Genomic DNA, 57671 nt, shown 5'->3' with positions numbered 1-57671 from the left:
GCAAGAGACTGTCCGACATATGCGAATACTTAACGAACGCCGCTCCGCCCTCATCTCCGCCGCCGTCACCGGCAAGATCGACGTGCGCGGTTGGCAGGCCGACCAGCAATCCAGGCAGTCTGAGATATTGATGGCCGCTGAGACGCGGGCCACCTACGGCTAAGGCAAGGAGGCGATTGATGAAGTTTGAAACCTTCGAGGCCGGGCGCTGGGTGCCGCAGTACCAGTACAAGAGCTTCAGCCCGGTCACCGTGAACCACGAATGGAGTTGGGAAGACCCGCAGATCAACACCCTGCTGGAGCGGGCTTCCCGGGCGCTGGCCGAGCTGGATGCCTTCACCCTGATCGTGCCGGATGTGGACCTGTTCATTCAGATGCACATCACCAAGGAGGCCAACAACTCGTCCCGTATCGAGGGCACCCAGACCGAAATGGACGAGGCAGTACTGGACAGCAGCCAGCTCGCCCCCGAAAAGCGTGATGACTGGCAGGAGGTGCAGAACTACGTCCAGGCGATCAACGAAGCGGTCGAGGAACTGGAGCGTCTACCCCTATCCAATCGGCTGCTCAAGCACACCCATGCCATCCTGATGCAGGGCGTGCGTGGTGAGCACAAGTCACCCGGGGAGCTCCGTGTAAGGCACAGGGGCCTGAATTGATGCAGGATTTCTCTTGTGTAAATTAAGGGTCATTATCTTTACATATAGGCCTTCTTGTGTAAGGCCGGCGCCAGCATCGACCTGACAGGAGTGATGGCGCTCCGCGCCATGCGCCGCTTCACCACCCCCTAAACCGCTATGCGGCTATTGGCGGAGCATTGCGGCGCGGGTTGGTAGGCTAAGACGAACAATGCCTGATTTGCAGGGAAATTTATGGCCGACAGCCGCGAAACCCAGTTTCAGCAGGACATCATCAATGCCATGGAGTCGGGCGGCTGGAAAGTCGGCACTGCCAGCGGCTATGACCGGGCCTCGGCCCTCTACACCGAGGATCTGCTGGGATACATCCAGGACGCCTGGCCCGAGCGCTGGGAAAAGTTCTGCAAGGCCAATCCCCAGGCCCCGGACAAGGTGTTGGTGCAGAAGGTGGTCCGTGAACTGGAGCGGGCCGGCACCCTGGAGGTGCTGCGCCATGGCTTCAAGGTGCCGGGCGTCAAGTTCGATCTGTGCAGCTTCCAGCCCGACCACGGCATGAACCCGGATTCCCTGGCCCGCTTCCGGGCCAACCGCCTGCGGGTGGTGCCGGAGGTGTCCTATTCGCCCCATGCCCGCGAGAAAGGGCAGGGGAGTGGGAGCTATGACCCGCGCCTGGATCTGGTGCTGTTCGTCAACGGCATCCCTACCGCCACCCTGGAACTCAAGAGCCAGTTCAAGCAGACGGTGGAGAACGCCAAGCGTCAGTATCGCAAGGACCGGCCGGTGAAAGACCCAGTGACCCGCAAGCCGGAACCTTTGCTCACCTTCAAGCGCGGCGCCCTGGTCCATTTCGCCGTCAGCCAGGCCGAGGTGGCCATGACCACCCGGCTGGCTGGCAAGGACACCGGTTTCCTGCCCTTCAACCGGGGCACGGAGGAGGGCGGGGCAGGCAATCCGCCACCCGCCGATGCGCAAAGCTATGCCACCGCCTACCTGTGGGAAGATGTCTTCGCCCCGGAGGCCTGGCTGAAGATCATCGGCCGCTTCCTGCACCTGGAGCAAGAGACCGAGGAGGACTTCCATGGCCGCCGCCAGACCAAGGAGTCACTGATCTTCCCCCGTTACCACCAGTGGGAGGTGGTCAACCGGCTGATTGAGGCCACCCGGGCCGAGGGGCCGGGACGGCGTTATCTGGTACAGCACAGCGCCGGTTCGGGCAAATCCAACTCCATCGCCTGGACCGCTCACCAGTTGGCCAACCTCTACGCCGAGGACGGCACAACAAATCCGTCGGGAACGGATTTGGACAGCCGCAGGCTGGCCCGAAGGGCGGACTCCAGGGATGGAGTCCGCAAGCTGTTCAACTCGGTGATCGTGGTCACCGACCGCACGGTGCTGGACAGTCAGCTGCAGGAAACCATCTACCAGTTCGAGCATGCCCACGGCGTGGTCTGCCCCATCACCCGGGACATCGGCAGTCAGAGCAAGTCGGAGCAGCTGGCCGAGGCCCTGGCCAACCACACCCGCATCATCATCGTCACCCTGCAGACCTTTCCTGCCCTGTTCGATGCCCTGGACAAGCGCCCCAAGCTGGCCCAGGGCCACTATGCGGTGATTGCCGATGAGGCCCATTCCTCCCAGACCGGCAGTTCCGCCAGCAAGCTCAAGGCTTTGCTGGCGGCGGCGGGAAAGGTGGTGGAGGACGATACCGGCGAGATCAGTGCCGAGGCCATGCTGGACGCCGCCGTGGCCTCGCGTCGCCCCAGTGAGCGCATCAGCTATTACGCCTTCACCGCCACCCCCAAGGCCCGGACCCTGGAACTGTTCGGTCGGCCACCGGACCCGGATCGCCCCTCATCGGCGGACAACAAACCCGAGCCGTTTCACCTGTACTCCATGCGCCAGGCCATTGAGGAGGGTTTCATCCTGGACGTGCTGCGCAACTACGTGACCTACAGCACTGCCTGGAAACTGGCCCATCCCGATGGGGAAGACCATGAGGTGGATTCCAAAAAGGCCTCGCGCACCCTGGCCCGGTGGGTGCGCCTGCACCCCTACAACATCGCCCAGCGGGTGGAGGTGATCGTCGAACACTTCCGCGACAACGTGCGTCATCTGCTGGATGGCCAGGCCAAGGCCATGGTGGTCACCGCCAGCCGTCAGGAGGCGGTGCGCTACCAGCTGGCCATGGGCCGCTACATCCAAGACCAGGGCTACGAGGATGTTCACCCCATGGTGGCCTTCTCCGGCAGTGTGCCGCCCGATGAGGAGATCCCTGAGGAGGTGACCGAGACCAGTACCCTGCTCAACCCAGGGCTGAAGGGCCGCGACCTGGCCAGGGCGTTCGACACCGACGAGTACAACGTGATGATCGCCGCCAACAAGTTCCAGACCGGTTTCGATCAGCCCAAGCTGTGCGCCATGTACGTGGACAAGAAGCTGCAAGGCGTGGACTGCGTACAGACCCTCTCCCGCCTGAACCGACTGTTCCCCGGCAAGCAGACCTTCATCCTGGATTTTTTCAACGATGCCCAGGAGGTGCTGGAGGCCTTCGCCCCCTATTACCGCAAGGCCGAACTGGCGGACGTGTCCGATCCCCAGGTGGTGTTTGACCTGCAGCGCAGCCTGGATGCCAGCGGCATCTACCAGTGGCCCGAGGTGGCGGGCTTTGCCCGGGCCTTCTTCGACCCAAAGGCCCCGGCAGCCAGTCTCAGTTACCACTGCCGCCCGGCCCAGGAGCGGTTCCGGCAACGCTATCAGGCCATTCTGGACCAACAGCACACCTGGCGGGAGGCCCGTGACCAGGCCGAGCGCAACGGCGACGACAAGGGGCTGAAACGCGCCGAGCAGGAGCTCAAGGATGCCGGTACCACCCGCGACGAGCTGGATTTGTTCCGCAAGAACCTGGCCAGTTTCGTGCGCACCTATGAATTCCTCAGCCAGATCGTCACCTTCGACGACACCGAATTGGAACAGCTGTGCGTGTTCGCCCGTCACCTCCACCCGCTGCTGCGCTTGGACCGACTGCTGGATGATGACGCCATCGACGTCAGCGAGCTGGAACTGACCCACTACCGCCTGACCAAGCGCGAGGAAAAGCGCCTGCGCCTGGAGGATTCAGACGGGGATTACGGCCTCAAGCCGGTCAGCGAGGTGGGTTCCGGAAAACCGCACGATCCGGAGAAGCAGCGCCTGGACGAGATCATCGAAAGGCTCAACGACCTCTACGGCGCCGAAGTCAGCGACGACGACAAGCTGCACTTCGCCAATGGCATTGCCGACCGCATCGAGCGGGATGCGTCGGTGATGGCCCAGGTGCGCAGCCACAGCGAGGCCCAGGTGATGCACGGCCTGTTCCCCAGGAAGGTCACCGATGCGGTACTGGATGCCCTGAGCGACCATGAAAAGCTCAGCCTGCCGGTGCTGGAGGATGAGAAGGCCGGGAGGGAGTTCGCGTTGCTGATTTTGAAGTTGCTGGCGGGGCGATCAGTGGAGAGTCGGGTTTTGGGTCACGGAGATCAGTGATTCCTTGCAGGCGATCTCGGGATGGTGGGTAAAAGTGGGAGTAATTTTTGAATTTCGGCCAAAAACGAAAAAGGCCTAGCACCTTGTCGATGCTAAGCCTTTGATTTATATGGCGCGCCCGGAAGGATTCGAACCTCCGACCACCTGGTTCGTAGCCAGGTACTCTATCCAGCTGAGCTACGGGCGCGCTGAATTGGAAGCGCGCATTATGGTCATCCTGGCCCCCCGCGTCAAGTCCAGGAGAGGAGAAATTTTCGGGTGGTTCCTTGATGCCCGCGTGTTGACCGTTTGCAGCGTGGGGGCAATACTGCCAGAAAACCACGCAAACCCTGTCGAGGAGCCACATGCCCGATCTTCCCGAGACACCGTCCACTGCTGCGCGACCGGATCTGGACTGGAGCCAGGTGCGCGAGACCGTGATGATGCTGCAACTGGCGGTGGCGCAGATCGAGCGGACCATGCGCGATGGCAATGACTCCGTCGAAACCCTGACTGCGTCCTTCACCCATATGGTGGGGAAGACCCAGGTGATCCACGCGGCCGCCGATGGCCTGGAAGATAGCCAGGAGAAACAAAGTATCCTGGAGAACTGCAGCGCCGTGGAGTCCAGCATGTCCGACGCCATCGTGGCGTTCCAGTTCTACGACCGACTCTCCCAGCGTCTCAGCCACATTGGCAACAGCCTTGAGGGGCTGGCGGAACTGGTGTCCGACTCCAGGCGGCTGTACAACCCCTACGAGTGGAGTGGTCTGCAAAGCGCGATCCGCGCCAAGTACACCAACGAGGCGGATCGGGCCATGTTCGACGCCATGCTGGCCGGTGCCAGTATCGAAGAGGCCCTCAAGCTCTCAGAGCCATCATCCAGGGATGATGATATCGAGTTGTTCTGAAGAAGGTGGCCCCGGGGCTGGGTCCGGTGTGAAATCTATTCGTAATGGTAGCGGCAGGAAACGATGATGAGTTGATGGCCATCGACTGTATAGACCAATCGATGGGTGTCATCGATGCGTCTGGACCAAAAGCCTGCCAGGTTCTCTTTCAAGGGTTCTGGTTTGCCAATGCCCTCAAACGGGGATCTCTGAGTGTCTCGGATGATCTTGTTGATACGTTTGAGGGTTTTTCTGCCTTGGGTTTGCCAATGGAGATAATCAGACCAAGCCTCCGTGGTCCATGAAAGGAGCTCAATCATCCGTGAGCTCATGCTGTTTCGTCTTGCCCGCACGGTATTGCTTGATGGATTTCGACAGATGCGCAGCGTTGGCAGGGCTCTTGAGTAGATGGACCGTTTCCATGAGGCCGTTGAACTGATCCAGCGACATGACCACGGCATCTTCTGCGTCCCTGCGTGTGATGATCGTGTAATCAGCGTCGCTCACGACTTGATCCAACACACTTTTTAGCTTGCTTCTGGCCTCCGAGAAGCTGATGACTCTCATGTGGGACCTGCTCTGGTTGTACGGTATATTGGACAAGAATAACACGTACAGCATGTTGTGCAAGTCGCCCGGTCCGTTCATTCATCCGACCGTTCGATCCTGAGCGCCTACGCCCCCGATTCCGGCGCAAACAGGGCGTTGATCATGTCGGCGTCGATCGGCGGTTCATCGGCGTCGCGCTTGTCGTCCCCGTAGACATTGTCTGCCAGCTTCTGCTTGCGGGCCTGCATGGCCAGGATCTTCTCTTCCACGGTGTTTTCCGTGATCAGCTTGTACACGAATACCGGCTTGTCCTGGCCGATGCGGTGGGCCCGGTCCGTGGCCTGGGATTCCACTGCCGGATTCCACCAGGGGTCGTAGTGGATCACCGTATCGGCCTCGGTGAGATTCAGGCCCACGCCGCCGGCCTTGAGGCTGATCAGCATGAGGTTGGCGTGGCCGTTGCGGAAGATATCCAGGGCCTCTTCACGCTTGCGGGTCTGTCCGGTGAGCTTGGAATAGCCGATGCCTGCCTTTTTCACCTCCTGCTCGATGAGCCCCAGCATGGTGGTGAACTGGGAGAACAGCAGCACCCGCCGGCCTTCGTCCAATAGCTCCGGCAGGATCTCCATGAGCATCGCAAGCTTGGCCGAGGGGGCGGAGCCGGCCTGGGCGCTGGCGGGCAGCAGGCGCGGGTCGCAGCACACCTGACGCAGCTTGAGCAGGGCGTCCAGCACCGTGATATGGCTGCGCGCCAGGCCGCGCTTGGCAATGGCGTCGCGCACCTTTTTCTCCATGGCCAGGCGGATGCTCTCATAAAGGGCGGCCTGCTTGCCGCTGATGGGGGTGCTGCGCAGCAGCTCGGTCTTGCCGGGCAGTTCCTTGGCGACGATGTCCTTGGTGCGCCGGAGCATGAAAGGGGTGGTGCGCCGGGTGAGGCGCCGGAGCTTGTCGCCATCGTTGTGTTTCTCGATGGGGGTGCGATAGGTGCGGGAAAACTGCTCCTGACCGCCCAGAAAGCCCGGCATCAGGAAATCGAACTGGGCCCATAGCTCCCCCAGGTGATTCTCCATGGGCGTGCCGGTGAGGCAGAGGCGATGGGGCGCCTGGATGCGGCGCACCACCTGAGAGGCCTGGGCCCGGGGGTTCTTGATCTGCTGGGCCTCGTCCAGGATCAGAAAGCTGAACGCCTGGGCCAGGAGTTCCTCGCTGTCTCGCGGGAGCAGGGGGTAGGTGGTCAGGGCCAGATCCATCTCCGGCAACTGCTCGTAGTACTGCTTGCGATCCGGCCCATGCAGGGTGAGCACCTTGAGGTTGGGGGTGAACTGCTCCGCCTCGCGGCGCCAGTTGCTCATCAAACTGGTGGGCGCAACGATCAGGGCCGGGTGGTCAAGACGGCCGGCCTGCTTCTCGATGGCCAGGTGCGCCAGGGTCTGTACGGTCTTGCCCAGGCCCATGTCATCGGCCAGCACGCCGCCCAGCTGGTATTCCCGCAGGAACTGCAGCCAGTTCACACCCTGTTGCTGATAGCCGCGCAGGTCCCCACGGAAATCCCGGGGTGGCTCGACCGGGGTGAGGGTCTCGAACTGGGTGAGACGGCGCGCCATGTGTTGCAGGTCCTGGCCACCCTGGACCTTGGCATCCCCCAGTTCCAGCAGTCGGGGTGCGTCCAGGCGGGACAGACGCAGGCTCTCCTGCCCGGGTGCCAGGTGGTCGTACAGGTCGATAATGGCCTGCAGCACGGGCTCGATCTGCTCGCGGGTCACCTGCACGTAACTGCCATCCTGCATGGGCAGGGCCAGGGTGGGTGGCAGACGCCCGGGTTGATAACTGCCGATGAGTTCGCTCACCAGGGGCAGCAGGGGCACCTTGCGGCCATCCACCTCCAGGTCGAAATGCAGATCGAACCAGCCGTTGCCTTCTTCCACCTGGGCGTGGACGTCCTCGGCCACGTCCAGTCGCGGGATGTCCCCTTCTTCGTGATGGATGCGCCAGCCTTCCTCCTTCAGCCGGGGGAGTGTCTGGTTGAGTACTTCCAGCCAGCGGGTCATGATGACCTGCTGGCTGATGCCCAGGGTGGCCAATGTGAATTCACCGGACACCTTGGGGTTGCGCACCAGTCCCTCCTGGCCAAGGCGTTCGATGGCCTTTTCTTCCCCGGCCAGGTCCCGGTGTATCTCCACGATCACGCCATTCACCCTGCCCGTGGCGATGGTACCCGGGTGATCGGGCGTGAGTGTCAGGTTCTCGTAGATGAACTGCAGATTCAGGGCTGAACGGGTCAGGTTCAGCGTGTCCACCCGCACGGTGAGGAGTGGAATCGGGTTGACATCCTTCACCGAGCGCACGTTCAGTGCCTTGGGCTTGGGCAATTGAGGGTAGTAAACCGCCAGGGTCTCGCTCACCTGCTGCAGTTCCTCGGGAGAAACGGGGGGTGCCTCCGGGATGCGACTGAGCCAGTCGGCATCAAGATCATCCGGAATCTCCAGGCCGCCCACCTCGTGGGTTTCCAGGTCCACATAGCGGGGCGGACGCAGGTTGATGGGCAGTCCGCCCTTTGGGGCGGTTTGGGCCACCAGGCGGAACGCTCCGGCTTCTTCCACCCAGGTCAGCTCTACCGGTCGAGGCTCCCCACGGTGCAAGGGTTGAACACGGTCCCGCCCCAGGAACAGCCGTCCCGAGTCCATCATCAGGTCCATGGCGATCCCGCCCGCCAAGCCCTGAAGTTTGACCGGTGTCCGGAAACTTGGGTCACTGATCTGGAGTTGATTGAGGATGTCCCGATCGTTGGGGCGAAGGTACTGCGGTGGCGTTCCGTAAGGATTCATTAGAGAGGCCATGCCGACTTCGCGTCCCAGGGCAGGGAGGCCATTCTTTTTGGTCTTGGCTACCCGGAAGGTGACCGCGAACCCGGTACCCGCGTTGGTCCCGATGCTGTCCAGTTGGTAAATGAGGAAGTCGTCGCTGGCGTGTTCACCGGGCGTTTGCGGGGTGCCCGGTGCTGTCTGCACCAGCCAGTCGGTGAAGGATTTCTCTTCATCCGGCATGGAAATGATGGCTTCGCCATCGATATAGGCCAGGCAGGCGGCCACCATGTGCTTGCACTGCATGCCCACGGGGCAGGTGCAGTCTCCGAATATTCCCAGGGTTCGGCGGTCGCGTCCGGGTTTGACCACGACGGTCTGATGGTAGATCTCATCGCGGCCACCTTCAGTTTCCGAGATGAAATACAACTCATCCGGGTTGTCCTGAATGACATCCACGAAGATGACGCGGTCTTCCTGGAAGTATCTCTTTCCTCGCTGGAAGGTGCCGTGGTCTACAACGTTCTTGATGACCTCCAGGGTCAGAGGTGGGCGACTGCGTGGTTTGGGCATGGCTTGGATCGGTCACGGGGATCAGAGGCCGCAAAGGCTAACACAGCATAGAGCCTTGATGACCCTGCGGGTTGCCCAGGATGGGGTCCACCTCAATCAGCCGCCATCAGGTTGAACGGGGGCTGTACCCATCGTCTTGCGGGCGCTTCGCGAAGCGTCCGTACAGGATGCCCTGTGGGAAACGGATTGCATACCTGGCAACGTCCGGCACGCAATAGCCATGCTTGCGAAATGGTTGGCGGGGCCTCGCTCGTTCACCGTCATAGGTCGCGCCGGTCAGTCGTCGTCATCATCCTCATCCTCATCGTCATCATCATCCACGACGGTGATGGGGCGGTAGATCTCCACCCGGTCGCCGTCCTGGACGGGATTGTCCAGCTTGCAAAACTTGCCGAAGATGCCCACCTTCTGGCTGTCCAGGTCGATGTCGGGGAACCGCTTGAGGATGCCGGATTGCTCGATGGCCTGCTGCACGGTGGCCCCCTCGGGGAGGTCCACCTTGAGCCAGGCCCGGTCATTGGGGTCGCTGTAGGCTACGCCGACGCGCATGGCAGTGCTCCTGTGTTGTGTTGAAAGAACGACCCTCACCCCAACCCCTCTCCCGCAAGCGGGAGAGGGGCTATGTCTTTTGCTCCCTTCTCCCCTCTGGGGAGAAGGGCCGGGGATGAGGGGTGGCGGCGGGCACCCTGCCTCCACCAAAGCCGATCTCACTCATGCCTCAGCCACCTTCATCGACGCCGCCCGGGCCGCCAGCCGGGTATCCAGCACCCGCTTGCCGGCCAGGATGAAGCCCAGGGCCAGGAAGGCGCCGGGGGGCAGGATCATCAGCAGAAAGCCCCGGTAGTCCGGGATCAGAGTCAACTCCATCCAGGCGAAGCCATCCCCCAGCAACAGGCGGGCGTCGGCAAACAGGGTGCCGCTGCCAGGGATCTCCCGCACGGCGCCCAGCACCACCAGGATCAGCGTGAACCCCACCCCCATGGCCAGACCGTCCATGACCGCCCGATGCACTGGCTGGCGGGAGGCAAAGGATTCGGCGCGCCCCAGGATGGCGCAGTTGGTGACGATCAAGGGGATGAACAGGCCCAGGGCCTTGTGCATCTCGTAGAGATAGGCGTTCATCACCAGGTCCACCAGGGTGACCAGGGCAGCGATGAGCAGGATGAACACGGGGATGCGCACCTCCGGGGTGATGATGCCCCGGAACATTGAGATGAGCAGCGCCGCAGCCACCATGACAAAGGTGGTGGCCAGGCCCATCCCCAGGCCGTTGGTGGCCGTGCCGGTGACGGCCAGCAGGGGGCACAGGGCAAGCATCTGGCCCATGACCACGTTGTTGTCCCAGATGCCGTCCCGGAACAGGCGGCGGTAGTCATCCAGGATGAGTCGGGCGGGGTGGGTCATGGCGTGGGCTCCTTTGGTGTGTGCAGATCAGGGGCCGGGTGCCCGCCGCTCCCCTCATCCCCGGCCCTTCTCCCCGGAGGGGAGAAGGGGGAGTGAGTATTGTCGATTTGCATGGCACGAGAGACCATGAGCCCCTCATCCCCGGCCCTTCTTCCCGGAGGGGAGAAGGGAGAGTGAGTATTGTCGATTTGCATGGCACGAGAGACCATGAGCCCCTCATCCCCGGCCCTTCTTCCCGGAGGGGAGAAGGGAGAGTGAGTATTGTCGATTTGCATGGCACGAGAGACCATGAGCCTCTCATCCCCGGCCCTTCTTCCCGGAGGGGAGAAGGGAGAGTGGGTGGAGGTTGTTTGAGGGGGGTGGTGGGTCATGAGCCCCTCTCCCGTGAGCGGGAGAGGGGTTGGGGTGAGGGCCGACGGCGCCGATTCCTCACCGCGCTGCAGCAGGGTTGAGCGATGCTGCTCAAACAACTCCAGGCCATCGCGTACCGCATTCACCACCACCCGAGGGGTGATGGTGGCGCCGGTGAACTGGTCAAAGATGCCGCCGTCCTTTTTCACCGCCCAGTCCTCACGGGGCGGTTCTCCAAGGCTCATGCCATCAAACGACAGGATCCACGGATCCCGGGCCACCTCGATCTTGTCCCCAAGGCCCGGGGTCTCCTTGTGCCTCAGGACCCGCACACCCAACACCTCCCCATCGGCGTCCACCCCCATGAGGATATCGATGGGCCCCGCATAACCGCGCCCCGTCATCTGAAAGGCCACCGCCGACACGCGCCCTTCCTGTCGGGCCCGGTAGATCTCAAGGCTGGGGCCGTCGGCCCTTTGCAGTTGATAGGTGTCCAGCTGGGGCTGGTTGTCATGCACCGATGCGGGAAGCACCTGCTCCAGGGTCTGGCGGAAATCCTCCGCCTGACGCTCGGCGATGGTGTCCCGGGTCTGCATGTCGGTGATCACCAGCACGGCGCTGGCCATCAGGGCGATGCCGCCGAGCAGGGCGGAGTGGTAGCCAACGCGCTGGCGATAACTGGGTTGGGCCACGGTGGTCATGGGCGTTTCTCCGTGACGGGGGCAGTCTGGGCCGGGGCCTTGGGCTCCAGGGGCTTGCCACCGCGGGTGCGGCCATAGGTGCGCGGCCGCAGATAATGGTCGATCAGCGGGGCCAGGCCGTTCATGAGGATGATGGCAAAGGCGATACCCTCCGGATAACCGCCCCAGGTGCGGATCACGTAGATCAGCAGGCCACAGCCGACGCCGAAGATCAGGCGACCGCGCATCGTGCTGGGGGAGGTGACCGGGTCGGTGGCGATGAAGAAGGCCGCCAGCATGGCGCCGCCGGAGATCAGGTGCAGACCCGGACCGGCGAAGCGCTCCGGGTCGATGAGCATGAATATCGTGGCCAGCGCCGCCAGGGTGCCCAGCATGGACACCGGGATCTCCCAGCTGATGATGCGCCGGACCATGAGCAGCAACCCACCGGCCAGGAGCAGCAGGGCCGAACCCTCGCCCATGCTGGCGGGGATGAAGCCCAGCGCCTGCTGCATGGGGTCGTACACCCCGGGCAGGGTCTCGGACAGGCCCAGATCACGGCTGAAGCCGGTCTGGGTCTCGCCCAGCACGGTGGCCCCGGTCATGGCATCGGGGATCGCCGCAAGACCAAAGGTGATGGCCAGCCCTTCGATAAAGCCCGGCGAACCCTCGGCAAACATCGGCTGGGGCGTCACCCAGGTGGTCATCTCCAGGGGAAAGGACACCAGCAGGGCCACCCGGGCCAGCATGGCCGGGTTGAACAGGTTCTGCCCCAGGCCACCGAACACGTGCTTGCCCACCACAATGGCAAAGCCGGCCCCCAGCACGGCGATCCACCAGGGCGCCCAGGGGGGCAGGGTCAGGGCCAGCAGCAGCCCGGTGAGCAGGGCCGAGCCGTCCATGAGAAAGGGTGTGACCGGGCGTTGGGCAATGCGCAGGCTCATCACCTCGAAGGCGATGGCCGCCAGCACGGTGATCAGCAAGAGGTTCAGCGCCGGCCAGCCGAACAGATACACGCCAAAGGCCGTGGCGGGCAGCAGGGCCAGAATGACCCAGCCCATCTGGCTGGTCACGCCGCCGGGGGCGTGGGTGTGGGGTCCGCTGACGGGGGTCGTGGTGGTCATGGGTCAGGCCTCCGCCTTGTCCTTGTCGTTGGTCTTGGCGGGCGCGGGCGTCTCCTTGGCCTCGGCCTGCTGGGCGCGTTTCTTCTTGGCCGCCTCCCGTTCTGCCTTCTTGCGGGCCGCCGCCTCGGCCTTGGCCTGGGCCTCGGCCTCCTGGCGGGCGCGTCGTTGCTGGGCCAGTTTCTTCAGTTCCTCCTGGCGACGCTGCTGCTCGCGCCGATCCCCCAGTACGCCCTTGGCATGCTGGAAGTACTGCACCAGCGGGATATGGGAGGGGCACACATAGGAGCAGGAGCCGCAGGCCACGCAGTCCATCAGCCCATGGGCCGCGGCGCCGTCCATGTCCTCGCTACGAATGCGCGAGGCCATCTCCAGGGGCATCAGGCCGCAGGGACAGGCGGCCACGCAGCGCCCGCAGCGGATGCAGGGCATGGGGTCGTCGATGTTGATCTCGGCGGCGGTGAGGGCGATCAACCCGTTGGTGCCCTTGACCACCGGCACCTGGGCATGGGGCATGATCTGGCCCATCATCGGGCCGCCCATGAGCAGTCGCGCCGGGGTCTCCCGGGTGCCGCCGCAGTAGGCCAGCAGCTCCTCCACCCGGGTGCCCAGGGGCACCTCCAGGTTTGCGGGTCGTTGCACCGCGCCGCCCCCCACGGTGACGATGCGGCTCACCAGCGGCCGACGCATGCGCACGGCCCGGTGCACCGCGTAGGCCGTGCCCACGTTGTGCACGATCACGCCGATGTCGGCCCCCAGCTTGCCCGCCGGGATCTCGCGGCCGGTCACCGCCTTGATCATGTGTTTTTCCGAGCCCATGGGGTAGCGGGTGGGCACGGACATGGCTTCCAGATGATCCATTTCGTAGAGGTGTTCCTGGAGGGCGGCCAGGGCCTCGGGCTTGTTGTCCTCCACCACGATCAGGGTGTGCCGGGCGCCCAGGGCATGGCGCATGATGCGCACACCGTCGATGACTTCCTGGGTGCGTTCGCGCATAAGGCGGTCGTCGCAGGTGAGGTAGGGTTCGCACTCCGAGCCGTTGATCACCAGGGTGTCGATGGTGTGGCGACTGCCCAGGTTGAGCTTGATGGCGGCAGGAAAGGTGGCACCACCCATGCCCACCACACCCGCCTCCGCGACGCGCTGGGCGATCACTTCCGGCTCCAGATTGAGGGCGTGCTCGGGCTCGGGTTCGTCTGTCCAGCGGTCCTCGCCGTCGACTTCAATGACGATGGTCTGCACCGGCAGACCGCTGGGGTGTGGGGCCGGATGCGGCTCCACGGCCACCACCGTGCCCGAGGTGGGGGCATGCACCGCCGCCGAAACAGGTCCGCTGCCGGCGGCGATCATCTCACCCTTGAGCACCTTTTGGCCCGCCTGCACCCGGGGCTGGGCGGCGGCCCCGATGTGCTGCTGCACTGGCACATACAGGCGCTCGGGCAAGGGCAGGGTCTGAATGGGCAGGTGACTGGTGGCCTGCTTGCGGTCTTCCGGGTGCACGCCGCCCTGGAAACCCCGGCGCTTGAAGAGGAATGAGAGCATGGCGGTCACCTCAGCGGGCTTGGGGTTTGGACCAGCGCCAGGTGCGCAGGGTGGGGGGTTCCGGTACCAGCACCAGACCGTTGGTGGGGCACACCTCCACGCACTTGCCACAGCCGTTGCAGGCCTCGGTGAACACCGTGTGGATCTGTCGGTTGGCGCCCATGATGGCGTCGGTGGCGCACACCTTGTAACAACGGGTGCAACCGTTGCATTGGTCCTCCTTGATCCGGGCGTAGACCGGTGCCTCTTCCTCCATGCCCGACAGATCCACGCTCACCGAGAGCTTGTCTGCCAGTTGCTGGGCCAGGGCCTTGCCGCCTGGTGGGCAGAGGGTCACGGGGGCCTCATGGGCGGCCAGGGCCTGGGCCGCACTGGGGCAACCGGGCAGGCCGCACTGGCCGCAGTTGGTGCCCGGCAGCATGGCCTCGATCTCGTCCACCAGGGGGTCTTTCTCCACCTTCAGGTACTTGGCGGCCATACCCAGGGCATAACCCAGGAGCAGGCCCATGGCGGTCAGGACAACGATGGCTGCGTACATGGTGTGATCTCCTGTTCGGGGGCGTCAGGCGAAGTCCAGGCCGGCAAACCCCATGAAGCCCAGGGACAACAGCCCGGCGACAATGAAGGCAATGGGGGCGCCTGCGAAGGCCGCCGGCACATTGTTCACGGCCAGGCGCTCGCGCAGGCCGGCGAAGATGACCATCACCAGGGTGAACCCCAGGGCGGCACCGAACCCGAAGGTCACGCTTTGCAGAAAACCATGACCTTCCTGGATGTTGAGCAGGGCCACGCCCAGCACGGCGCAGTTGGTGGTGATCAGTGGCAGAAAGATCCCCAGCACCCGGTGCAGGGCCGCGCTGGTCTTGCGGATGACCAGTTCGGTGAACTGCACCACGGCGGCGATCACCAGGATGAAGGAGAGGATGCGCAGAAAGCCCAGGTCCAGGGGCGCGAGCACGAAGTACTCCAGCAGCCAGCCGGCCACCGAGGCCAGGGTGAGTACGAAGGTGGTGGCCAGGCCCATGCTCAGGGCTGTGTCCAGCTTGTTGGACACCCCCATGAAGGGGCATAGCCCCAGGAACTGCACCAGCACCACGTTGTTCACCAGGGCCGTGCCCAGCAGTAGCAACAGAAACTCCGTCACGGTGTTCACCTCGCTTGGATTGAGGGGGTTTCTGCATCTTGCGTGCCAAGGGGTGATGCACCCTTTAGACGCACCATTCATGGGGATTTGCCGTGGGTTTGCACCGACATGGTGCGATTCGGGCTGTGAGGATCGCGACAGCCAGGGCGACCGGTCCGCAGGGATGTGAGGTAACCGACAATCCCTCCATCACCCGCCAGTCGGGGCCGTTCGCGAACGGCCCGCGCGGTGCGTCCGGTGTGGGTGGCCTGTCGGGTGGGCGCTGCATCCAGGGCGCCGGAATGAGCACAGGTCCAGGATCGAGGCATCGGTGGCCCGGCTCTTGCATTAGAGACAGGCACACCGCTGCATCACCAAGAGACCTCGCCATGACCCGACCCCATCACCCCTTCCAACCGGCCAACGATCACACCATCCGCGTCGGCGAGGGCGCGCTGCCGGCCCGGCTGTTCTTCGAAGCGGTGGAACAATCCTCCATGGCCATCTCCATCACCGATGCCAAGGCGAACATCCTCTATGCCAACCCCGCCTTCACCCGCGTGACCGGGTACGAGGCATCGGAGGTCATGGGCGAGAACGAATCCCTCCTCTCGGATCGCCGTACCCCCAGCCTGGTCTACGAGACCCTCTGGGGCCGCCTGCGCCAACTCAAGCCCTGGACCGGGGTGCTGGTGAATCGCCGCAAGGATGGCAGCCGCTACCTGGCCGAACTGAGCATCGCCCCGGTGCTGGATGCCCAGGGGCACCTCACCCATTACCTGGGCATGCACCGGGACGTGACGGAGATGCATCAACTGGAAGAACAGGTGCGCCATCAAAAGGCCCTGATCGAGTCCGTGGTGGATGCCGAGCCGGTGGTCATCGCCCTGCTGGACGAGGCGGGCAAGGTGGTGCTGGACAACCAGGAGTACAAGAAGCTGGCGGGGGACATGCGCGGCCAGGAACCCGCCGAGGCCTTCCTCTCCGCCCTCTCCGAAAGCATGGGTGAGGCCTTTGAGAAGGCCCGCAGCAGCGGCCAGGGCTTCGTGGATCACGAGGTCCAGTTCGACCCGGGCGCCGGTCATGCGCCCCGTTGGTTCTCCTGCTCCGGCACCTGGATCCGTGAGCGGGACAGCAGCGCCGATGCCTTCTTCGAGCCCCGCAAGGTGGAATACCTCATGCTGGTGGCCAAGGAGGTCACCGAGCTCAAGCGCCAGCAGGAGGAGATGCGCATGAACGCCCTGCGGGCCCTGACCGCCGAGAGCGAACTGGTGGAGAGCATGCGCGAGACCCTGACCGGCGCCATCTACCAGATGCAGGGCCCGGTGAACATGATCGCCGCCGCCACCCAGTTGCTGGAACGTCGCCAGGGAGAGGGCGCGACCGATCCCCTGCTGACCGTCTTGCAGGACGCCCTGGCCTCGGGTCGCCAGGCCCTGCAGACCCTGGAGAACTGTGTCCCCGAGGAGCGGGACGAGGCCATCGCCCCGGTCAACCTCAACGGCCTGCTGCGTGAAGTCCTGGGCCTGTCCACCCGGCGCCTGCTGACCTCCGGCGTGGTGGTGGACTGGGACCCGGCGCCGGTGCTGCCCAATGTGCTGGGCCGGGAAGGGCGGCTGCGCGGGATGTTCAAACAGCTGGTGGACAACGCACTGGATGCCCTGGATGACAGCGGCACCGGCCAACGCGAGATCCGCATCGCCACCCGGGCCCTGGAGGATGGGGTCCAGGTGATCATCCAGGACTCGGGGCCGGGCATCCCCGAGTCCATGCGGTTGCGGGTGTTCGAACCCTTCGTCAGCACCAAGGGCCGCAGTGGCGGCGGGGCAGGGATGGGCCTGCCCATGGTGCAGGAGGTGGTGAACCAGCACGCCGGTCTGGTGGAAGTGGACCCCTCCTGTCAGCAAGGCTGCCGCATCCGCCTGGAGTTCCCCAATGCCTCACAGCGCAAACTCTGAATTGGACTCAGGAAGACCCATGGTGATTTCTCCCTCGGCAGTTGGTACGACGGGGCGCTCGCGCGCCCACGTGATCGAAATGCATCTGGACACGCTGTATCAGGTGAGTCAGGTGCTCAGTTGTTCCTCCGGATTGCAGGAGATCCTCTCCGGTGTGCTCCATGTGCTGCATGAGTCTTCGGACATGCGCTGCGGCATGGTGTCGCTGCTGGATCCGGGCAGCGGCGAACTCATGGTGGGCGCTGCCCATACCGGCACGCGGGAGAAGGTGGAAAAGGTGCGCTATCGCCCCGGCGAGGGCCTGATGGGGGCCATCCTCAAGGAAGGGGACACGGTCATGGTAGGTCGCATCGCCGATGAGCCCCGGTTTCTGGATCGCATGGGTCTCTACGCGCCGGATCTGCCCTTCGTGGGGGTGCCCATCCGGGTGGGTGAGGACAACCCCATTGGCGTGCTGGCCGCCCAGCCCAGTTGTGGGGATGATGGCCTGCTGGAGGAGCGCGCCCGCTTCCTGGAGATGGTGGCCAACCTGCTGGCCCAGACCGTGCGTCGCGCCTGGGACCTGGAACAGGAGCGCCGCGCCCTCACCGACGAGCGCGACCGCCTGCGCCGCCAGGTGCGGGGCGGCTACCATCTGGACAACGTGGTGGGGCACTCCAAGGAGATGCGCCGGGTGTTCGAGCAGGTGCGCCAGGTGGCCAAGTGGCACACCACGGTGCTGGTGCGCGGCGAGACCGGCACGGGCAAGGAGCTCATCGCCAACGCCATCCACTACAACTCACCCCGGGCCAACGGACACTTCGTCAAGCTCAACTGCGCGGCCCTGCCGGACAACCTGCTGGAGAGCGAGCTGTTCGGACATGAACGGGGCGCCTTCACCGGGGCCGTGTCCCAGCGCAAGGGGCGTTTCGAGCAGGCCGATGGGGGCACCATCTTCCTGGACGAGATCGGCGAGATCTCCCAGGCCTTTCAGGCCAAGCTGTTGCGGGTGTTGCAGGAAGGCGAGTTCGAACGGGTGGGTGGAACGCGCACCCTCAAGGTGGACGTGCGCGTGATCGCCGCCACCAACCGGCCCCTGGAGGAGGACGTGGAACGGGGGGATTTCCGGGAAGACCTGTATTACCGGCTCAACGTCATGCCCATCTTCGTACCCGCCCTGCGCAATCGCAGCGAGGACATCCCGGATCTGGCCCGATTCCTGGTGGACAAGCTGGCCAAGGCCCAGGGGCGCCCGCTGGATATCACCGATAGCGCCATCCGCACGCTCATGCGGCATGAATGGCCGGGTAATGTGCGCGAGCTGGAAAACTGCCTGGAGCGGGCCGCCATCATGAGTGAGACCGGCACCATCGACCTGGATGCCATCAACCTCACCGGCCTGGAGGACAAGCTGCCGCTGGGTCGCAAGCCGGAGCCCGAGGTGGAGGTGGACCTGGATGACCCCGACCTGGATGAGCGTGAGCGGGTGATCGCCGCCCTGGAGCGGGCCGGCTGGGTGCAGGCCAAGGCCGCCCGCCTGCTGGGCATGACGCCCCGGCAGATCGCCTATCGCATCCAGACCCTGAAGATCCGGGTGAGGCAGTTCTGATTGTCCCCTTCACCACAGCCTTTTCTGTGACATGTGCAACACGGACCGGGTCTTTGGGTGGTAATACTATAAAAAACAATCGCTTATATTTATTAAATTTCAGGCACGCCGTTTGCATTAACCCTCCCAAGACCAACCTTTCCCACCGCGAGACCGGCGGGCACCCCCAACGGGAGGACCGTGATGGACCTGAAAATCAAAAAGCTCAGCGATATTCCCGTCATCAAGCAGGCCGTCACCCCAGAGGGCGGGTGCGCAACCAGTGGCTGCGGCAGCGCCAATGACGCCACACCGGAATTGCCCCAGGCCATTCGCGAGAAGATCCAGGATCACCCCTGCTACTCGGAAGAGGCCCATCACCACTTTGCCCGCATGCACGTGGCGGTGGCCCCGGCCTGCAACATCCAGTGTCACTACTGCAACCGCAAGTACGACTGCGCCAACGAATCCCGCCCCGGCGTGGTCTCGGAGGTGCTCAAGCCGCACCAGGCCGTGAAAAAGGCCCTGGCCGTGGCGGCCAGCATCCCCGAGATGACCGTGGTGGGCATCGCCGGCCCCGGGGATGGCCTGGCCAACCCCACCCGCACCTTCCAGACCTTCCGCGGCATCCGCGAGCAGGCCGACGACATCAAGCTGTGCCTGTCCACCAACGGCATGGCCCTGCCCGAGCATGTGGATGAGCTGGTGGCCCTGGGGGTGGATCACATCACCATCACCATCAACAGCGTCGATCCCGAGGTGGGTGCCCGGATTCATCCCTGGGTGATCTGGGAGAAGAAGCGGGTCTTTGGCATGGAAGGGGCGCGTCTGCTCATCCAGCAGCAGCAAAAGGGCCTGGAGATGCTGGTGGAACGTGGCGTGCTGGTGAAGGTGAACTCGGTGATGATCCCGGGCATCAACGATGAGCACCTCAAGGAGGTGTCGCGGGTGGTGAAGGCCAAGGGGGCCTTCATGCACAACATCATGCCGCTGATCTCCGAGCCCGAACACGGGACCTATTTCGGTCTGAACGGCCAGCGCGGCCCCACCCAGGCCGAGCTCAGCGCCCTGCGCGATGCCTGTGGAAGTGACATGAAGATGATGCGCCATTGCCGACAATGCCGCGCCGACGCCGTGGGTCGGCTGGGAGAGGATCGCGGTGCCGAGTTCACCGCCGACCGGATCGACGAGATGGAGGTGGACTACGCGGGCGCCCGGGAACGACGCGACCAGGTACAGGCCGCCATCCGTCAGTCCATGGGGGCCAAACGGCTGGCCGGCGCGGCCCGCTCACCCATCGCATCGCCGACCGGCAAGCCCGCCGCGCGCCCGGTGCTCATGGCGGTGGCCACCCAGGGTGGTGGCGTGATCAACCAGCACTTCGGGCACGCCCGGGAATTCCTGGTCTACCGGGCCTCACCCGAAGGCGTGCGCTTTGAAGGCCATCGACGCGCCGATCTCTACTGTTCCGGCCCCGATGAATGCGGTGACCGGGAGCAGGTCCTGGCCAGTACGCTGCGCTCCCTGGAAGACTGCGAGGTGTTGCTGTGCTCCCGCATCGGCATCGAACCCTGGTCCATCCTGGAGTCTGCCGGCATCACCCCCAACCCCAACCACGCCATGGAGCCCATCGAGGACGCCATCCTTGCTGTGTACCAGGAGATGCTGGAGGCCGGCCAGCTGGCCCCGATGAAGGAGGGCAGCAACAGCCTGATGGCCGAAGTCTCTTGAGTCTCTCCTTGAAATCCCTCCTAAAGCCCCTCTCCCCTCCGGGGAGAGGGGTTGGGGTGAGGGGCGGCGGCGCCCCCCCAGACAAAGAGCCCCTCTCCCCCCTAGGGAAAGAGGTTGGGGTGAGGGGAGCGCCCTCCCGGGCTCAGGCCGCCTACCTGGCCCTGGCCATCGGCGACGCCCTGGGCGCCACCGTGGAATTCATGATGCCCAGGGAGATCCAGTACAAGCACGGCGTGCACAAGGACCTCATCGGCGGCGGCTGGCTCCACCTCAAACCCGGCGCCATCACCGACGACACCCAGATGAGCCTGGCCCTGGGCGATGCGATCATCCAGGCGGGCGGCCTCCACGCCCCCACCATCGCCGAGGCCTTCAGCCAGTGGATGCGCTCCCGCCCCGTGGACATCGGCCACACGGTGCGCCGCGGCATCATCCACTACCGCCGCACCGGCCAGACCCAAGTCCCCCTGAACGACAACGACGCCGGTAACGGCGCCTGCATGCGCGTCCTGCCCATCGCCCTGGCCACCCTGGGTGAGCCACGGGAGACCGTGGATGCCGCCTGCCGCCTGCAGGCCCACATCACCCATCACCACCCCTTATCCGACGCCGGCACCCAGTGCATCGTGGCCATGGTGCAGATGGCCCTGCAGGGCGCCAGTCAGCGGGAGCTGCTCCAGGGGCCGGTACAGGCCCTCATCCAGCAGCACCCGGAATTCCACTTCCGCACACGCCGCGAGGAAAACCCCAGCGGCTTCATCGTCCACACCCTGCGCGCCGTCTTCCAGGCCCTGTTCGACACCGACACCTTCGAGGACTGCCTGGTGGACGTGGTGAACCGGGGCGGGGACGCCGACACCACCGGCGCCATCGCCGGGATGGTGGCTGGCGCGCTCTATGGGCTGGAGGCGATACCCGAGCGTTGGGTGAAGGGGCTGGATGCGGAGGTGAAGGAGCAAATGATGGTGCAGTTGAGTCGATTAATATAGGAGTATAGGAGGTATCTATATCCGTCCCGTTTTGAAGTCTTTCACATTTTCAAACATTACAGCTTGCGACCTTGGTGGATATGTGGAGAATAGAGTTCGTCGCCACCGAAGGCACTCAGGGATGAAACAGGCTGTAAGTCATGGATGATCCAGTGGATGGGTCTTGCCGCGCGACATAGGCCTCGCCGCATGGATTGCGGCGAGGCCTGACTTTTTTGGGTTAGGATTTTCCTGAAACGGGGACCCAATGAGTTTTTCAGGTGGTCTGGCTCGTTGGTCTTGATAGGAGATGGTCTAGAACATCGCCTCAGACAGTTTAGCGTGACGATGGTCTGCCTGGGCGGCGCTGCTCGATTCGACGGCCTATGATCTTCTCTACTTCGTCCACGAATTGGTGATTGCCCGTGAGTTGGCCGCGTTGGACCGCTTCTCGCATCAGTGATAGTTCGTTCTTCGGCACGCCCTGCGCTACGAACCGGGCGTATCGTGCGCGCCGCTCCATCTCGCTTCCAGCCAGACTCAGGTAACCGGGGTCGGTGTTGATCCAGCATGTTTCATGGCCCATGCGCTGCTGGTAGCTGGACCAAGGGTGATCTCCTACGTTGGACACCATCCCCGCGCGGACCGGGTTGAGTTCGATGTATCTGGTGCAGGCGAGCAGGTAGGTATCCGTCTGAACAGGGCTGGATTTATAACGCCCTTCCCACAGAGTGCCAGACCTTCTCTCCAGCCGATTACGCCGGCGCGTGGCCCTGGCTGCAAGCGCCTTCATCAAACAACCCATGCTGGCCACTTCTTCGCCCGGATCCACCAGCAGGTGCACGTGGTTCGTCATCAGGCAGTAGGCGTGTACCCGAATATCCAGCATGCCGCTGAGCTCGCGTAAATCTTCCAGATACCACTCGTAATCTTCCGCGATGACGAACACCGTCTGTCGGTTATGTCCCCGCTGCACCACATGGTGCGGTGTATGCGGCAATACCACACGCGCCATCCTTGGCATACCGTTCCCCCAGAGTTAAAGGTGCTACGTTCTTATCCACACAGGGAAAATAAATATGTCCCCATTCGCTCAGGTTATTTTTTCTACGCCTAAACTGCAAGCGTGGATAGCCGCGTGATCATGGAAGGGGAGCTTGGTATGCATCCGGGGGATGAGCGTGTTTATCTGTCCCCTTTTGAACCGCTTCACAGTTCGGCACATTCAAGTTGTATCATTACGGTAAATATGGAGAATGAGTCCTGTCGCCATCGATGGCAGTCAGGGATGAGCAGGTAGTCATTCAGGGATGATCCAGCGGATGGGTCTTGCCGCGCGACATGGGCCCCACTACATGGATTGTAGCGGGGCCCAACCTTTTTGGGTGCTTATAAAAATATATAAGCTATATACCGGGGTTATCTGTCCAGGCCTGGTCTGATTTATCCTCTCCCTTTCAGCGGTTGCTGGGAGAAAATAAATCTGTCCCCATTTTATGGGCGGAAGGCGATTTGCTGGACGAAGTCCACTTCGTTGATATCGTACGGGCGGCGCATGTCGCCGTAGCGTTCCACGTTGACGAATCCGGCGTCTTCGAGCAGGTGGGTGAGGTAGTCCTGGCGCAAGGGGTACATGTTGAGTTCAAAGCGGGCGCCATCGGAGAAGACGTAGTTGAACTTGGCCAGGCTGCGGTGCAACTCCACCGGTCCCACGTCCACGTTGTTGCCGGTGTAGCAAAAGGCGTGTTTGGAGCTGTAGCCCTGGTCCAGCATGGCGTCGTAGTTGCGTTGATCGATGATGAGCATGCCACCTGGGCGCAGGATGCGGAAGATGGCTCTCAGGGCGGTTCGACGATCTTCGTGATCGAACAAATGGGTGAAGGAGTTACCCAGGCATACCGCGGCATCGAATCGTTCGGTGCCCAGGGTTTCGTCCAGTGACAGCCAGTCGACGGCCTTGGCCTCGGCAAATTTGACGCCGTAGCTCTTGGCGTTTTCCTGGGCCTTGGCCAGCATGTTTTCGGATCCATCCACTGCCGTGACCTCGAATCCGTACTGAGCCAGGGACACCGCGTTGACACCGGTCCCGGTGGCGATATCGATGACCTGCTTGGCGCCGTGGGCGTGCAGGTGACGATTGTAAAAGGCACCTTCCCGGGCCAGACGTGCTTCCCACCCCACCAGGTCGTCCCAGTATTCAGCAAAACTGCGCGTGTACTGCGTGAAGTGATTGCCAGTGTTCGCGTTGAGTGCCTCGGTCATGTGAAAGCTCCTTGTTGGCTTGGTGTGAAATCGGAGCGCTATTGTGGGTGGGTTCTCATGACCGATACAGATGCAGTTTGCGCGAATCATGGGCGGTACAGTTTTGTTATGCTGTACCGATGACGGGCGAGAAACTCTACCAGCAGGTGGCGGCGCTGCTTGAGCAACAGATCGAGCAGGGTACCTACGTGGCCGGTGATCGCCTGCCGGGGCTGAGGCAGCTGCGACAGCATTTTGGTGTCAGCATGGCCACCATGGTGACGGCCTGCGAGGTGCTGGAACAGCGCGGGATCCTGGAGGCGCGTCCCCGCTCCGGGTTCTATGTGTGCAGTCAGCCGGACTCGACCCCTCTTCTGGAAGAACCCTGCAATGAGCTTGACGGCCCCAGCCTGGTCACGGGGCAGGAGCGGGTGCTCGAACTGGTCCAGTCCCATAACGACCCCTCCATCCTGTCACTGGGTGCCGCGGCCCCACCTGCGGAATGTCTGCCGGTGGCCGCGCTGGATCGCAGTTTTGCCCGGGTGCGGCGCACCCGGCGTGATAGCGTCAGCGCCTATGACTTTCCACCGGGCAACCTGGAGTTGCGCACGCAGATTGCCAAGCGTATGGGGTATGCCGGCTGTACCGTGGGACCCGATGACATCGTGCTCACGCAGGGATGTCAGGATGCGCTGACCTTGAGCCTTCGGGCGGTGGGGTCGCCCGGAGATGTGGTGGCCATTGAGTCGCCTACCTTCTACGGCATCCTCCAGGCCATCGAGTCACTGGGCATGCGGGCCCTGGAGATCACCACGGACCCTGCGGAGGGCATGTCACCCCAGGCGCTGGAGCGGGCCTTGGTCACATGGCCTGTCCGTGCCTGCGTGATGATGCCCAGCTTCGGCAATCCCCTGGGTCATCTGGCGTCCGACGCGCGCAAGGAGGCACTGGTGAATCTGTTGGCGGACCATGAGGTGCCGCTGATCGAGGATGATGTCTACGGGGAGCTGTGCTTCAAGGGGCCGCGTCCCTGGGCGGCCAAGGCCTGGGACACCCGCGGGAATGTGCTCTACTGCAGTAGTTTCTCCAAGACGCTGGGTGCGGGGTTGCGCGTGGGCTGGGTGGCACCGGGGCGGTATCGCGAGCGGGTCACCTATCTCAAGTACGCCACCAGTCAGGCCACGGCGCCCATGGAGACCCTGGCCGTGGCCGACTATCTGGAGCGGGGGGGCTATGAACGTTACCTGGGCCAGGCGCGGCGCTATTACCAGCGACAGGTGCGACGGGTGACGGATGCGGTGCTGCGTCACTTCCCGCGGGGCACGCAGGTCACGCGCCCCCGGGGTGGGTTCGTGATCTGGGTGGTGTTGCCCGAGGGGCACGACAGCCTGGAACTGCAGCGCCAGGCCCTGGACGCAGGCATGAGCATCGCCCCAGGCCCGTACTTCTCCCCCAGCGGTCGCTACCGGCGCTGCCTGCGCCTGAACTGCGCGTTACCCCGGTCGGTGGACGTCGAAACAACGCTGTCACGGCTCTTCTAGAAGTCCTTTCTGGCATGGGCTTCGCGGCCGGGGGCCGCTCCCACGGGGGATTCTCCCAGAAAAGGTGTCTGTCCCCGTTTTGCTTTTTGGCCTGCACTTTTGGCATGTCGTCGTGAAGGTTTATACTTCCGGCACCCGCGCTGGATGTCGACAATCCCTGTGTCCAGCCAGACCACCCTTGACTGAGTTGCCCATGATGAACACTGATTACCGCAAGCCACTGCCAGGCACCCAGCTGGATTACTTTGACACCCGTGCGGCCGTGGAGGCCATTGCGCCTGGGGCCTATGACAGGCTGCCTTATACCTCCCGTGTGCTGGCGGAGAACCTGGTGCGTCGTTGTGATCCGGCGCTGCTGACCGATGCCCTGAAGCAGCACATCGAGCGCAAGCGGGATCTGGACTTCCCCTGGTTCCCGGCGCGGGTGGTGTGTCACGACATCCTGGGGCAGACGGCGCTGGTGGATCTGGCGGGGCTGCGCGATGCCATCGCCGAGCGGGGCGGGGATCCGGCCAAGGTGAACCCGGTGGTGCCCACGCAGCTCATTGTCGACCATTCCCTGTCGGTGGAATACGGTGGCTACGACGAGGATGCCTTCGAGAAGAACCGCGCCATCGAGGATCGCCGCAACGAGGACCGCTTCCACTTCATCGACTGGACCAAAAAGGCCTTCAAGAACGTGGACGTGATCCCGCCGGGTAACGGCATCCTGCACCAGATCAACCTGGAGCGGATGTCGCCGGTGGTCCATGCCCGCGATGGTGTGGCCTTCCCCGACACCCTGGTGGGGACCGACAGCCATACCCCCCATGTGGATGCCCTGGGCGTGCTGGCCGTGGGCGTGGGTGGCCTGGAGGCCGAGAGCGTCATGCTGGGCCGGGCCTCGTACATGCGCCTGCCGGACATCATCGGCGTGGAACTGGTGGGCAAGCGCAAGCCGGGCATCACCGCCACCGATATCGTCCTGGCCCTGACCGAGTTCCTGCGTCAGGAGAAGGTGGTCTCCGCCTACCTGGAGTTCTGTGGCGAAGGGGTGAAGGAGTTGAGCCTGGCCGACCGCGCCACCATCTCCAACATGACCCCGGAATTTGGCGCCACCGCCGCCATGTTCCACATCGACGAGCAGACCATCGACTACCTCAAGCTCACCGGTCGCGAAGACGAGCAGGTGAAGCTGGTGGAGACCTACGCCCGCGAGGCCGGTCTGTGGGGCGATGACCTGAAGAACGTGGAATACGAGCGCCGACTGCGCTTTGATCTGTCCACGGTGGTGCGCAACATGGCCGGCCCCTCCAACCCCCACAAGCGCCTGGCCACCGCCGACTTGGCGGCCCGGGGGATCTCCGGCAAGGTGGAGAACGAACCCGGCAAGATGCCCGATGGCGCCGTGATCATCGCCGCCATCACCAGCTGCACCAATACCAGCAACCCGCGCAACGTGGTGGCGGCCGGCCTGCTGGCCCGCAATGCCAACGCCCGGGGCCTGGTCCGCAAGCCCTGGGTGAAGAGCTCATTCGCGCCCGGCTCCAAGGCGGTGCAACTGTACATGGAAGAGGCAGGGCTGCTGCCGGAGCTCGAGAAGCTGGGTTTTGGCATCGTCGCCTTCGCCTGCACTACCTGCAACGGCATGAGTGGCGCCCTGGACCCGAAGATCCAGCAGGAGGTCATCGACCGGGATCTCTACGCCACCGCCGTGCTCTCGGGCAACCGTAACTTCGACGGGCGCATCCACCCCTACGCCAAGCAGGCCTTCCTGGCCTCGCCGCCCCTGGTGGTGGCCTATGCCATCGCCGGCACCATTCGTTTTGACATCGAAAAGGACGTGCTGGGTGTGGACGCCGACGGCAACCAGGTCACCCTCAAGGACCTGTGGCCCAGCGATGAAGAGATCGACGCCATCATCGCCAACAGCGTCAAGCCGGAGCACTTCCGGCAGGTGTACGAGCCCATGTTCCAGGTGAAGACCGAGGCGGCACAGCAGATCAGCCCCCTGTACGAATGGCGGCCCCAGAGCACCTACATCCGTCGCCCGCCCTACTGGGAAGGGGCCCTGGCGGGAGAGCGCGCCCTCAAGGGCATGCGCCCGCTGGCGGTGCTGGGTGACAACATCACCACCGATCACCTGTCGCCCTCCAATGCCATCCTGCTCGACAGCGCCGCCGGGGAATACCTGGCGAAGATGGGCCTACCGGAAGAGGACTTCAACTCCTACGCTACCCACCGGGGCGATCACTTGACCGCTCAGCGGGCCACCTTTGCCAACCCCAAGCTCATCAACGAGATGGCCGTGGTGGACGGTGAAGTGAAGCAGGGCTCCCTGGCCCGTATCGAACCGGAAGGCCAGGTCACCCGCATGTGGGAGGCCATCGAGACCTACCAGGAGCGCAAACAGCCCCTGATCATCATCGCCGGGGCCGACTACGGTCAGGGCTCCAGCCGTGACTGGGCCGCCAAGGGCGTGCGCCTGGCCGGTGTGGAGGCCATCGCTGCCGAAGGGTTCGAGCGCATCCATCGCACCAACCTGGTGGGCATGGGCGTGCTGCCCCTGGAGTTCGAGGCCGGCACCACCCGCAAGACCCTGGCCATCGATGGCACGGAAACCTTCGATGTGAAGGGCGAACTGGCCCCCCGGGCGAATCTCACCCTGGTGATCCATCGCAAGAACGGGGAAACCGTGGAGGTGCCCGTGACCTGCCGCCTGGATACGAAAGAAGAGGTCTCCATCTATGAAGCGGGTGGCGTGCTGCAGCGCTTTGCCAAGGACTTCCTGGAAGCGGAGGGCGCCTGATGAGCCATGTTCCCCAAGTGAAGATCCCCGCCACCTATATGCGGGGTGGTACCAGCAAGGGCGTGTTCTTTCGCCTGGATGACCTGCCCCAGGTGGCACAGACCCCCGGGGCCGCCCGGGATGCCCTGCTGCTGCGGGTGATCGGCAGCCCCGACCCCTATGGCAAGCAGATCGATGGCATGGGCGGGGGCGTGTCCAGCAACAGCAAGTCGGTGATCCTGTCGCGCAGCACCCAGCCGGATCATGACGTGGACTACCTGTTCGGCCAGGTCTCCATCGACAAGCCCTTTGTGGACTGGAGCGGCAACTGCGGCAATCTGACCGCCGCAGTGGGGGCCTTTGCCATCAGCGCCGGCCTGGTGGATGCCGAGCGCATCCCCCAAAACGGCACCGCCATCGTGCGTATCTGGCAGGTGAACATCCAGAAGACCATCATCGCCCATATCCCCATCACCGATGGGGCGGTGCAGGAGACGGGGGATTTCGAACTGGATGGGGTGACCTTTCCCGCCGCCGAGGTGCAGGTGGAGTTCATGGACCCGGCCGATGACAGTGGCGGCTCCATGTTCCCCACGGGCAACCTGGTGGACGACCTGGAGGTGCCGGGTATCGGCACCTTGAAGGCCACCATGATCAATGCCGGCATCCCCACGGTGTTCGTCAATGCCGATGACATCGGCTATACCGGCACCGAACTGCAGGATGACATCAACGGGGACCCCAAGGCCCTGGCGATGTTCGAGACGCTCAGGGTCCACGGGGCCGTGCGCATGGGCCTGGTGCAGTCGGTGGAAGAGGCCGGCCAGCGCCAGCATACCCCCAAGATCGCCTTTGTGGCCCCGCCCAGGGACTACGTGGCCTCCAGCGGCAAAAAGGTAGCGGCAGGTGATGTGGATCTGCTGGTGCGGGCCCTGTCCATGGGCAAGCTGCATCACGCCATGATGGGCACGGCGGCCGTGGCCATCGGCACGGCGGCGGCCATCCCCGGCACGCTGGTCAACCAAGCGGCCGGCGGCGGCGATCGCACCTCGGTCCATTTTGGCCACCCCTCAGGCACCCTGCGGGTGGGGGCCGAGGCCACCCTGGAGGGTGGCGAATGGAAGGTGGTCAAGGCGGTGATGAGCCGCAGTGCCCGGGTGCTCATGGAAGGCTGGGTCAGGGTGCCGGGGGATGCCTTCTGAGCAGGCGCCCACTCAGACCGCTGTCCCGGTTCACCCGGCGGGTGATGGCCTCGCCCAGTACCGAGGCCTGGCTGTAAAGCAGGGTGAACCGGGTGCGTGAGCGGGTGATGGCGGTGTAGAGCAACTCCCGGGTGAGCACCGGGTTGGGGGCATCCGGCAGGATCAGCGCCGTGTGTTCGAACTCCGAGCCCTGGGACTTGTGCACCGTCATCGCAAACACGGTCTCCACCGCCTGCAGGCGGCTGGGCAGCACCCAGCGCACCTGACCGGCCTCGCCCGGGAAGGCCACCCGCAGTACCGTGCGCACCTCGCCGTTCTGGCGCACCGGTACGGGCAGGGTGATGCCGATGTCACCGTTCATCAGGTTCAGGGTGTAGTCGTTGCGGGTGATGAGCACCGGTCGTCCGGCAAACCATTGACGCTGGGCGGGGGCGCCCGCGTCCGCCTCTCCGGGCAGCAGGCGGGCGGCGCGCAGCACCTGAATGATGCGGGTGTTGAGCCCGGTTACACCCCAGGGCCCATCGCGCAGGGCGGTGAGCAACTGAAACTGCCGCTGGGCCTGAAGGATGTCGTGGGCCCAGGCATCGACGCGGGCCGACGCATCGGGATCATCCGGGCGCTGTTCCAGTCGTTGCAGGTAGCCCGTATACCCCTCCCTGACCTGTTCATCGAAACGGGGATCGGCCTCATCCACCAGCTGAATCGCCGCCACACTGCCCAGCGTACTGTCGGGCTCCGCGGCCGATCGTTCAAAGACCGCGCGCACCGCCGCCAGGGCGGCATCGGGATCGCGTGGGTCCTGTTCCGGGGCATTCACCCGCGCCGCCAGGGCGCCGATGCCGCCCTGATCGCTGAAGCGGTGACTGGTGCGCAGCATGGTCACCGCCTGATCCAGTGCCCCCCCGTTTGCATCCACCATCGGCTCCGGCACGTCCTGACCACTGACCCGTGCCAGCCAGTCCCGGGTGTCGGGGGTGTAATGGGCCCGATGGGCACGCTGGCACAGATCACCCAGCACGGCGCCGGCCTCCACCGAGGCCAGCTGATCCTTGTCCCCCAGCAGGATCAGCCGGGCCTCGGGGCGCAGGGCATCCAGCAGGTGCACCATCATCTCCACGTCCACCATGGAGGCCTCGTCCACCACCACCACATCGGCGGCCAGGGGGTTGCCCGGGTGGTGGCGGAAACGCCGGCTGTCGGGCTGCGGGCCCAGCAGCCGGTGCAGGGTCTTCACACGGGTGGGTATCGGCCCCACCGGGGAGGCGATGCCCTCGGCGGGTGGCAGGGCGTTCACCTGGGCGTTGATGGATTCATTCAGGCGCGCGGCGGCCTTGCCGGTGGGGGCGGCCAGCTCGATGCGCAGGGCAGGCAGGCCCTGCACGGCTACCAGGCGCTGCAACAGGGCCAGCAGACGCACCACGGTGGTGGTCTTGCCGGTGCCCGGCCCCCCGGTGAGGATGAAAAAGCCGCTGCGGGCCGCCAGGGCGCAGGCCAGGCGCTGCCAGTCCGGCCCCGGACCTGGCGATGACGAGGGCGCTGCTGCTCGATCGCCGGCCGGCTGGAACAGGGTGTCCAGCAGTCCGGCCAGCGGCGTCTCGGGAAGGGGCAGCGGTTGCTGCAGGCGGCCCTGTATCCCTTCGGCGATGCGCTGCTCATAGGCCCAGTAGCGGCGCAGGTAGAGCAGGGGACGTTCCGGGTCGCCATCCAGCACCAGGGGACGCGGATCGACCGGGTCCCGCGCATCTTCCGCACGGCTGATGGCCGAACTGGCCCGCAGGCGCGCCACCCAGTCCGTCAGGGTCAGCGCCCCCAGCTCACGGGCCAGGGCAAGACGGATGCCCTGGGCCAGGGGCTGATCGTCCCGCAGGCGGGTGAGCAGGGTCTGCGGGTGATGCAGGGCCTGGGCGAGATCCAGACACACATGGCCGTGGCCATTGCGTTCGCTGGTGAGCGCAATGGCCAGCAGCACGGCGGGATCATCCTCCGGGGCCTGGGTGTGGATGAAGCGTGTCAGCGACAGATCCAGGGCACGGATGGCGCCGGCGGCGGCCCATTCACCCAGCAGGGCCAGGGTGGGGTGGGGCGGGTGTTCCTGATGGGCCTCGGGGTGTTGCGCCATCATGCCAGCGCCCCCATCCGGGTGGGGCGCTGCCCCATGAAGAGGGCATCCAGGGCCTCGATCAATGCCCGGGGCGGGCGATGGGTGTGCAGGCCCCGGGCCGGTCCCCCGGCGCCGCGCAGAAAGGCATAGACGGTCCCGCCCATGTGCTGATCATAATCGTAGTCCGGCAGGCGCAGGCTCAGTTGTCGATGCAGGGCCAGCAGGTAGATGAGGTACTGCAGATCGTAGCGATGATGCAGGACGGCGTCCTCCATGGCGGCCGTGGAATAGGCCGGATCGTCCGGGCCCAGCCAGTTGGATTTCCAGTCCAGGACGTAATAGCGCCCCTGGTGTTCGAAGACCAGGTCGATGAAGCCCTTGAGCATGCCATTGAGCCGGGCCGGGTCCAGCCCGGGCCGGCGCCGGCCCGGCAGGCAATGGGCCTGGGCCAGTCGATCCAGGTCCCGGGTGTCCACCCGGGTGGCTGCGAACCAGAATTCCATCTCCACCTGCAGTGACTCGGGCGCCAGATCGGCCAGGGTCAGCGTGGTGGCCGAGGTTCCGGGCGCCGTGGGGAGGGCCCAGGGGGTGGTGAGATAGGCGGCCAGCCAGGCATCCAGGGGCTCGATCCAGTCGGTCAGGCCCCTGAGCTGGCAGCGCCGGGCCAGCATGTCCCGGCGTGCCTCCGGGCAGTGGGCGGCGGCGGCAAACCCCGCTGCCCGATCGGCGGGGTCTTGGGCCCGGGCCTCGGTGGCTGCCCATTCCATGATGCCGTGCAGGAAGTTGCCCACCTGGCGCCCCCGGGGCAGGGTGTGCAGCCTGGCCAGGGGCGTGCCCGGTGGCGCGGCGTGGGTTCGGGCCGGCTGGGCGGGGGGCGGCACTGGGGGTTCATCGGCCAGGCCTTCTTCCCTGCCCAGTTCGTCATCGGCGGTCTCGGCCGCCGGCGGGGGCTCGGCTGCCCCGTCTCCCAGGGGCCCCAGGCGCAGCCCGGAATAACTGGCGATCCACCAGGGCTCGTGACGACAATCCGGTGCCGGCCGGGCCGGGTCCATGACGGGTTGCGGTAGCGGCGAGAGGGGCGTGGGGACGGGGGTGGGAGCCGGTTCCATCTGGATATGGGGGTTGTCCTGGCCCAGGGTCTGGATGGCCTGCTTCAGCTCCAGGGCGCTCTCGAAGGCCTTGCCGCCGTTGAGCACATGGCCCATGGCCGATTTTTCCAGCTGGATCTTGCGGGTGTTGCCGCTCTTGAGGGGTGCGATGCCCAGCCAGACGCCATGGCACGCACGGGTGATGGCCACATACAGCAGGCGCATGTCCTCGCTCAGGCGGGCATCGTCGGCATCGTCCCAGGCCTGGCGATAGTCATTCCGGCCCGCCGTCTCGATATACCGCGCCTCGTCCCGGCGCAGGGGGACCTGGGGCGTGCGCCCATTCACCTCCCGCCAGCTACAGATGAAGGGCAGCAGCACCAGGGGATATTCCAGGCCCTTGGACTTGTGGATGGTGACCACCTGGATCAGCTCCGCGTCACTCTCCAGGCGCACCAGGAATTCCTCGTCATCGGCGTCCAGGTGTTCGCTCAGGTGCCGGATCAGGGCCTGCTCCCCGTCCAGGCCCCGGGCGGCCTGCTGCAGCCATTCGGCCAGGTGCAGCAGGTTGGTGAGCACCCGCTCACCTTCCTCGCGCTCCAGCAACTGACGGGGCAGGGCCTGGTCGTGCATCAGGCGGCGCAGCATGGCCAGCACGCCCTGGCGCTGCCAGATGCGTTGATAGCCGTGGAACTGCTCCAGCTGGGCCTCCCAGGCCAGCTCATCCTCCTGCCAGCCGGCCAGGGTCTCCAGGGGCAGATCCAGGGTGTTGGTGCCCAGCGCCGCCCGCACCAGGCCCTCATCGGTGGGGCAGGCGCAGGCCCGCAGCCAGTGCAGCAGGTCCCGGGCCTCGCGGGTGCGAAACACCGAGTTGCGATCCGACAGGTACACGCTGTGTATCTGCCGCGCCGCCAGGGCCTGGCGCATGACGGCGGCCTCGGTGCCGGTGCGCACCAGGATGGCAATGTCCCGGGGTCGCAGCGGTTTCCATGTATCGTCCTCGCCCTCCACGGGGCGAAACCCGGCCTCACCGAGGCGGGCCGCTTCCAGCCACTGCACGATGCGCGAGGCGGTGGCAGCGGCCAGGGTCTCCCGATAGCTGTCGGGGGAGACGGGTCCCTCGTCCGAGTCCATCATCCAGAAGGTCATGGCCGGATGCGGGGCACCGTCCAGGATCAGGGTCTCTTGGCGACCCTGGGCCGACACGGGCTGGTAGGGGATGGGGTTCTCGGCGTCATCCCCGGTCTCGGGGCGGAAGCGAAAGGCGCCCCTGGGGTGCGCCTCGGCGTGGGTGAACAGTCGGTTGCAGGCCTCCACCATCCCCTGGGTGGAACGGTAGTTGGTGGCCAGGGTGTGATGCCGACCCCGGGTGGCCTCGCGGGCCGCCAGGTAACTGTGGATGTCGGCGCCCCGAAAGCCATAGATGGCCTGCTTGGGGTCGCCGATCATGACCAGGGCGGTGGGGGCCTGGGCGTCCCGAGTGGCCGCAGCGCCATAGACCCGATCGAAGATCCGGTACTGGATGGGATCGGTGTCCTGAAACTCGTCGATCAGGGCCACGGGGAACTGGTGGCGCAGGGTGGCCGCCAGGTGCCTGGCCGGGTCGGCAGCCTCGTCATCACTGCTGGGGGTGAGGGCGATATCCATCTCCCGCAGCAGATCATCAAAGCCCATCTGTGCCTGCTGACGCAGTCGCTGCGTGAGTTCGCGGCCCACCCATTCGCTGGCATGGGCCAGGATGCAGGCCTTCAGGGGCGGCTCGGTGTGTCCGTCGGGGGCTTCCAGTTCGCGTGCCGCCTGCTGCCACTGGGCGATGGCGGCAAAGGCCGGGTGCAGCATCTCCTCCTGCACCGGGGCCTTGGCCTTGAAGCCAAAGGCCCCCTGGGCAAAGTGGCGCAGCCGGTTGGGAGCGGTCTCACCCTCGCTCCAGGCCTGGATCTCCTTGAGCACCTCGGTGAATTTTTCCGGCTGGGCGCTGCCATGGCGGGTGCCGTTCAGGTGAGGCTGCAGTGTCCATAAATGGGCCTCGATGGCCTGCCGGTCGGCCTGCCACTGTTCCCGGGCCGCCTGTTCCAGGGTGTCCACTTGGTCCTGCCGGGCCTGGCGCTCCAGGGCCCGGTCCAGGGCCGGACGCAGGTCCGGGCAGTGCAGGGGGTGGCCCTGGTAGGAGAGCCCGGCATCCCGCTGGCGCAGCCAGGGGAGCAGGTGTCCGTGCAGGTGCTCGGGCGAGGTGATGGCCTGACGGATGCAGCGGGCCTCGGCGGCGGGCAGGGGGTAGAAATGCACCCGCCAGTAGTCCCTGAGGATCTGGTTGATCAGGTCGGTCTGGTCGGTGGTCACCTCCCGCTGGAACAGCCCCCGGGTCTCGAAGGCGTGTTCCTTGAGCATGCGCTGACACCAGCCATGGATGGTGGAGATCATGGCCTCGTCCATCCATTCGGCGGCCAGGCGCAGGGTGCGCGCGCAGCCGGGCCAGCGCTCGGGGGGGTGGTCGCTGCGCAGTCGATGCAGCGGGTGGGCCGCCGTGGTGGGATCGGCGGGGGGCAGCGCCTGAGGGTCCGCCTCGAACCAGGTGGCCGCCTCCACCAACCGGCTGCGGATGCGTTCGCGCAGTTCCTGGGTGGCGGCCTCGGTGAAGGTGACCACCAGGATCTCCGGTGGCATCAGCCCGCGCTCAAACGCGGTGTGGGCATCCCCATGGCCCAGCACCAGGCGGGTGTACAGCAGGGCCAGGGTGAAGGTCTTGCCGGTGCCGGCGCTGGCCTCGATGAGACGGCTGTCGCGAAAGGCAAAGCCCAGGGGATCCAGGGTCGTGGGGTTGGTCATGGCTGAGCCCCCTGGGGTGCGATCAGATGGCGGTAAAGGGGATGGTACAGGGCCTCGATGGCCCGGGCGAAACCCGGATCCTCCGCCAGGCTGGCATAGTCGGGCCAGAAGCGCGCAAAGAGGTCGTGCTCATCTCGCTCACTGTTCCACTGATGGTCGCCCTCATAGAGGGTCTGGGGGGTGGGCCTCACCTTGCCGTCCTCCCACTCGATCAGGGCCGCGAACCCGGTGCGACAAGGCAGGGGCAGGGGGCCTTCAAGGCCTTCCCGGTAGCCCTCCATGAGCTGGATCAACGTGGCCCGGGCCGCGTGGGCGTCCATGGGGGGCAGGATCACCCGGCTCTGCGGACCCAGCAGGCAGGTGGTGGTGGGGGCCTGTAGCTGGGCGGCCAGGTGGCTGGGCCAGTGGCGGATCAGATGATGCCATTGGTAGTCATCCTCCTTCTTCACCAGTCGGCTGGCCTGCAGCACGACCCGCAGCCGGACCCCCGAGGCATCCTGGCGCAGGCCGGTCAGGGTGTCTTCCAGGGTGATGCCCTCGGCCTCCACCACGATGCCCTGCGCCGGGCAGGCGTGAGGGTGATCCAACAGCAGGGCCTGGTACTGCGTCACCGGCGGCTCCAGGTGGGTGAGAAGCGCTTCCCTCCAGTGGGCGTCGAAGGGGGGCAGGGGCAGCTCGCCGGCCCGGGTCAGGCGCTCTGCGCTGGCGGACAAGTCAAGGGCGCCGGGGTCCGCCGCAGGCCCTCCGGGGGCGGACCGGGTCAGACGTTCGATCAGGGTCGATCGCAGGGACCAGTTGCCCAGGCCGTCCAGGTGGAACGGCTCTTCATCCTCGGCGGGTTGCTCGGCTTCCTGAAGATACAGCCCCAGGCGCTGGCTGTAGAAATGCCGGGCCGGGTGACGCAGGAAGTGCCCCAGGGCCCCCAGGCTGATGGGGGCATCCAGCGTCGGTGGGGGGAGTCGGGGCAGGGGGCGGACCGTGGGCAGGGGGGTCGTTGAGAGGGACTGCCACTCGTGGGCGTGGGTGAACACCCGCGCGGGCCGGTCGGGATCGAAATAGCGGGCACTGAAGGGTTGCAGGGGGTGCTCGGTGGTCAGGGCCTGGATCAGCCCCGTGCCTTCGTCTCCCTCTCCGCCCAGGGGTGCATCGTCCTGGGGTGGCCCCAGGCGCCAGCCGGCGGCGATGTGATCGCGCAGCTGCCCCACCAGGACAGAGGGGGGCCGCTGGCTGTTGTCGCGGATGCTGCGCCCTACCCAGCTGATCACCAGGCGCTCCCGGGCAGAGAGCAGGGCCTCCAGGAAGAGATAGCGATCGTCCTCCCGGCGGGAGCGGTCGCCGGGGCGGTAGTCCCGGGCCATCAGGTCGAAATCCGCCGGGTGGTGACTGCGGGGGTAGTCGCCATCGTTCATGCCCAGCAGCCAGATCTGCCGAAAGGGCACGGCCCGCATGGGCATGAGGGTGGCAAAGTTCACGGCCCCGCCCAGGAAGTGCTGGTTCAGGGTGGGCTCGTCCACGGCACTGAGCAGGGTGTCGCGCACCACCTCCAGGGGCAGGGGTTCCTGATCGGCGCCGGCGGCCTGGCAGTCGGTCACCCATTGTTCCAGGGCCTGGCCCACGCGGGTGATGGCGCGGTGATCCGCGTCGCTGTCGATGGCAAAACAGTCATCCATGAGTTGGAGGATCACGCCCATCCATGCCTGGGGGGTGCGGGAGGTCTGCAGTGTGCGCCAGGCCTCGCCCAGGGTCTGAAGCAGCTGATCCAGGGGGCCGATCATCGCCGCCTCCAGGCCCCCCACCTCATCGTAGGGTTCCACCCCCCGCCAGGGGCCGGCATCATCGCTGGCAAAGCCCAGCAGCATGCGGCGCAGGCCGAACTGCCAGGTGTTCTGTTCCAGGCCCGGGGGCAGACCCAGGCCGGTGCGCTGGCGGGCGTCCAGGCCCCAGCGGATGTTCGCGCCCTGTATCCACTGGCGCAGCCGGGGCAGGTCGGCCTCGTAGATCTCAAAGCGGTCCCTGAGGGCCGGGATGTCCAGAAGATCCAGGATATCGCTGACCGAGAATCGGGCCTGGGGCAGGTTGAGCAGACGCTCCAGCCCGATCAGTACCGGGTTGCGGTGGCGTTGTCCCTGGTCGGCAATATGAAAGGGGATATGCCGCGGGTCGCCCGGGCCGATGCGCCCGAAGACGGCCTCGATGTGGGGGGCGTAGGTCTCCACATCCGGCACCATCACCAGGATCTCCCGCGGGGGCAGGGGGCTACCCTGAGCGTGGGCCTGCTGGAAGGCATCCAGCAGCTGATCGTGCAGCACCTCCACCTCCCGCTGCGGACCATGGGCCACCAGGAATTCCAGGCTGCGGTCCGCGTCGGGGTCGATGGTGGTGGCCAGTGCGCGGCGCTCACTGAGGGGGCGCAGTTCCAGGATGTCGTCCTGGAGTTGCTGCAGCAGGGTGTCCTGGCCCGGGGATTCGAACAGGTCGATGGACAGGCTCTGGGCCTGAAAGTGGGCCTCGTACTGTTCCCGCTGGTCGTGTTCATCCAGCAGGCGGATGTAGTCCCGGCCCTGCTTGCCCCAGGCGGCCAGCAGGGGGTGGCCGTGCAGGTGCATCTCATCGGGTTCCACGCCGTCGGGCACCTTGCGGGCGCTCAGGCGCCGATAACCGCGGCGGAACAGGTCCCGGCCCTCGATGATGTCCCCCCAGTAGTGGCAGCTGGGGTTATGGACGAACAGCATCACCTGGCTGACCGGGGCGATGCCCTCCAGTACCTCCAGGGTCTGGCGGGGCAGGGAGGAGATGCCGAACACGATCACCCGGCGGGGCAGCCCGGCGGGCCGGTTGGCCAAGGTGAAGGACCGGGAGGCCTTGAGGAATCGCTGGTGGATGGCCGCGCGGCTGTCGCCGGGGTCGTGCTCATCCCGGGCGATGTCCTCGAGCAGGGCCCGCCACAGCAGGGGTTGCCAGCGCTGGGTCTGGGGCACGGGATCCGTCCGGCCATCGGGGCGGATGAGCACATCCTCGCCCGCCTCCCAGGCCTGCAGCCAGTCGCTGCGATACACCTGGTACTGGTCGAACAGGTCCGCCAGGCGCATGGCCAGTTGATGGCGCCGGCGCACATCGTCGTCCGTGTGCAGAAAGCCCCGCAGGGGCTGCAGCTGATCCATGGTGCCCGGCGTCGTCGCCAGGGCATCCAGATCCCCCAGCATGCGGTACAGCCGCCAGCCCAGGGGGGCCTTGTGAAAGGCGGAGACATCCGGCAGGTCGCCCAGCACCTGGCAGTAGGTGTTCCAGATGAAGCGGGCGGGCAGGGTGACCTCCAGGGCGGCGGCGATGCCGCAGCCACTGCCCGCATCCCCCGCATCCCGGGCCAGGGCGAGCTTGAGCCACTGCCCGATGCCGTTGCTCTGCACCAGGATGACCTCGTTCTCCAGCGGGCGCAGCGGGTGGCTGCGCATCCAGGTGGTCATCAGGTCCCCGAGGGCCTCCAGGCGATTCCCCTGGATGAGCATGAAGCCCGTGGGCCAGGCGTCCGTGTGGGCGGTGTCCATGGTCAAAGCAGTTCCTTCACGACCTCGTACACGCACATGACATCCTCGCGGGTACAGTCGAACTGCCCCACCTGGACGCGGATGATGAGACGGCCATGGTGACGGGTCTGGGTGAGATAGACGCGCCCATCATCGTTGATGCGCTTGAGCAGGGCCTCGGTGGCGGCATCGCCCGAGTCCAGGGCGAAGCTGAACAGCGACAGCTGCGGGTGGGTGACGATCTGGATGCCTGGCAGGGTGGCCAGGGTCTCGGCCAGCTCCTCGGCCCAGGCCACGTGGTTGCGGATGCGCTGGCGCAGGCCTTCCAGACCATAGGCGCGCAGGGTGAACCAGATCTTCAGCGCGCGAAAGCGCCGGCCCAGGGGCACGGTCCATTCATTGAAGTCGGTCATGGACTCGGACTTGCCCAGGGTCTTCAGGTAGTCAGGGCGCAGGCCCAGGGTGCGGACCTGGGGGTCGGGATTGGCCAGGAACTGCACCGAACAGTCGAACTGCACGCCCAGCCACTTGTGAGGGTTGAAGACGATGCTGTCGGCACCGTCGATGCCTTCCCACAGGTGCCGGTATTCCGGGCAGATCATGGCTGAACCGGCCCAGGCGGCATCCACATGGGTGGGCAGACCATGCACCCGGGCCACGGCAACCCCATCGGCGATGCGGTCGCAGGCACCGATCCCGGTGCCGCCCATACACAGGATGATGCCGGCGGGCAGATGGCCGGCCTCACGGTCGGCGCGGATGGCAGCGTCCAGGGCCTTCATGTCCATGGCGTGTCCGGCATCGGTGGGGATCTTGACCAGGTTCTCCTGACCGATGCCGGCGATGCGCACGTCCTTGTCGATGGAGGAATGCACATGGCTGGAGGCATAGAGGCGCAGCGTCGGCTGCCCCTGCAGCCCCTGGGCGTTGCCCAGCCAGTTCAATGCCTGCTCGCGCATGGTGAGGATGGCGGAGAGGGTGGCGGTGGTGGCGCTGTCGTGCAGGGTGCCGGTGAAGTGCGGGTCCAGCCCCAGGGCATCCCGCAGCCAGATCACCATGACCTCTTCCATCTCCGTGGCTGCCGGCGAGGTCTGCCAGAGCATGGCCTGGGCGGCCATGGCATTGGCCAGTTGCTCGGCCAGCATGGAGGCGGGCGAGGCATTGCCGGGGAAGTAGGCGAAGAACCGCGGATGCTGCCAGTGGGTCATGGCATCGGGCACGATGCGGGCAAAGTCGTCGAAGATGGCCTCCATGGGCTCGGGCTTTTCCGGGGCCTGGCCGGGGAGTTGGGCGCGGGTGTCGCCGGGACGGGTTTGCGCCCGCACGGGCCGGTCACGCAGGCCCTGATGATAGTCGTGGATCCAGTCCGCCGCCCGTTTGGACCAGTCCTGCAGGTCATCATGGTTCATCGGTGAGTCCTTGGCTCCATTGCGATGGGCCAGTGTACTGAGTTGGAGTCCTGTTCCGCCATCGTTACCCGCTGGTCCTGGGGAGAGGGTGTGCTCGTAGGGAGCGCTGTACGGGCCGTTCGTGAACGGCCCCGGCGGAGTGTCTGGCGCGGGTGATCCATCGGGTGGGGGTGGTGGCATCCGCAGCGCCGGCCGGGCGCTTCTCGAAGCGCCCCTACTGGTAGGTGGCCCCTACTCGAAGGGTCCCTGCTGGAAGCGCCCCTACTGGAAGGGCCCCTACTCGATACTCACCGGGTCAATGGCACGCCCCCGAAGCGGTACGCTGGCTTGTAGGGAGTGGGGCTTAGTATGATCGGGGCATGTATCCATTCCCAGTATCAGGAAAAACGCTTCGTCAGCCAAATGGCCTGGATGATCGGTCGGGGCGCGTTGCAGTGGCCCCTGGTCAGGAGGCGGCCCCATGGCCAGGACAGCGATAGAGCCCATGCCCCAGACGGGCCTGAGTGACTGGAAAGCCATCTGGAACCGCCTGGAACCGGGAGACAAGCATCGGGCGATGCTCTCCTTTCTTGAGCGACTGCGGGATCCCGCTTCGCGCCTGGAGATGGTCTGTGATACCACCCTCAAGACCCTGGCGCGGCGCAAGCGTTTCCGGGTCGAAACCCTGCGTCGCATGAAGAATCCGCAACTGGCCGGTGTGCTGCTGCCCAATGCGCCCACCCTGTTCGGCGCCCGGGAGTGGACGCTGCTGTTCCTGGGGTATTTTGCCGATTACAAGTCGCCCATCATGTGCCGGTTCCTGGACCTGTGTGGCGTGCCCCATGATGACCGCGGCTTCGTGGTGGGGGGGGATTCAAGGATCCGCGCTCCCGGGGATGTGCAGGCCACCACGCAGACCCTGGTGGAGGAATTCAGCGCGCGCGAGGTGGCCATCTACTTTCGCGTGCTCACGCAGATGGATCCGCAACTGTGGCATTTCCTGGATCCGGTCCTGCCCGAACTGACCCGGGCCATGGAGGAAGAGGAGGCCGCCCGCGCCCAGGAGGCGGTGGTGGATGCCCAGATCGCCGACACCCTGGAGGTGTCGGAGGACTTCACCCAACTGGATCGGGTGATCCTGGATCAGATCCTGGCGACCCTGAACGGTGACGACCGGGCCCTGAAGCCTAACGAACTGGTGGACCTGGTGGAGTCGGTCCATGCCCTGGATACCACACGGCAGCGTACCTATTTCCATCTGGGTTTCATGGATGCCCTGTTGCCGGAGAGGGAGATCGACGCCGCTCGCCGGGAGATGGATGACGAGCAGCGCCAGTGGTATCTCTCCGGTGTGCTCAGCGCCCATGTGCGGCAGCGGGACCATGATGCTGTCAAGGCAATACTGGCGCGTCATGGCGGGGTATTCCGGGGCGCGGCCAAGACACCCGGCGGTGCCGGGGCGGGGCTCATCAACGAGGTCTACGGCTACCTGCTGGAGCAGGGCTATGATCGAGAGGCCATGCAACTGCTGCGCGGTCAGCGCTCGCATCTCAGCCCGGCCACCTTCTCCCTGATCCTGGATAAGGCCACCACCGCCATCCGTGAGGGCGATCCGGCCCTGGCCAATGTGCTGCTGGTGGAACTGCGTCAGGGCTTGCCCTATGTGCAGCTGGACCCGGATCAGCGGGAGCGCATGGATACCCTGCTGGAGCGTCGCCTGGGTCAGGCATTGCAGGCCCAGGGGAATTTCATCGGCGCCCGTGAAATCTTCGCGCGGCTCATCGAGGAAGACCGGGTGAATACCCCCTGCCTGCTGGCCGATCGGGGGCTGGTGAGCGGAGGCTTCCGGTCACTGGCGGATGTGGTGCTGCCGGACGATCCGGAGCGGTGTGCCAACACCCTGGTGCAACTGGAGCACGGTGAGGCCTATTTCCGCCAGGCGGTGGATCGCTTCGAGCGCCTGGCCATCAATGCCCATCACGCCCTGGCGGTGCTGGAGTTCCTGCGCTGGTCCGGACCGGATGGCCAGGACGCAGTCCGTGATCGGGCTCTGGTGCATGTGAATGAGGCCCTGATCGGCATGATGAGCGATACCGCATCGACAGCCTACGAGCGGCTGGGGTTGCTGGGTCAATGCCGATTCATGCAGGCGGTGCTGATGATGGCCCGCCTGGACCAGGGCTCGGCCCGTGCCGCTATCGAGTCCTGGCGGGCCATCGCCAACGAAACCGGTCGCTTGCCCCGCTGGGGTGTGCAGCGTTTCCTGGAATCGGCCGACCTGGTGGAGCCTCGACTGGCCACGGAGATTGCCGAGTGCGTCTGGCGTCACGGGGGGGAATCGTCGCTGACCATGATTGATCGACCTGAGTGGTTCGCCGGGTCGGTGTATCTGCAGGACGAACTCCTCACCCTTGCGCGTAATAGCGGCGACAAGTCCGGTATCGAACAGTGGCGTGTCTGGTCGGTGCTGGTGCCGGCCGCCCTGTCGGCAGGGCGCGTGGATGTGGCCCAGGAGGGGCTGGATGCCATGGAGGCCCTGGCCCAGGATTCGCGTTTCTGCGAGCCCATGCTCCAGTGGCTGGAGCACCCCGAGCGCCTGGATCCAGCCTGGTCGGAGGTGGAGATCCTTCGCTCCCGGTTTCGTCTTTACCGACGCCTGGGCCGGGATCCAGAGGCCTTCGCCCAGTTGCGGGCGTTGTTCTACGCCCTGCGTGACACCCGCCCCATGGAGGCGGCCCAGGCGCTGGATCTATTTCGGGAGTGTGATGCCCCGGGTGAGTATTTTGCCGATTTGCATCTGCCGGACACGGCCTCGGACGAGGGTGACGATGCCGACCTGGAAGAACAGTTGCGGGTGGGCGCCCCGGTGAAGGTGCTGTTCGTGGGGGGTAACGAGATCCAGGCCCGCTATACCGACACCATCAGCCGCACCCTGGCCGAGGAATGGCCGGGGGTGGTGGTGTCGTTTCGTCACACGGGCTGGTCTTCCAACTGGGGAAGGGACGTGGATGTGCTCAAGCGCCAGGCGATCGATGCCGATGCCGTGGTGCTGATGACCATGATGCGCACCACCCTGGGCCGCGCCCTGCGCGAGGCCCTGAACGATCCGCCCCGTCCGTGGATCCCCTGTACGGGCACAGGCAAGCAGGCGTTGCTGGAGAGCATCCGGCGGGCGGCGCGGGTGGGCTTGCAGATGCAATCGGGGCAGGCATCCACCCTGCGGGAATAGCGCTTATGGAGAAGCAGGCGAGACAGATCAAGGGATGATCATGAGCCGCTGGAAAATCGTTATTTACCATGGTAATAACTCACCCCTGAAAAATTCCATGGAAAAGGAGCAGTTTTTTTAGAACAAGACGACTCGGGGGGAGTATGGGGAGAAAGGTGGTTTCGATGGTGGCAGGTGCGCTGGCGCTGTCCATTGGCATGGGGACGGGCGTGGCCACGGCCGAGTGGGACTGGGGGGGGGATCTTCGAGTCCGGGTGACGGATCTGAAGGATATTCCCATGACGGTGCCAGCCGAGGTGGATCAACTCTTCAATCGCACCCGCACCCGCCTGTGGGCCAGCTATGCGTTCAGCGAGGACATCCAGTTCAATGGCCGGCTGATGAACGAATTCCGCTTCTACGACAAGGATCGTCAGTACACCCGCGATCACGACCCGCTGGGCGAGATCGTTCCCGATCTGCTCTATGTGGATATCAACAACCTGGCGGGGGGCAGGGTGGACCTGCGTCTGGGCCGCCAGGAACTGATCTACGGTACGGGCAACATCCTGCTCAACGGTACCCCGCGGGATGGTTCCCGCAGCCTGTTTTACAATGCCATCAAGGCTAGCGTGGCCCTGGGGCCGGAGCACAGTGTGGATTTGCTGGCCATCTATAATGAGGCCAAGGATTCGCTGACCCTCAACCGGGAACCGCAACTGACGTTGATCGAGCACGACGAGGCGGCGGCGGGGCTGTATGGGCGTTATGAGGGGGTGGAGGACATGCCTCTGGAGTATTACTGGATCTATAAGGAAGAAAAGGACCGTAGCTACCCGAGGCAGGGGATCGAGGCCGATGCCGATTTCCACACCGTGGGTGTTCGCGCGGCCCCCGACTGGGGCCGGTGGTCCGCCAATCTGGAGATGGCCGTACAGCGGGGCAGTCAGGAGGAGGATGATCTCAAGGGTGAGTTGCTGGATGCCTCGGTCACGCTCCGGCCCGACATGTGGGGTGAAACCCGGCCTGCGTTCACTGCCGGCTTTTACTATCTTTCCGGCAATGAAGGGGGGACCGCGGATAACGAGGGATGGCGCCCGGTGTTCTCTCGCTGGCCGCAGTTCAGTGAGCTGTATGCCTATGGCTTTATCGGCAGTGAGTTCGGGGTGGCCGGCTGGAGCAATCTGAAGGCTCCCTTTGTGGGCCTGGACATGAAACCTTCACCAAGCACTTCCCTGAAACTTCGCTATCATCGGATGTACGCGGATGAAAGGGACGGCCCGGGCAATGGTGATCTGCGCGGCGACCTGCTTACCGCGGTGCTGGGGGTGAACCTGGCCGAGAATCTGCGCGGCCACCTGTGGGCCGAGTTCCTGGATCCCGGTCATTACCATGCAAGAGGGGCGGATGATGCCCATTTCCTTCGGGCCAATATTGAATACAGTTTCTAGGTTGGCGGTACGGGGCACCGATCACGGGGCAGGGGTGGGACTCTTGCGCTGCCGGCTGGTCATTGCTGGAATGTCCTCATGACCGTCAGCGATCCCTTCCAGGATGTGCTCGTGATTCAGGATCGCCTGCCGATCCTGCACAGCACCGTGGAGGCCTTGCCCCAGGGGGAGGAACTGGCCCGCATCAATGAGGCCAATGAGGGTCTGCTGAGGGTGTATGTCAGCCTGGATGACGCCTCTTCGCGGGTGAATGAAGAACTTGGGAGCGAGATCTCCCATGAATTGGCTCGCATCGAGACCAAGCTCAATGTGATTCTCGAGATGCTGGGGTCCTTGCTGCACACACAGGTGACGTCACCGGATCCGGTGAACATGCGGATCTCTGCGGAGGGGTTGGGGTGGGTGCAAGGAGAGCGCTTGGAGCCGGGCCAGATGCTGCGCATGCACTGGCACCTGTGCCCGCAATTCCCACGGCCGCTGGAGCTCTACGGCGAGGTGGCCTCGTGCCAGGCGTTGCCGGAGGGTTACGAGATTTCCGTGCGGTTTCGTGGCCTCAGCCCGTTACTTGAAGAGGGTATCCAGAAGCTGGTATTCAGGCGACACCGCCGCAGCGTGGCCCAGTCCCGGTCCCGCTGACCGGGCTTCCGCTTGTCGGTGACATGGTGCGGTATAACGGAAGCGAACCTGTCAGGGGCAGGCCTGGTGGGACATGAGTGAGGTTTTGGGTTTATCCTGCGGGCCCAGCGATTGCTTCCGGCTGACAATTTCATGGCAATTGACGATACAGGCACATTCAACATGATCGATACGCCGCTGCCGCGGATGCCGCGGAGCGTCATGGTGCTTGCCAGCCAGCCAGAGCGCGTTCAGCAACTCAGGACCGTCCTGGAATTCATGGAATGCGATCCCGTGGTGGTCTCGCTGGATGATGTGGCCACGGGTCTGGATACGGATACGTCCTGGCTGATGGTTCTGGTCAGTGGCTGTGTGGGAAGTGCTCGGGACCTGAAATCCCTTGAGGCGTTGAAGAGCCATGAGGGACTGCCGCTGCCCATCGCGCTGGTGGGTGACGAGAGTGAGTTCGGCGCCCTCCCGGAGGAGGTTGCCCCCCGTTTGCTGCGTCGTCTGGATTATCCGCCACGCGTGACGCAATGGTCCGATACCCTGCAGCGCGCCCGGCATCTGGTGGTGAATGGTGTGGATCTGAGTGGCCGGGTTCGACAGGCGCTCTATCAGTCCCTGGTGGGCTGTAATCGGCATATGCAACGTATCCGTGATCACATTGAGCAGGTGGCCATTACGGATGCCAATGTGCTGATCCTTGGTGAGACGGGGACCGGTAAGGAAGTGGTGGCCCGCAATATTCACAATTGCTCTGCCCGGCAGGGCAAGCCCTTTGTGGCCGTCAATTGTGGCGCCATTCCCGGTGAACTCCTGGAGAGCGAGTTGTTCGGGCATGAGAAAGGTGCCTTCACGGGGGCGATCAGTGCCCGCCCTGGGCGTTTTGAGCTGGCTCAGGGCGGGACGTTGTTCCTCGATGAAATCGGTGACATGCCTGTGCCCATGCAGGTCAAGCTGCTGCGGGTGTTGCAGGAACGGACCTTCGAGCGGGTGGGTAGCACCAAGACCCTGACCACGGACGCCCGGATTATCGCGGCCACCCATCGCGATCTGGAGTCGGCCATTGAGGAGGGTGGGTTCCGTGAGGATCTTTACTATCGACTCAATGTATTTCCCATTGAAGTGCCCTCCCTGAAAGAGCGTATCGAAGACCTGCCGCTGTTGATCAGTGAACTGCTCCGCCGCATGGAGGCCGAGGGGCGGGGGTGCGTGCGCCTGTCTTCCGGCACACTCCAGGTGCTGGCCCGGCACCCATGGCCGGGCAACGTACGCGAACTGGCCAACCTCATGGAGCGCCTGGCGATCATGCACCCGGGTGGGACCGTGGAGCCGATGGATCTGCCTCGAAAGTTCCGTAGCGACCTCAGTGAGGATGAACTGGAACAGGCCGGGGAGGTGTCGAGTCCCTTCATGGCGAGCGGCGTTGGAGGAGCCGCCAGCGACGGTGTCCCTGATGAAGGTCTCGATCTCAAGGAATATATGGGTGAACTGGAGATGCGTCTTATCCGGGATGCCCTGGACAAGTCGGGTGGCGTGGTGGCTCAGGCGGCAAAACTCCTGGGCATGCGCCGCACGACGCTGGTGGAACGAATGCGGAAATTTGGCATTACCCGCGCGGAAGATGCGGCAGAATCTTGACGATTTCTCGGATGTTAATTTCAAGTTGTTGAATGTAAATGAATAAATAGTTTGGCATGTAACCTGCTTAAGTCCTGGTAAAGGCCCGTCTCGCGCTGCGTCGCTGACAGGTCACAACAGGACACGATGTGGAGCAGGTGCAATGAGTCAAATGACCCTCTTGACCACGGAGCCTGATGGCGAGGTTCCGGATCTGGTGGCTGAAGACCCCCGAAGTCGGGATCTCCTGACATTGGCTCGCCGCGTTGCCGCGTCCGAAGTGACGGTGATGATCAACGGCGAATCCGGGGTAGGTAAGGAAGTCTTCGCCCGTTTCATTCATGACCATTCTTCCCGGGCGAACGCCCCCTTCGTAGCGCTGAACTGCGCCGCGATCCCTGAAAATATGCTGGAGGCCATGCTCTTTGGCCATGAGCGGGGTGCCTTCACCGGTGCTTATGAATCCCGGCCAGGCAAATTCGAACTGGCTGAGGGTGGCACCCTGCTACTCGATGAGATTTCCGAGATGGACCACGGGCTGCAGGCCAAGCTGCTGCGCGTATTGCAGGAGCGGGAGGTGGAACGTCTGGGAGGGCGCCATCCGCGTCCGGTGGATGTGCGTGTGCTTGCCACATCCAATCGCAATCTCCAGGAGGCGGTGGCCGATGGCCAGTTCCGGGAAGACCTCTACTACCGCCTGAACGTGTTTCCCCTTCTGATTCCCCCTTTGCGCGACCGCCCTGGCGATATTCTGCCCCTGGCGCGACGGCTCATTCATGTCCATGGGCGCGGCATCGATCACGCACAACTCACCCAGGCGGCGGCGGCCCGTCTCGTGGATCATCCCTGGCCTGGCAATGTGCGGGAACTGGATAACGTGATCCAGCGCGCCATGATCCTGCGGGATGGGGTGGATATCGATGCTGAATCCCTTCAGTTCGAGGGTGTGACGGGTCTGGATACGTCGCTGCAGCCACCGTTCATGGGGCAGACCGAGCACGTATCTTCCTCGGTCATTCGAGATCAGCGACTGGGCGATAACCTGCGCTCCCGCGAGGAGCAGCTGATTCTGGATGCACTGCGGATGGAGGATGGCAGCCGCAAGGACGCTGCCGCCCGGTTGGGCATCAGCCCGCGCACGCTGCGTTACAAATTGGCGAGGTTGCGTGAAGCCGGTGTGACCATTCCTTGAAACTCGACTCCCGTGGGTAGATGGCTTGAGACGACATGGGTCGTGAATTGAATCGTATGTGGAGGGCACTGTCATGAGCGACAGACAAATCAACCAGGTGTTGCAACAGATGCGTTCGCTGGCGGCGAATGCCGGGGTGGAGGGGCAACCTGCCGCGAATCGGGAGATCCAGCCCGGTCAGCCGGATTTTTCCACCATGCTGCGTGAGTCCCTGGACAAGGTGAGCGAGACTCAAAAGTCGAGCAGTGAGCTGGCAACGCGCTTTGAAATGGGCGATCCGGATGTGGATCTGCCCCAGGTCATGGTGGCCAAACAAAAGGCCAGTGTCGCCTTTGAGGCCACTACCCAGATTCGTAACCGTCTGGTGTCCGCATACCAGGACATCATGAACATGCAGGTCTGAGGACCGGTAGGGCATCATTATGGCCACTTCACTGACCACCACATTCAATCAGCAGGTCGAAGGTTTCAACCGGCTGCCCGCACAGAGCCAGATCGGCCTGTTGGTCGGTGTGGCCGCTGCGATTGCGCTGGTGGTGAGCCTGTTCATCTGGCTCAACCGACCCGACTACACCATCCTCTATCCAGACCTGGGACAAAGCGAGAGCGCCGAGGTGATGCAGGCCCTGGATCAGCAGGGGATCAACTACCGGGTGGACCGGGTATCGGGCGCCCTGACGGTGCCCGCCGATTCGGTGCACAAGGCCCGTTTGCAGATGGCCACGGAAGGTCTGCCACAGTCGAGCGATTTTGGCTTCGAGCTCATGCAGGAGGACCAAGGGATCGGCACCAGTCGGCTGGTGCAGACTGCCCGCTATCACCGGGCCCTGGAGGGAGAACTGGCCCGCTCCGTAGCCACCTTGTCCAGCGTGGAGGCGGCGCGCGTGCATCTGGCCATGCCCCGCGAAACGGTATTCGTGCGCGATCGTGGACAGCCCAGCGCCTCGGTGGTGGTGACCCTGCATCCCGGGCGCACCCTGGATGAGCGGCGCGTGGCCGGCATTGTGCACCTGGTGTCGTCCAGTGTGCCGGGCATGGAGCCCGAGAGTGTGACGGTGGTGGACCAGCGCGGACGGCTGATGACACAGGATGTCGAGGACGATGGCATGACCCTGTCCACTCGCAACCTGGAGTTCACCCGCTTGATGGAAGAGGATCTGTCGCAGCGGGTGATGGACATCATTGCTCCCATTGTTGGCGAGGACGGCGTGCGGGCGCGTGTGTCCGCGGATCTCGACTTTTCTCGTATTGAACGCACCATCGAGAACTACGACCCGGAACTCACCGCACTGCGCAGCGAACAGTATATGGAGGAAGATACCCGGGGTGGAGTGGGGGGGGACATGGGCATTCCGGGGGCTCTGACCAATCAGCCACCTGCCGGCGGTGAACTGGGCGCCGAGGGTGAGGGGGTGATGGATCCTGGCGCGGAGTTGCCGGGTTCGTCGCGGCGCAGTGGGACACGCAACTATGAAGTGGACCGCACCATCAGCCATGTGCGCGAGGCACCCGGCACGGTAAGGCGCCTGTCGGTGGCCGTGGTGGTCGACTTTCAGGAACAGATGAATGAAGAGGGCGAGATGGTGCGTGAGCCCCTGCCGCCGGAGGAGTTGGCGCGCATCGAGGGCCTGGTTCAGCAGGCGGTTGGTTTTGACGCCCGGCGCGGTGATAGTGTTAATGTGATCAGTGCGCCTTTCCGGGTGGAACCGGAGCCTGAGCCGCTGCCCGAGCCACCTGTATGGGAGCAGGCCTGGGCGCAGGAACTGGCCCGCACGGCCCTACTGGCTCTGGTGGCCCTGTTGGCAATCCTGTTGGTGGTGCGGCCACTGCTCAAGGGGCTGGCTGCCCAGGGGGCTGCCGGCAAGGAAGAGGACGAAGAGGGCAAGGCCGCCGGTGAGGGTGAGGTGGGAGAAGACCAGCTCAGCCTGACCAGTCAGGGGGATGAACCCATGGCGTTGCCCGGCAAGGGTAACCGTGACTACGAGACGAACCTGGAGCGGGTGCGTGAATTGATCAAGGATGATCCTAAACTGGTGGCTCAAGTGGTGAAAAACTGGGTGGCGGAAGATGGAGCCTAAAAGCAAATTGAGCGGTCCGAATCGCGCCGCAGTCTTTCTGATGAGCCTGGGCGAAGAGGCAGCAGCGGAGGTACTGCGGCACATGGGACCCAAGGAGGTCCAGAGCGTCGGGACCGCCATGGCCTCCTTGACCAACGTCTCGAAATCGGACGTGGCGCAGGTGGTGGATGATTTCGTCGCCACGGTGGATGAGCAGACAGCCCTGGGGATGGGCTCTGACGACTACATTCGCAGTGTGCTCAACAGCGCGCTGGGTAAGGATAAGGCGGATGGCGTCATCGACCGGATCCTGCTGGGCCGCAACTCCAAGGGCCTTGAATCCCTCAAGTGGATGGATCCGCGGGCGGTCGCCGAGGTGATTCGCCTTGAGCACCCTCAGATCATCGCCATCGTGTTGTCCTACCTGGACCCTGATCATGCGGCCTCGGTACTCTCCTTCCTGCCGGATCGGACGCAGCCGGACATCCTCATGCGCATTGCGACACTCGACGGTGTGCAACCGACCGCGTTGCAGGAGCTGGACGAGATTCTGGAGCGACAGTTCGCAGGCAACATGAACGTCAAGTCGTCCAGTGTCGGTGGGATCAAGAGCGCAGCCACCATCCTCAACTTCATGGATTCCTCCAAGGAAGGCTCCATACTGGATAAGGTGCGGGATGTGGATGAAGCGTTGAGTCAGAAGATCCAGGATCTCATGTTCGTGTTCGGTAATCTGGCGGATCTCGATGACCGCAGTATCCAGTCCTTGCTCAGGGAGCTGTCCACGGATTCCCTGGTGATGGCCCTGAAGGGGGCGGATGAGCACTTGAAGGACAGGATTTTCAAGAATATGTCCAAGCGGGCTGGCGAGATGCTGCAGGACGATCTCGAGGCCAAGGGTCCGGTGCGCCTGAGCGAAGTGGAGGCGGCCCAGAAGGAAATCCTTGGCATCGCCCGCCGCATGGCCGAGGCCGGCGAGATTGTCCTTGGCAACAAGGGCTCCGAGCAGATGGTCTAAGGAGGCAAGAGCATGGGTGGCAACGAACGCGTGATTCCCCAGGCCCAGGCCGGCCAGGCCCAGTTGTGGAAGATCCCCGAGGTGGGCGACCCGCCGCCGGCTCCCGAACCTGAGGCGCAGGCCGACGAGGAGACCGATGCCGATGCGGGCTTGATGTTACCCACCGCGGAGCGCATTCGCGAGATCGAGGATCAGGCCTATCAGGCTGGATTTGAGCGGGGACGGGAAGCCGGCTACGAAGAGGGGCTGAGCACCGGGCGCGAGATGGGATACAAGGATGGTGAGGCCAAGGGCGTCAAGGCAGCCGAAAAGACCACCGAGCAGCGGTTAAAGGCCTGGGACCGGTTGCTCCAGGGGCTGGTGACTCCCTACGAAGAACTGGATGCGGTGATCGAGGAGGAGTTGGTACAGCTGGCCATCGCCGTGGCCAGACAGTTGGTTCGCCGCGAACTGCGCACGGATCCATCGGCCGTCGTGGCGGTATTGCGTGAAGCCCTGAGTGTACTGCCCAGTGCTGATCGCAAGGTCAGGCTGTATCTGCATCCCCAGGATGCCAAGCTGGTCAAGGATGCACTGCATCTCAATGATCTTGAGCGACCTTGGTCGGTGGTGGATGACCCCACGCTCAGCCGGGGGGGCGTCAAGCTGGAGACGGATACCTCAAGGGTGGATGCCAGTCTGGAAGCGAGGCTGAATGCCGTGATTGCATCGGTGTGGGGCGGCGAGCGCCGCAGTGACCACATTGAGGAGGACAACCCGACCGAAGCCCTTGTATCGGCACGGCCAAAGCCTGCCCGGGAGGCTGAACTGGCGCCTTCCCACGACCCCCGGGTAGCGGGTTCTGGCGGCGAGAATGGGTGAGGCCGCCATCATTCCCCGGTTGATTGCCCCCCAGGCCCGTATCGCACGGCTTGAGGCGCGTCTGAAGCGCTATCGGGGTCGCCTCGAACATGCCCGCTCGGTGGTGGCCGAGGGTCGCCTGGTGCGCATGGTGGGGCTGACTCTGGAGGCGGAAGGGTGTCAGGTTTCCGTCGGTGGCCGGTGTCGTGTCGTCAGTCTGGGTGGCCAGGAGGTCGAGGCGGAGGTGGTGGGTTTTTCCGGGGAGCGGACCTATCTGATGCCCGTGGGCGATATCAGCGGCCTGACACCGGGAGCCCGGGTGATTCCCACGCGTCATGCACGGGAGACGCTGGTGGGAGAAGCTTTGCTGGGCCGGGTTCTGGATGGCTCGGGCCGGCCTCTGGATGGGGGGGGATTGCCCCAATGCGATGATCATGTGTCGCTGAATGGCAGGCCCATCAACCCACTGGCACGTGAACCCATTCATGAGCCGCTGGACGTGGGGATCCGTGCCATCAATGGATTGCTCACCGTGGGGCGGGGTCAGCGCATGGGCCTGTTTGCGGGCAGTGGCGTGGGCAAGAGTGTGCTGTTGGGGATGATGACCCGTTACACCGCGGCGGATATCACCGTGGTGGGGCTGATCGGCGAGCGCGGACGTGAGGTCAACGAATTCGTGCAGAAGATCCTGGGGCCGGAGGGCATGGCGCGGGCGGTGGTGGTGGCTGTGCCCGCTGACCATCCCCCGTTGATGCGTCTGCATGGCGCCATGCTGGCCACCAGCATTGCCGAATATTTCCGCGACAAGGGACACAACGTGCTGCTGTTGATGGACTCGCTGACCCGCTTTGCCCAGGCGCAGCGGGAGATCTCCCTGGCCATCGGCGAACCGCCTGCCACCAAGGGCTACACGCCTTCGGTTTTTGCCCGTCTGCCGCAATTGGTGGAGCGCGCCGGCAATGGGGATCGGGGCTCAGGCTCGATCACAGCGTTTTACACGGTACTGGCGGAGGGGGATGACACCAATGATCCGATTTCCGACGCGGCTCGTGCCATCCTGGATGGGCATGTGGTCCTCTCCCGGCGTATCGCCGATACGGGACGTTACCCGGCCGTTGATGTGGAGGCCTCGGTGTCGCGGGTGATGAATGACATTGTCGACCCGGGGCATGTGCAGGCAGCGCGTCAGTTCAAACAATTGTATTCACAATATCAGCAAAATCGCGACCTGATCAGCGTAGGCGCCTATCAAAAGGGGGCCGACCCCCGTGTGGACGAGGCCATTGCCCTGTTCCCCCGTCTTGAGCGATTTTTGCAGCAGGATCTGCGAGAAGCCGTGAACTTCAAGAAGAGCCTGCGGGATTTGGAAGAGTTGGTTTCCAGACGGAGCGCGGTGCAGGCAGAAAGGCCCGCTCAGGAGGATGTCAATGCAGGTCGTGGAATAGCGTCGTGAGGTGAGATGCGATGAATCGATCCAAACGTATGGAACCCGTGGCCCGGTTGGCCGACACCCGACAGCAGACTGCTGCGCGTCAACTGGGGGATTGGCAGAAGGTCCTGGATGACCGCCTCGCCAGGCTGGATGAATTGAGCGGTTATCGCGATGAATATGCGCAGCGATTTGAATCCAGTACCTCCGTTCCCCTCAATGGCGTGGGCGTGCGTGACTACCGGTTATTCCTGTCACGACTCAACCAGGCCATTGATCAACAGATGAAGCTGGTGCAGGCGGCAAGGGCAGAGCTGGAGCGCAGCCGGGGTCAATGGGTGGAGGCCCGGGGGCGTACCGAAGCGATCAACCGTGTGGTTGAGCGATTTGAGCGCGAGGAGCGTTACGAGGTGGATCGGCGGGAACAGGCTGAGCAGGATGATCGCAATGTGAGACGCAAACCCGATTTTTAGATCGGCACGTTTATTGATTGTTAATTGGACAAGAGTGATCACCACATAGGTATCCCGTCATGGATATGCCCATCATGCAACTACCCCCGTCAACACGGGGCTCCGGGGAAGGCAGCCTGGCGCAGTTCGTCAAGGAATTGCCGCCTGAACTTCAGGAGGAACTGGTCGAGGGGGGAGACTTCTGGGAGAGTCTTTTACTGTATTTTCAGGATCTGGAGGCGGATTTACCGGGTGAGCTCGGCGGTCAGCTTCCGGAGGGGCTTGTGTTGCCGACTGATCTGGATGCCGACAAGCTCAGGGCCTTGATGGAGGAACAGGGCGAGGCCGATGCAGAGGGGCTTTTCGCCATGCTCCATGCTCTGAAGGGGGCGGAGGAGTTGCCTGAGTCCGGCCAGGTCTTGCCGCTCCCGGCAGCGGAACCGGGCAATCGGCCCAATCAACTGGTGTCGGCCATGGCACAGGTGTGGCGGGGTGGCGTCGAGGGTCAGGCACCGGCCCAAATGCAGATGCAGTCCATCGAATCCCTGCTGGCCCGTGCGACCTCCCAGGCGGAGGGGGCGGGCAAGGAGGGGCTGTCCGTCCAGTTGGCCGGGGATGTCTCGCTGGGCCTGCAGCCTGCATCTCAGCAACAGGGTCCACGAGTCATGGCCCTGGAGGTGCCCATGCCGCAACCCAATATGTCGCAGTCCAAATGGAATGAGGCAGTGGGCAACCGGGTGCTCTGGATGGTGAACCAGAATGTGCAGGGGGCCGAGTTGCGCCTGAACCCACCCCATCTGGGGCCGCTGGAGATCCGCGTGTCCATGGAGGGAGATCGCGCCAATGTGCAGTTTCTCGCGCCCCACGCGGCCACTCGGGATACCCTGGATGCTGCCATCCCTCGGCTGCGGGAGATGTTTGCCGAAAACGGTGTACAGCTCGGTGATGTGGATGTCTCGCACCGCGAAGGGGGCGAGGGTGGGCAGTCCCCTCAGGATGAGGGCCCGTCGGGCGGAGCGGCACGGGCAGAGGGCGCGTTCACGTCCGAGTCCCTGGAGGGCCCCGCCCCTGATCGGCAATCGGGCCTGCTGGACGCTTACGCCTGAACCCGGCTTGGGTGCCTGTCGGGAACCGATGCGCCCTGTGTTCCATGAACGGAAATGACGCCTGTCATCCATCAGGGACAGAGACGAAAGGAGAGTGAAAGGACATGTTGAGCAACGTTCGCATCGGTATCCGCTTGATGGTGGGGATTGCCCTGGTCCTTTTGGCTACCTTGGGACTGGTCATACCCGTGGCTCTCAATGCGATCAGCCAGATCACCGAACGCGCTCAGCTGCGGCAACTGGAGGATCTGTTCATGGCGTTGCAGACGTCCGTGGAGGAGACCAGTCTGCGGGCGCAGGCCCAGGCCGAAGTGGTGGCCAGTTCGCCGAACGTGCAACGGGCCTTTGCGGAGCGTGAGCGCGAGACATTAACCGAACTGACCCTGCCTGTCTTTGAGCGCATGCGCGATGAATATGATGCCGTCCAGTTCCAGTTTCTGACGGCGCCTGCCACCTCCTTTCTGCGTCTGCACATGCTGGAGCGTTACGGCGACGATCTGCGCAATATGCGGGAAACCGTGGTTCAGGCCAATCGTCAGGGGCGATCGGTGAGGGGACTCGAGCGCGGTGTCGCTGGCCTGGGTGTGCGTGGTGTCACTCCGGTTCGCCATCAGGGTGAACAGGTGGGGGTGGTGGAGTTCGGGTTGTCCTTTGGAGAGCCGTTTTTTCAGGATTTCACCGAGAAGTACGGTGTTCATGCGGCGTTGCATATTCGCGGTGAACGGGGTTTTGAGACGTTTGCCGGCACCATCGGTGGCCCGGATCGCCTCCGTGAGGATCATCTCGACCGGGTGATGGATGGCGAAAACCTTTTGCAAACCATCGAGCATCAGGGGCAAGCCGCCGCCATCTATGCAGGGTCGGTGGTGGATTTTGCGGGCCGGCCTGTCGGAGTGTTGGAGGTGATGATTGACCGCAGCGACTACGTGGCGCAGTACCGTCAGGCGCTGGGGCTCGTTCTGGGTATTGGTGCGTTGGTCATGCTGGGTGGACTGTTGGCGGCCTGGTTCATCGCCCGTGGCATTGTGGTACCCCTGAGACTCGCGGCACAGCGCATGGATGAGATTGCCCAGGGGGATGGTGACCTTACGCAGCGTCTGCCCGCCCAGGGGCGTGACGAACTGTCACAACTTTCCCAGTCCTTCAACGGTTTTGTAGACAAGATTCACCAGTTGGTGCGGCAGATTGTCGGTGCTGCCACTCAGGTGGCCGCGGCAGCGGAGCAGCTCTCAGCGACCACCGAGGCAACAGTCCAGCAGATCAAACGACAGCAAAGTGAATCGGATCAAGTGGCTACAGCGATGAATGAGATGGCCACCACGGTTCAGGATGTTGCTCGCAATGCTTCCGAGGCGGCCCAGGCAGCGACCGGTACGAATCAGGAGGCACATGCCGGCAATGCGGTGGTGGCCCGGACGATTGATGCCATCGAGACACTGGCTCAGGAGGTGGAGAACGCGGGGCGGGCGATTGAGCAGGTGTCTCATCAAAGTGACGAGATTGGCAAGGTGCTGGATGTGATTCGCGATGTGGCGGAACAGACCAATCTGTTGGCCCTGAACGCGGCCATTGAAGCGGCCCGAGCCGGTGAGCAGGGCCGTGGCTTCGCGGTGGTGGCCGATGAGGTGCGCACGCTGGCCAGTCGTACACAGGAGTCCACCAACGATATCCGTGGCATCATCGAGCGTCTCCAAGCGGGAACGCATGAGGCCGTACGGACCATGACAACCAGCCGTACCAAGGCGCGGGATAGTGTTGAGCAGGCGGCTTCGGCAGGCCAGAGCCTGCAGTCCATCAACCAGTCTGTGGGTAACATCAACGACATGAACGCGCAGATCGCCAGCGCTGCAGAGGAACAGTCTGCGGTCGCGGAGGAGATCAACCGCAATATCAACAATATCAGCCATGCCGTCGAGCAGACGGCAACCGGCTCGGACCAGATTGCCCGCGCCAGCGAGGAGCTGGCCCGCTTGGCAGCCGATCTGCAATCGTCGGTGGGCCGATTCAAGATCTGACCCTGCTCGCCTGAACGATCGGCCCAAAGGCTGGGCCATCCGCCATCATGCCTGCAGAAAGTTCGGTACTTCGTTAGACTCCCCCAGGTTTGACACGCCCCCTGCTTCTCCAGGAGCAGGGGGCGTCTTTGCGTTTGCGATATCTGTCAAAATTCTGGCGCAGCGTTTGGCGGGTTTATTTTAACGTATTGATTGAGAGTTGATTTTTGGGGGCTTCCTGCATGGCATATGCCTTGCATCAACTCCAGAAGAGGGAGACCATTCGATGGCCAAGAAACCTGAAAAAAGCAAGCTCGACCTGAATCCCAATGCCGGCAAAGGCGGTGGCAAGGGGGGCACCTTGAAACTGATCCTGATTGTGTTGTTGACCTTTGTGGTGGCCGCAGGCGTGGGAGGGGCTGCCGCTTGGTATTTCCTGGTCATGCCCGGGTCGAACGCCGCGGAGGAAGAGACCGTGATTCCCGAAGCCCAATACCTGCCGCTGGATCCACCCCTGGTGGTGAATTTCTCGGGTTCGGAGCGTATCCGGTTTGCCCAGGTGGGCATTGTGGTGATGGCGCGCAATGAAGACGTCTTTCAGGCAGTGGAAA

42 protein-coding genes and 1 tRNA gene (2 of these 43 running past the window's edge) are annotated in these 57671 nt (G+C 64.2%); 25 read left to right on the top strand and 18 right to left on the bottom strand.

Going from position 1 to position 57671, the window contains the following annotated elements; all coding sequences use genetic code 11:
• The 3 genes from BMY52_RS09865 to BMY52_RS09855 all read left to right on the top strand — a co-directional run.
• On the top strand, positions 1–163 hold the end of the coding sequence (locus BMY52_RS09865; RefSeq protein ID WP_090253913.1) for a restriction endonuclease subunit S. The gene continues 1205 nt to the left of window position 1, outside the view; 163 of the gene's 1368 nt are visible here — the last part of the coding sequence; its start codon lies off the left edge, out of view; its stop codon occupies positions 161–163.
• A 16-nt stretch (positions 164–179) separates the two neighbouring features.
• On the top strand, positions 180–659 hold the full coding sequence (locus tag BMY52_RS09860; protein ID WP_090253912.1) for a Fic/DOC family N-terminal domain-containing protein: 480 nt from the start codon (positions 180–182) through the stop codon (positions 657–659).
• Between the two features lie 213 nt (positions 660–872).
• Positions 873–4160 carry a type I restriction endonuclease subunit R gene (locus tag BMY52_RS09855; protein ID WP_090253910.1) on the top strand — a complete coding sequence of 1096 codons (3288 nt, stop codon included), beginning with the start codon at positions 873–875 and terminating at the stop codon, positions 4158–4160.
• Between the two features lie 110 nt (positions 4161–4270).
• Here BMY52_RS09855 and BMY52_RS09850 read toward each other — a convergent pair.
• A tRNA-Arg gene (locus BMY52_RS09850) sits at positions 4271–4347 on the bottom strand.
• Positions 4348–4504: 157 nt separating this feature from the next.
• Between BMY52_RS09850 and BMY52_RS09845 the strand changes: the two genes are divergently transcribed.
• On the top strand, positions 4505–5050 hold the full coding sequence (locus tag BMY52_RS09845) for a hypothetical protein (protein ID WP_090253909.1): 546 nt from the start codon (positions 4505–4507) through the stop codon (positions 5048–5050).
• Positions 5051–5085: 35 nt separating this feature from the next.
• Here BMY52_RS09845 and BMY52_RS09840 read toward each other — a convergent pair whose 3' ends face one another.
• The 11 genes from BMY52_RS09840 to BMY52_RS15185 all read right to left on the bottom strand — a co-directional run bounded on the left by BMY52_RS09840 (position 5086) and on the right by BMY52_RS15185 (position 15502).
• Positions 5086–5361, bottom strand: a complete 276-nt coding sequence (locus BMY52_RS09840) for a Txe/YoeB family addiction module toxin (protein WP_090253907.1) — start codon at positions 5359–5361, stop codon at positions 5086–5088.
• Complete coding sequence (locus BMY52_RS09835) at positions 5342–5596, bottom strand: type II toxin-antitoxin system Phd/YefM family antitoxin (RefSeq protein ID WP_090253966.1); 255 nt, start codon at positions 5594–5596, stop codon at positions 5342–5344. Before BMY52_RS09835 ends, BMY52_RS09840 begins: the two co-directional genes overlap by 20 nt.
• A 107-nt stretch (positions 5597–5703) precedes the next feature.
• On the bottom strand, positions 5704–8952 hold the full coding sequence (locus BMY52_RS09830) for a DEAD/DEAH box helicase (protein ID WP_090253906.1): 3249 nt from the start codon (positions 8950–8952) through the stop codon (positions 5704–5706).
• Between the two features lie 276 nt (positions 8953–9228).
• The gene (locus tag BMY52_RS09825) at positions 9229–9501 is read right to left on the bottom strand and encodes an RnfH family protein (RefSeq protein WP_090253904.1); all 273 of its coding nucleotides are present in this window, start codon (positions 9499–9501) and stop codon (positions 9229–9231) included.
• 162 nt (positions 9502–9663) lie between these two features.
• Positions 9664–10356, bottom strand: a complete 693-nt coding sequence (locus BMY52_RS09820; protein WP_177169927.1) for an electron transport complex subunit E — start codon at positions 10354–10356, stop codon at positions 9664–9666.
• Entirely contained in the window at positions 10353–11408 is a 1056-nt protein-coding gene (gene rsxG, locus BMY52_RS15950) for an electron transport complex subunit RsxG (protein ID WP_090253902.1), read from the bottom strand. The genes BMY52_RS09820 and rsxG overlap by 4 nt, the downstream gene beginning before the upstream one ends.
• Positions 11405–12511: an RnfABCDGE type electron transport complex subunit D gene (locus tag BMY52_RS09810; protein WP_090253900.1), complete on the bottom strand. Its 1107-nt coding sequence runs from the start codon at positions 12509–12511 to the stop codon at positions 11405–11407. The genes rsxG and BMY52_RS09810 overlap by 4 nt, the downstream gene beginning before the upstream one ends.
• 3 nt (positions 12512–12514) lie before the next feature.
• Positions 12515–14050: an electron transport complex subunit RsxC gene (gene rsxC, locus BMY52_RS09805; protein WP_090253898.1), complete on the bottom strand. Its 1536-nt coding sequence runs from the start codon at positions 14048–14050 to the stop codon at positions 12515–12517.
• A 10-nt stretch (positions 14051–14060) separates the two neighbouring features.
• A complete protein-coding gene (locus BMY52_RS09800; RefSeq protein WP_090253896.1) occupies positions 14061–14588 on the bottom strand; it encodes an RnfABCDGE type electron transport complex subunit B in 528 nt (175 codons plus the stop codon).
• A gap of 24 nt (positions 14589–14612) precedes the next feature.
• Complete coding sequence (rsxA, locus tag BMY52_RS09795) at positions 14613–15194, bottom strand: electron transport complex subunit RsxA (RefSeq protein WP_090253962.1); 582 nt, start codon at positions 15192–15194, stop codon at positions 14613–14615.
• A gap of 77 nt (positions 15195–15271) precedes the next feature.
• A complete protein-coding gene (locus tag BMY52_RS15185) occupies positions 15272–15502 on the bottom strand; it encodes a hypothetical protein (RefSeq protein ID WP_143050460.1) in 231 nt (76 codons plus the stop codon).
• Between the two features lie 60 nt (positions 15503–15562).
• Here BMY52_RS15185 and nifL point away from each other — a divergent pair, with 60 nt between their 5' ends.
• The 4 genes from nifL to draG all read left to right on the top strand — a co-directional run bounded on the left by nifL (position 15563) and on the right by draG (position 21418).
• Complete coding sequence (nifL, locus tag BMY52_RS09790) at positions 15563–17131, top strand: nitrogen fixation negative regulator NifL (protein WP_090253894.1); 1569 nt, start codon at positions 15563–15565, stop codon at positions 17129–17131.
• Between the two features lie 19 nt (positions 17132–17150).
• Positions 17151–18719: a nif-specific transcriptional activator NifA gene (gene nifA / locus BMY52_RS09785; RefSeq protein WP_245740766.1), complete on the top strand. Its 1569-nt coding sequence runs from the start codon at positions 17151–17153 to the stop codon at positions 18717–18719.
• A gap of 183 nt (positions 18720–18902) precedes the next feature.
• Positions 18903–20429 (top strand): nitrogenase cofactor biosynthesis protein NifB, encoded by a 1527-nt coding sequence (gene nifB / locus BMY52_RS09780; protein ID WP_090253892.1) that lies wholly within the window; start codon positions 18903–18905, stop codon positions 20427–20429.
• 119 nt (positions 20430–20548) lie between these two features.
• On the top strand, positions 20549–21418 hold the full coding sequence (gene draG / locus BMY52_RS09775) for an ADP-ribosyl-[dinitrogen reductase] hydrolase (protein WP_090253890.1): 870 nt from the start codon (positions 20549–20551) through the stop codon (positions 21416–21418).
• Between the two features lie 316 nt (positions 21419–21734).
• On the opposite strand, the gene BMY52_RS09770 is transcribed toward draG, so the two are convergent.
• Both BMY52_RS09770 and BMY52_RS09765 read right to left on the bottom strand, forming a co-directional pair.
• Positions 21735–22421, bottom strand: a complete 687-nt coding sequence (locus BMY52_RS09770) for a transposase (protein ID WP_177169926.1) — start codon at positions 22419–22421, stop codon at positions 21735–21737.
• 470 nt (positions 22422–22891) lie between these two features.
• Complete coding sequence (locus BMY52_RS09765; protein ID WP_090253888.1) at positions 22892–23659, bottom strand: class I SAM-dependent methyltransferase; 768 nt, start codon at positions 23657–23659, stop codon at positions 22892–22894.
• Between the two features lie 119 nt (positions 23660–23778).
• Here BMY52_RS09765 and BMY52_RS09760 point away from each other — a divergent pair, with 119 nt between their 5' ends.
• The 3 genes from BMY52_RS09760 (at position 23779) to prpF (ending at position 29148) form a co-directional block, all read left to right on the top strand.
• Positions 23779–25179, top strand: coding sequence for an aminotransferase-like domain-containing protein (locus BMY52_RS09760; RefSeq protein ID WP_090253886.1), 1401 nt, complete (start codon positions 23779–23781; stop codon positions 25177–25179).
• A 196-nt stretch (positions 25180–25375) separates the two neighbouring features.
• On the top strand, positions 25376–27967 hold the full coding sequence (gene acnD, locus BMY52_RS09755; RefSeq protein ID WP_218140419.1) for a Fe/S-dependent 2-methylisocitrate dehydratase AcnD: 2592 nt from the start codon (positions 25376–25378) through the stop codon (positions 27965–27967).
• The gene (prpF, locus tag BMY52_RS09750; RefSeq protein WP_090253881.1) at positions 27967–29148 is read left to right on the top strand and encodes a 2-methylaconitate cis-trans isomerase PrpF; all 1182 of its coding nucleotides are present in this window, start codon (positions 27967–27969) and stop codon (positions 29146–29148) included. The genes acnD and prpF overlap by 1 nt, the downstream gene beginning before the upstream one ends.
• Here the strand turns inward: prpF and recD are convergent.
• From recD to BMY52_RS09730, 4 genes are read right to left on the bottom strand one after another with little or no spacing between them, the layout of a single operon-like run.
• Positions 29123–31270: an exodeoxyribonuclease V subunit alpha gene (gene recD, locus BMY52_RS09745; protein ID WP_245740764.1), complete on the bottom strand. Its 2148-nt coding sequence runs from the start codon at positions 31268–31270 to the stop codon at positions 29123–29125. The two genes, prpF and recD, sit on opposite strands and share 26 nt — an antisense overlap.
• Positions 31267–35163: an exodeoxyribonuclease V subunit beta gene (recB, locus tag BMY52_RS09740; protein WP_090253879.1), complete on the bottom strand. Its 3897-nt coding sequence runs from the start codon at positions 35161–35163 to the stop codon at positions 31267–31269. Before recB ends, recD begins: the two co-directional genes overlap by 4 nt.
• On the bottom strand, positions 35160–38708 hold the full coding sequence (gene recC / locus BMY52_RS09735; protein WP_090253877.1) for an exodeoxyribonuclease V subunit gamma: 3549 nt from the start codon (positions 38706–38708) through the stop codon (positions 35160–35162). Before recC ends, recB begins: the two co-directional genes overlap by 4 nt.
• 2 nt (positions 38709–38710) lie before the next feature.
• Positions 38711–40096: a pyridoxal phosphate-dependent decarboxylase family protein gene (locus BMY52_RS09730; protein ID WP_090253875.1), complete on the bottom strand. Its 1386-nt coding sequence runs from the start codon at positions 40094–40096 to the stop codon at positions 38711–38713.
• A gap of 460 nt (positions 40097–40556) precedes the next feature.
• Between BMY52_RS09730 and BMY52_RS09725 the strand changes: the two genes are divergently transcribed.
• From BMY52_RS09725 to BMY52_RS09660, 14 genes are all read left to right on the top strand, one after another.
• Positions 40557–43304 carry a hypothetical protein gene (locus BMY52_RS09725; protein WP_143050459.1) on the top strand — a complete coding sequence of 916 codons (2748 nt, stop codon included), beginning with the start codon at positions 40557–40559 and terminating at the stop codon, positions 43302–43304.
• Between the two features lie 164 nt (positions 43305–43468).
• The gene (locus BMY52_RS09720; RefSeq protein ID WP_245740762.1) at positions 43469–44734 is read left to right on the top strand and encodes an alginate export family protein; all 1266 of its coding nucleotides are present in this window, start codon (positions 43469–43471) and stop codon (positions 44732–44734) included.
• 78 nt (positions 44735–44812) lie between these two features.
• Positions 44813–45370, top strand: coding sequence for a PilZ domain-containing protein (locus BMY52_RS09715; protein WP_090253869.1), 558 nt, complete (start codon positions 44813–44815; stop codon positions 45368–45370).
• A 132-nt stretch (positions 45371–45502) separates the two neighbouring features.
• Complete coding sequence (locus BMY52_RS09710) at positions 45503–46993, top strand: sigma-54 dependent transcriptional regulator (RefSeq protein ID WP_245740760.1); 1491 nt, start codon at positions 45503–45505, stop codon at positions 46991–46993.
• 142 nt (positions 46994–47135) lie between these two features.
• Complete coding sequence (locus BMY52_RS09705; protein WP_090253867.1) at positions 47136–48164, top strand: sigma-54 interaction domain-containing protein; 1029 nt, start codon at positions 47136–47138, stop codon at positions 48162–48164.
• 73 nt (positions 48165–48237) lie between these two features.
• Entirely contained in the window at positions 48238–48567 is a 330-nt protein-coding gene (gene fliE / locus BMY52_RS09700) for a flagellar hook-basal body complex protein FliE (RefSeq protein ID WP_090253865.1), read from the top strand.
• Between the two features lie 19 nt (positions 48568–48586).
• A complete protein-coding gene (gene fliF / locus BMY52_RS09695) occupies positions 48587–50242 on the top strand; it encodes a flagellar basal-body MS-ring/collar protein FliF (protein WP_090253863.1) in 1656 nt (551 codons plus the stop codon).
• Positions 50232–51239, top strand: a complete 1008-nt coding sequence (gene fliG / locus BMY52_RS09690; RefSeq protein ID WP_090253861.1) for a flagellar motor switch protein FliG — start codon at positions 50232–50234, stop codon at positions 51237–51239. Before fliF ends, fliG begins: the two co-directional genes overlap by 11 nt.
• Before the next feature lie 12 nt (positions 51240–51251).
• Positions 51252–52100 carry a flagellar assembly protein FliH gene (locus BMY52_RS09685; protein ID WP_090253859.1) on the top strand — a complete coding sequence of 283 codons (849 nt, stop codon included), beginning with the start codon at positions 51252–51254 and terminating at the stop codon, positions 52098–52100.
• Positions 52093–53532 (top strand): flagellar protein export ATPase FliI, encoded by a 1440-nt coding sequence (fliI, locus tag BMY52_RS09680; RefSeq protein WP_090253857.1) that lies wholly within the window; start codon positions 52093–52095, stop codon positions 53530–53532. Before BMY52_RS09685 ends, fliI begins: the two co-directional genes overlap by 8 nt.
• A gap of 11 nt (positions 53533–53543) precedes the next feature.
• Positions 53544–53981 (top strand): flagellar export protein FliJ, encoded by a 438-nt coding sequence (gene fliJ, locus BMY52_RS09675; RefSeq protein ID WP_238626678.1) that lies wholly within the window; start codon positions 53544–53546, stop codon positions 53979–53981.
• A gap of 59 nt (positions 53982–54040) precedes the next feature.
• Positions 54041–55066 (top strand): flagellar hook-length control protein FliK, encoded by a 1026-nt coding sequence (locus BMY52_RS09670; protein WP_090253853.1) that lies wholly within the window; start codon positions 54041–54043, stop codon positions 55064–55066.
• Positions 55067–55170: 104 nt separating this feature from the next.
• On the top strand, positions 55171–57081 hold the full coding sequence (locus BMY52_RS09665) for a methyl-accepting chemotaxis protein (protein ID WP_090253851.1): 1911 nt from the start codon (positions 55171–55173) through the stop codon (positions 57079–57081).
• A 265-nt stretch (positions 57082–57346) separates the two neighbouring features.
• A protein-coding gene (locus BMY52_RS09660) for a flagellar basal body-associated FliL family protein (protein ID WP_090253850.1) crosses the window boundary here: on the top strand, positions 57347–57671 show its 5' portion. 191 nt of this gene lie beyond the right edge of the window; the window shows 325 of its 516 coding nt (coding positions 1–325); its start codon is at positions 57347–57349; its stop codon lies off the right edge, out of view.

The organism is Ectothiorhodospira marina, assembly GCF_900109495.1.
GTDB lineage: Bacteria > Pseudomonadota > Gammaproteobacteria > Ectothiorhodospirales > Ectothiorhodospiraceae > Ectothiorhodospira > Ectothiorhodospira marina.
Note: the sequence above shows the minus strand (reverse complement) of the source record. Positions and strands in the feature narration are given on the sequence as shown.

What these genes read in the sequence shown, in the direction of transcription:
- BMY52_RS09860 (WP_090253912.1), top strand. Translation starts at nt 180, where the DNA reads ATGAAGTTTGAAACCTTCGAGGCCGGGCGCTGGGTGCCGCAGTACCAG.
- BMY52_RS09855 (WP_090253910.1), top strand. Translation starts at nt 873, where the DNA reads ATGGCCGACAGCCGCGAAACCCAGTTTCAGCAGGACATCATCAATGCC.
- BMY52_RS09845 (WP_090253909.1), top strand. Translation starts at nt 4,505, where the DNA reads ATGCCCGATCTTCCCGAGACACCGTCCACTGCTGCGCGACCGGATCTG.
- BMY52_RS09840 (WP_090253907.1), bottom strand. Translation starts at nt 5,361, where the DNA reads ATGAGCTCACGGATGATTGAGCTCCTTTCATGGACCACGGAGGCTTGG.
- BMY52_RS09835 (WP_090253966.1), bottom strand. Translation starts at nt 5,596, where the DNA reads ATGAGAGTCATCAGCTTCTCGGAGGCCAGAAGCAAGCTAAAAAGTGTG.
- BMY52_RS09830 (WP_090253906.1), bottom strand. Translation starts at nt 8,952, where the DNA reads ATGCCCAAACCACGCAGTCGCCCACCTCTGACCCTGGAGGTCATCAAG.
- BMY52_RS09825 (WP_090253904.1), bottom strand. Translation starts at nt 9,501, where the DNA reads ATGCGCGTCGGCGTAGCCTACAGCGACCCCAATGACCGGGCCTGGCTC.
- BMY52_RS09820 (WP_177169927.1), bottom strand. Translation starts at nt 10,356, where the DNA reads ATGACCCACCCCGCCCGACTCATCCTGGATGACTACCGCCGCCTGTTC.
- rsxG (WP_090253902.1), bottom strand. Translation starts at nt 11,408, where the DNA reads ATGACCACCGTGGCCCAACCCAGTTATCGCCAGCGCGTTGGCTACCAC.
- BMY52_RS09810 (WP_090253900.1), bottom strand. Translation starts at nt 12,511, where the DNA reads ATGACCACCACGACCCCCGTCAGCGGACCCCACACCCACGCCCCCGGC.
- rsxC (WP_090253898.1), bottom strand. Translation starts at nt 14,050, where the DNA reads ATGCTCTCATTCCTCTTCAAGCGCCGGGGTTTCCAGGGCGGCGTGCAC.
- BMY52_RS09800 (WP_090253896.1), bottom strand. Translation starts at nt 14,588, where the DNA reads ATGTACGCAGCCATCGTTGTCCTGACCGCCATGGGCCTGCTCCTGGGT.
- BMY52_RS15185 (WP_143050460.1), bottom strand. Translation starts at nt 15,502, where the DNA reads ATGCCTCGATCCTGGACCTGTGCTCATTCCGGCGCCCTGGATGCAGCG.
- nifL (WP_090253894.1), top strand. Translation starts at nt 15,563, where the DNA reads ATGACCCGACCCCATCACCCCTTCCAACCGGCCAACGATCACACCATC.
- nifA (WP_245740766.1), top strand. Translation starts at nt 17,151, where the DNA reads ATGGTGATTTCTCCCTCGGCAGTTGGTACGACGGGGCGCTCGCGCGCC.
- nifB (WP_090253892.1), top strand. Translation starts at nt 18,903, where the DNA reads ATGGACCTGAAAATCAAAAAGCTCAGCGATATTCCCGTCATCAAGCAG.
- BMY52_RS09770 (WP_177169926.1), bottom strand. Translation starts at nt 22,421, where the DNA reads ATGCCAAGGATGGCGCGTGTGGTATTGCCGCATACACCGCACCATGTG.
- BMY52_RS09765 (WP_090253888.1), bottom strand. Translation starts at nt 23,659, where the DNA reads ATGACCGAGGCACTCAACGCGAACACTGGCAATCACTTCACGCAGTAC.
- BMY52_RS09760 (WP_090253886.1), top strand. Translation starts at nt 23,779, where the DNA reads ATGACGGGCGAGAAACTCTACCAGCAGGTGGCGGCGCTGCTTGAGCAA.
- acnD (WP_218140419.1), top strand. Translation starts at nt 25,376, where the DNA reads ATGAACACTGATTACCGCAAGCCACTGCCAGGCACCCAGCTGGATTAC.
- prpF (WP_090253881.1), top strand. Translation starts at nt 27,967, where the DNA reads ATGAGCCATGTTCCCCAAGTGAAGATCCCCGCCACCTATATGCGGGGT.
- recD (WP_245740764.1), bottom strand. Translation starts at nt 31,270, where the DNA reads ATGATGGCGCAACACCCCGAGGCCCATCAGGAACACCCGCCCCACCCC.
- recB (WP_090253879.1), bottom strand. Translation starts at nt 35,163, where the DNA reads ATGACCAACCCCACGACCCTGGATCCCCTGGGCTTTGCCTTTCGCGAC.
- recC (WP_090253877.1), bottom strand. Translation starts at nt 38,708, where the DNA reads ATGGACACCGCCCACACGGACGCCTGGCCCACGGGCTTCATGCTCATC.
- BMY52_RS09730 (WP_090253875.1), bottom strand. Translation starts at nt 40,096, where the DNA reads ATGAACCATGATGACCTGCAGGACTGGTCCAAACGGGCGGCGGACTGG.
- BMY52_RS09725 (WP_143050459.1), top strand. Translation starts at nt 40,557, where the DNA reads ATGGCCAGGACAGCGATAGAGCCCATGCCCCAGACGGGCCTGAGTGAC.
- BMY52_RS09720 (WP_245740762.1), top strand. Translation starts at nt 43,469, where the DNA reads ATGGTGGCAGGTGCGCTGGCGCTGTCCATTGGCATGGGGACGGGCGTG.
- BMY52_RS09715 (WP_090253869.1), top strand. Translation starts at nt 44,813, where the DNA reads ATGACCGTCAGCGATCCCTTCCAGGATGTGCTCGTGATTCAGGATCGC.
- BMY52_RS09710 (WP_245740760.1), top strand. Translation starts at nt 45,503, where the DNA reads ATGGCAATTGACGATACAGGCACATTCAACATGATCGATACGCCGCTG.
- BMY52_RS09705 (WP_090253867.1), top strand. Translation starts at nt 47,136, where the DNA reads ATGAGTCAAATGACCCTCTTGACCACGGAGCCTGATGGCGAGGTTCCG.
- fliE (WP_090253865.1), top strand. Translation starts at nt 48,238, where the DNA reads ATGAGCGACAGACAAATCAACCAGGTGTTGCAACAGATGCGTTCGCTG.
- fliF (WP_090253863.1), top strand. Translation starts at nt 48,587, where the DNA reads ATGGCCACTTCACTGACCACCACATTCAATCAGCAGGTCGAAGGTTTC.
- fliG (WP_090253861.1), top strand. Translation starts at nt 50,232, where the DNA reads ATGGAGCCTAAAAGCAAATTGAGCGGTCCGAATCGCGCCGCAGTCTTT.
- BMY52_RS09685 (WP_090253859.1), top strand. Translation starts at nt 51,252, where the DNA reads ATGGGTGGCAACGAACGCGTGATTCCCCAGGCCCAGGCCGGCCAGGCC.
- fliI (WP_090253857.1), top strand. Translation starts at nt 52,093, where the DNA reads ATGGGTGAGGCCGCCATCATTCCCCGGTTGATTGCCCCCCAGGCCCGT.
- fliJ (WP_238626678.1), top strand. Translation starts at nt 53,544, where the DNA reads ATGAATCGATCCAAACGTATGGAACCCGTGGCCCGGTTGGCCGACACC.
- BMY52_RS09670 (WP_090253853.1), top strand. Translation starts at nt 54,041, where the DNA reads ATGGATATGCCCATCATGCAACTACCCCCGTCAACACGGGGCTCCGGG.
- BMY52_RS09665 (WP_090253851.1), top strand. Translation starts at nt 55,171, where the DNA reads ATGTTGAGCAACGTTCGCATCGGTATCCGCTTGATGGTGGGGATTGCC.